This window comes from Oceanihabitans sp. 2_MG-2023 (assembly GCF_030547245.1).
Taxonomy (GTDB): domain Bacteria; phylum Bacteroidota; class Bacteroidia; order Flavobacteriales; family Flavobacteriaceae; genus Oceanihabitans.
Window position 1 is genome coordinate 115,344 of record NZ_JAUOQT010000001.1, and the last position, 57,671, is coordinate 173,014.

Below are 57,671 nucleotides of genomic sequence, written 5' to 3' on the forward strand. Positions count from 1 at the left end.
CTTTTTTATAGTCACCTGTATTTTTATAGATATTAGAAAGTAGTTCTAAAGCTTTATGCTGCGAATCATAAAGGTTTAATTCGTCTGCAATTTTCTTGCCTTTCCATGCAAAAGACAATGCCTTTTTATATTGCTTTTCATCTAAATAACTTTCTGAAAGACCTAAATAATTACTAATTGTAACGTACTGCTCTCCATTTTCTAAACTTATAACATTCGATTTCTCAAAATTCTCACGCGCTATTAAGGGTTTTTTAAGTAATAAATTAACTTCTCCAATGTTGGTTAAACAAACAGATTCTTGCCCTACATCTTTGATTTCTTGGCTTATTTTCAAAGATTCGTACATATATTTTAATGCTTTTTCATACTCTTTTTTACGCTTGTATATAAGTCCAATGTTTTCTTTATTTATTGCTATAATGCCTTTGTTTTCCAGTTTTAATGCAAAATTTAAAGACTTATTATGGTATTCTAGTGCTTTATCAAAGTTTCCAATAGATCTATACATACTACCTAAATCATTCATTGAAATTGACATACCAAGAGTATCTCCTAATTTTTCTTTATAGTACAACCCTTCACTATAATAATCTAAAGCAATAGCTATATTTCCTTGTTTTTTATAAACCTTCCCTAAATTACTTAATGCATAAGGCACCCCATATTCATGATTGATTTCTTTGCTAACTGCTAATGCTTTTTTATAGTATGAAATCGCTTCTAGATAGTTTCCTAGGCTTGAATTAACACTTCCTAAATTCATATAACCTGCTACTAGTTTTTTTTTGTCATGTATCTCTTCATATATAGCCAATGATTTTTTTAAATAACTTAAGGCCTCTTTATTTTGAGATTGTTGCAAATGCGTGACTCCTATAGAGTTATAAGAAGAAGCTATTCCTTTTTTATCATTAATAAACTTAAATATTTGAAGTGATTGTTGAAAATAATCTAAACCATTATCATAATTTGATTTTCGATTTGCTAGGATTCCCTTTAAACTTAAAACGTTGGCTTTTCCTTTTTTATAGTCTAGACTATCACTTATGATTTCTGCTTTTTTCAAATAGGAATTGGTTAAACTCAGGTCTTTTCGAAAACATAAAAATGCCAAATCGTATAAAACATCTGCCCTTGTAGTATCACGCTCTTTATGATTTTGCAATTCAATTTTTAGACTATCTATTTTTGATTCTTGTGCAAAAATAGCTGTTGAAAAAAACAAGAAAGAGATAAAAGTTAAAATAGATAAATTGTTGATTTTCATAAAACTGAATAACATTTTTTTAATAACTTCCTGTTCTTAGAGTAAGAATACTACCATTAATATATGGTAGTTTTAACTCTTTTTAATAAATGTCAAATAAAGCAAAAGTAGCTTAATAAATTATACTAAAACATAGATAATCTTTTTTTGAAAGAGTTCAAGATATAAGTGCTGCGTTTAAGTTAATAAGCGCATAAGAGAGAAAGATTATTGCAAATCGACTCTAAAACGGTCTGTATTTTTATTTTGAGATTATATTAAACAAATACACAGGATATTTTAACACATAAAAGTTAAACTATAAGTAAAAAAAATTATTGTTAAAAACCAAGAGAAGACTTTAGTTTTAGCATTGTGTAAAGAAAACCAAACACCAATTCACCAAACAATTACGAATATAAAATCAATTCCATTTTTTTATTATATAAAGTAGTCTAAATGAAATATCTTAGTTATGTTTTTTTTATTAATTCCTCCTCTGTTGTTTTCAATAACAATTCAAGATCTTCTGTTTTTTTTATTAGTTTGTTTTCTAATTCTTTACGTTGTGATATATCTAGCATCATAGCCGAATAAAAACCAACCTCTCCTACTTTACAATAACTTAAAGTGAACTCTACTGGGAATTGCTCACCATTTTTACGCAAACAACACATTTTCACGGTAGCCTCCTCTTTTTGATTTTTAATCTTATCCACTCCTCTTAGCAATCCTGCAATGTTTTTGTTTCGATACTTTTCAGACATTAACATCGTTAACGAACTACCTATTATTTCCTTTTCAGAATAACCAAAAGTTGCTTCTGCTCCTTTATTCCATTCGGTAATACTTCCTTTCTCATCAGCAACGACAACTACACCTATATTGATCGATTGATAAATTTTTCTGAATTTTTCTTCACTATTTTTAAGCTGATCGCTAACATTTTTAAATTCTGTAACTTCGTTTAAAGCGATCGTTGTAGAAACAATTTCTCCCACCGAATTAAAATTTGGAGAACTTATTACTGAAAAAAATATTTTTTCACCATCCGTATTCAAATCATGTAATTCAAATTGATGCTTCTTTTTATCTACAAAAACTTTATCAATATTATTTTTAAAAGACTGAAAACTGGATGGACTAAAATAGTCGTACACATAAGTGCCTATTAACTCCTGCACCTCCTTTTTACAAAAACTTTTATTTGTGTTTAAAATTTTACCATACCTACTAACAACAAAAACATTTAAAGGGATTCCTTGCAAAAAACTTTCGTTAACAAGCTCCTGTTTTTTAAGCACCTCTCTTTCTTTATAATAATTAGTTACATTTTTGTAAAGGCATAAATATTTATAGTTTTTTTCTCCTTTTTTTCTAAATGGTATTATTTCTGTATCTAACCAGAATACTCTCCCTGAGCTATTTACATCTGTTAAAACCCCAGACCATTTATTTCCCATTTTAATAGTTCGCCATAAATTTTTATAAAATTCCCCTGTATGAAGCGGCGATTTTAATAATTCATGTGTTTCCCCAACAAGTCTATATTTTTGGCATTCTAAAATTTCACTAAACGCATCGCTTGCAAATTCAATTCTACCTAAAGCATCTGTAATAGATACCATAGAACTCCCTATCACGTTTGCCCATACGCTATCATCCATAGAATCCGGCATGTTATATTTAATTGCTTCCATAAAAATTATTTTTTGTTTCTAGACAATAATCCTTAGCAGATTGTATGTCACCAAATACACTATAAGGATTGATTGGTTTTTGAGTTCTTTTATAAGAAGCTAATCCAATTTTTGCACTAATAGTATTAATTACAAAGGCTTCTGAAATTCTTAGCTTAAGTAAGGTTGGAGAATTGGCTATTAAATTTGCTGCTTCTGCAGTAAAAGTGCCATTAGAATCTCTTACATCAATTAAAAATGGCATTGGTTTATTATTACATAATGCATCAATTGATTTTACAAATAATTTTGCTTCATTTATTTGAAATTTATTATTCTTTTTTTTGTTTCTAAATTGGATATGAAGAACATCATTGAAAGTCCAGAATTTTGAGAACCCAATACTAATTATATTTCCCATTTTAATGGTCATAACTTAAAGAATTAAAGGTGGCATAATTTTCATTACAATACGCTATTGCTAAATCTAGATCCCTAAAAATTAAATTTGGCACATTACTATCACTAAACAACACATAAAAGGAAAGCAATAGTTTTTGCCTATAGTTTTTTATTAAAAACACTTTAGATAACACCGCACTTTTAATCTTGTAATTGTTTGATATAATTTTAAAGAATCTTAAAGAATGTGAACTATTCAATTCTTCGAAATCAAATATCACTGGTAAAAAAGTTCCATTTGAAAGTATTGAGATAGCTTCACAAAACATACTTTCAATGTTTTCTCTTGAATAGTTTAAATTGGAATCCTCAAATAATTTACAATAGATGATGTTTTGGTCGACCCAAAATTTAATGTTATTAATAAATATTTCATTTTTCATAATAATCCCTTTGAATATTTGTTTTCAATAGGAGTGCCAAAAGATGCTTTTTATATAAAACAAATCCCAAAAACCTCAAAATCAAACAACTACATTTTATCAAGTAGTTTTATCCAAAAAATAAAAAATCGAAATACCGTGACTTGCAGTAACAAAATACATGAATTGACGGTATTCCGTCAATTTAAAACACCAATCCATAAACAATTCGCTATATGCTTTATATTAATATTTAAGGAAAAAGGTTAAAGACGAACCTAATAAACACCAACTAGTTTTATCTCCAAATTGCTATATAGTCATTTGGTTCTAATTCGCCTGCCTCAGAAATAGTATTACTAGTAATATCTGCCAAAAATTTAGCACACGTTAATGCATTTGTTGCACTTAATGTAGTGGACCTATTTTCTAATAAAAAAACACAGTAGTTAATACTTTGGGAGTAGCTCCACGATCTAAAAATAAGGGTTTGAAGTAATTAATAAAATTCGTATATTATTTATTATTGATCCCCGTAGTTTATGAGAGGTTTTAAATTTTTATATTTACAAAAGACAGCTGTATAGCGAATTCGTATTACAAAAAGAAACAATTGACGGTATACCGTTACTTCCTTATACTCTTGGATATATTTAATTTAGTCATTCTATCTCGTAATGTACTAGCTTTTAAACCTAAGATTTCTGACGCTCCGTTTTTACCACTAATTTTCCAATTACATTGCTCTAGCACTTGTAAGATATGATTGCGCTGTACAGAATTTAAAGTTAAATCTTTATCATGAATTGACTTTACCTTTTGAGTAGAAGACTCAAAACCAGGAATCACTAAAGTATCTTTTGTTGAAAGTATTAAAGATCTTTCAATTAAGTATTCTAATTCTCTAATATTGCCTGGCCAATCATAAGCTTTTAATTGACTCATAGCATCGTCTGTAATATATTTAATGCTTTTTCCATATGCTTTATTAAATTTATCTACAAAATGCTCTACCAATAAGGGGATATCTTCTTTTCTATTTCTTAAGGAAGGAACTTGTACAGGAAACACATTAAGTCTAAAATACAAATCTTCTCTAAATTGCTTTTTCTCAATTTCTTTTTTAAGATCTCGATTTGTTGCAGCTATAACTCTAACATCAAGCTTTTTTGAACCTGAAACACTTCCAACTACTTCAATCTCTCCTTCTTGAAGGAATCTTAATATTTTTGGTTGCATATCTAATGGCAGCTCGCCTATTTCATCTAAAAATAAAGTCCCTTTATCTGCTAATTCAAATTTCCCTATTTTATCTTTCACTGCTCCAGTAAAGGAGCCTTTTTTATGACCAAACAATTCACTTTCAATTAACTCTCTAGGTATCGCAGAACAATTTACTTTTATTAATGGTTTATTATTTCGCAAACTAGTATTGTGTATTGCTCTAGCTAAAAGTTCTTTTCCTGTTCCAGATTCGCCTAACAATAATACTGTGGCTATGGTTGGTGCTACTTTTTCAACTTCGGTTAGTACGTTACTAAACACCTCACTTCCATAAACCATTTCCTCATAGTTAAACACTAAATCTAACTCATTTCTTAAGTAAACATTTTCTTGTTCTAATTGGTCTCTTAACGTATTTAACTCTTTGTTTGCTTCTGTAAGTTTTTGGTTGGTTAATGTTATTTTATTTTCTGCCAAAGTCCTTTCACTACTTTCCACCATTAAAGACACAATACTAGCAATTGAATTTGCAAAACTCTCTTCTTCTACTGAAAAGACTCTTTTTGGCCTAGTACACTCAAAACTTATTACTCCATAATTATTACTCCTTCCATAAATTATGACATCGATTCTAGAAGTAATTTTATTAGGAATTAAGAACTCTTTAGCGAATTCTTTAGTAATTGGATCATTAAGAACATCTGTAATATTTATACTTGTGTTTTCTTCTAATGCTTTAAAATAGTTTGGATACTCTTTATTATTAATTTCCAACTGTTCCCGCTCTAAAATATCATCTACATAATTATAAAAAACTTTACTTAATAATTCTGTATTATTATTTTTATATTTCCAAATAGTAACTAAAGCTGCATCTAATGTTTTTGCTGCTGTTGTTGCAATCTTTTTTAAGGAATCATTAAAATCTTCACCAATAAGGTTTGCTAGCTCAATTATGGTATTTTTTCTTTGATCGGAACGTATAATATTTTGTTTTAAAACATTTTCAGCTTCTACTCTTAAGGTTATATCTGTAATTGTTGAAAAATATGCTATTACTTCCCCATCATTATTAGTAATAACTGAAGGTTTTAAAATACATGGAAATCTTTCACCATTTTTACGCATGAAGACAAAATTGGCAGTAACACCCAATCCTTTAAGGGGAGAGTTAAATTTGTTATAAATATAATCTAACTCTTCTGGTGGCCAATAAGGAAAAGGCGCCTTTATTCCTAAAAGTTCTTCTTCTGAAAACCCCGTCATTTCACATAAAGCAGGGTTCACTTTTATATGCACACCGTTTAAATCTACTACCGACAACCCTTCTCGCAAAGAGGTAACCAGTTTATCTGAAAATTCTTTTTCCGATTTTAATTCATTTTCTGCTGCTTTTCGTTCTGCGCTTTCTACCATTAAGGAAACTAAATTAGCCAGAGAAGTTGCAAACTCCTCTTCATCTCCAGTCCATACTCGTTTAGATTCAATATGCTCAAAACATAAAACACCATACAAATCATTAGAAACTTGAATAGCAACATCTAACATAGAAGTAATTCCTAACGGCAACAGGTAGTTTTCTTTAAAGGCTTTTGTAATATTATTAGTAAAAGTGTCATTAATACTTATTGTTTTATTTTTAATTATTGATTCAAAATAAACAGGGTTCTCTTCTTTTTTAAGTACTACTCCACTTTCATAGGTTTGACTTTTTAAATCAAATAATCCATCACATAGTATTTCATTTTTCTTATTATTAAATTTCCAAACACTAACTCTTCCAACATTTAATGTTTTAGCAGATAGTTTTGTAAGTTCTTTTAAAGCAACTTTATAATCGGATCCTACAAAATTTGCTAATTCTAAAATTACATTTTTCCTTTCAATGGATTTTTTTGCTCTTTCTTTAAGTGTATCTTTAAGTTTTTCTTCTTCAGACACATCTTTAACCGTTGCAAATATTGCGATAACCTCATTACTATCGTTTTTAATAGTACCTGCCAAAAAAGAGGCATGAAATTTTTCTCCATTTTTTCTAATAAACTCTAATTGAAAAGAAGGCGCTTGGTCTTTAGTTACCAATGCTTTAATTTCTTGCATTATTTCAAAGTCTTCTGGTTTTGCAAATGGATATGGTAATTCCAGACCTATAAGTTCTTCTTCTGAATAACCTAAAATCGAACAAAAAGATTCGTTTACTTTAACAATTTTACCCAACATATCTAGCATGAGCAAGCCTTCTTGCATAGAGGTAATTAGCTTATCATTAAACTCTTTTGCTAGCTTTAAATCGATCTCTGCTTTTCTTCGTTCTGTAATATCTTGTACTGTAGAAAAATTTGCAATTTTCTCTCCATCTTCTCCGTATACGCTTGAAATTTGGACGTCTACTAGAAAACGCTCTCCATTTTTACGCATGTACGTATTTTCGTAATTACTTTTATTTTTACCGGATAATAAGAGTTTATAATTTGCATCATTTTTCTTTTTTAGCTCTGGTGGAGAATATGGAAAAGGGCGTTTAACACCAAGTAATTCAGACTCTGAAAAACCAGTCATTTCACAAAATGCTGGATTTACACTAATAATTTCAGAGTTTAAATTTATAGCAACTAAACCTTCATGCATGGACTGTAGAAGGTTTGATGAAAAGTCATTTGCTATTTTTAAATCTATTTCTGCTTTTTTACGATCTGTAATATCCTGAATAGTACCCACAAAATTAGTTGGCACTTTATCTTTATAGATTATTACACCTAAAGCATGAACCCATTTTAATTCTTTTTCATCAAAGGTTATAATTCTATACTCTAAATCAAATTTTTGAGTGTTTTTTTGGCTTTCTAGCATGTTTTGCTTTACAAGTAATCGATCTTCTGGATGTACTATAGATTGCCAACGAGAAAAACTTATTTTTTTATTAACTTCTACACCTATTATTTCGTTAAAAACAGAAGATGAACTTGCTATTTTATTGACTAAGTCTAAATCAAAACTCCCTATCTTTGCTATTTTTTGGGCTACTAATAAGGATTTTTCACTTTCTCGAATTTTAATTTCTGCATGCTTACGACTGGTTACGTCTTGCATGGTACCAATTAATTTTATTGGCTTTGAGTCTTCATCAAAAAGGAGTTCTCCAATGCCATGAATCCAAAGTACTTTTTTTGTCTTTTGATTTATAATTCTATACTCCCTATCATATTTTATTCTATTAACAATGCCGTTTTCGAAATAGTGAAGCATATCTTCTCTTTCGTCTGGATGAATAAGGCTAACCCAGTTTTCAATTGTTTTTAGAAAGGATTTATCGATACCAAAAATGCTATCTAAAACAGTAGAACCTTCCCAAGTCATTTCATTTAAATCTATTATATAAGATCCAATATTTGCTACTATTTGAGATTGCCTCAAACTATATTCGCTTTCTAAAAGTTTTTGTTCGGCTTTTTTTCGTTCTGTGATGTTACGAGCAATGGATAATATTTTATCGTCTTTTTGTTTTTTTGCTGAGATTTCAACATCTAGAATGTTTCCATTTTTGCAAATTAATTGTCTTTCAAAAACTACAGATTCACCTTCAATAATTCTTTTTTGAATCTCGGGCTTTTGCACAATACTACCGATAAGGAAATCTTGGAGTTTAAATTTTGAAAATTCTTTTAAAGTATACCCTAATATCGAATAGGTTGCCTTATTAAATGCATATATAGTACCATCAAAAGTATAACTAATAATTGCATCACTAGCTTGATCTACTAATGCTTTGTATGATTCGTCTTTCTCTTTTATTTCTTTAACTCTAATAAACTTTTCTATAGCAACCTTAACCAAGTTTGCAGAAAAACTAAGCTCTCTTATTTCTTCTAAAGAGGGTGTATTTACCGATTTACTATAAATTGCAAAAGTACCTAAAACCACATTATCTTCAGATAAAATAGGGATGGACCAACAGGATTTTAAATTACATTTAGTGGCAATACCTCTATAGTCTTTCCATAACTTACTAGTTGTTATATCGGAAACTATTACTGCTTTTTTTAAAAATGCTGATGTACCGCAAGACCCTACATTATTTCCAATAACAACTTTCTGAATTGCTAAATTATATTCTTTAGGGAGAGATGGCGCACACTCTAAGGTAAGATGTATGCCGTCTTCTTGCAATAAACTAATGGATCCATAATAGTCTGGATGGATAGATTCGTAATTTAAAAGCAAGCGTTCAAAAACTTTATTTAATGGCGTATTAATTACAATTAAATCTAGTATTTCATTTTTATGCACTAATAATTGTTCTGCTCTCTCTCTTACTACAACTTCTTTCTCAAGATCTAAATTTTTATGTTCTAACTTACTAATTAAGCGTTTACTATATAGTTTTAAAACTTCTTCTTCTGTAAATTTTATTTTTTTATTTTCTTTTTGAACAGGTGTGTCTTGAGAAAAAACTTCTTCAATTACAGAAACTATTTTGTTTTGATCTGTTGGTTTTCTTAAAAAATGAACTGCTCCAAGTTTGAGTGCTAAATCTTCATCTAATTTTTCGGTATATGTGGATGTATAGAAAACAAAAGGAATGTTTTTAAATTTTTTATCTTGTTTACAGGCTTGGCAAAACATATAACCATCCATGATAGGCATCAAAATATCTGAAACAATTAAATCTATGTTATTTTCTTCTAATTTCACTAATCCTTCTTTACCGTCTTTTGCTTCTATAACGATATAATTAGCTTCTTCAAGTATAACTCTTAATAGATAAAGATTTTCATAAGTATCATCTACTATTAATATTGTTTTCATGGCTTTATTATGCTTTATATATAGTTTCCATTTGTTTTACAAAAGTGTCGGGGTTTACAGGTTTTTCTATATAACCATTAGCACCAGCTTCTATTGCTTTTTCTTTATCTCCTCCCATAGCGTAGGAGGTTACCGCAATAATAACGGTATTTTTTGGCAGACCGTTATTTCTTAATTTGCTACAAATCTCATAACCATCCATGTCTGGAAGCTGTATATCAATTAGTATAATTTCAGGGTGATTTTCATGAGCCAAGTCTAAGCCATCTATACCGTTATAAGCCTTAAGCACCTTATAATTACTATTCTCTAACAAGTACGACAACATATACATGTTTTGTGGGTTATCTTCAATTATTAGAATAACAGGTTTCATCTTTTAAGTATATACAATTTAGTTTTTCTAAGTTAATTAATAAATATATTAAATTAGCATCAATAAATTATAACATATTTTTATTTAGTATTATATTTTGTTGGGATACTCTAACGGTAGTTTAAATGTAAAATTACTCCCTTTACCTAATTCACTTATTACTTGAATGGTACCGCCTAGTTTTTCTATTAAACTTTTACAAATAGCAAGCCCTAAACCCGTACCTTCATGTTTTCTACTAAGCCCACTTTCTAGCTGAATAAAGGGTTCAAATAATTTACCTATGTCTTTTTCACCAACCCCTATTCCTTGGTCTATTACTTGAGTAATTAATATTTTATCCTTAATATTTACTTTAATATTAATTATTCCTTGTGAAGAGAATTTAATCGCATTAGACAATAGGTTTAGTAATATTTGTTCCACCCGCCTTTCGTCACTTTCTATTATAATATCTAGATTAGAAATTTGCGTTCTAATTTCAAGCCCTTTATTGGTTGCTTGTGGCATTAAAAAATCTATTGTTTTTTCTAAGGTTGTTAAATAATTAAAGGCATAAAAAGACACTTTTAATTTACCTGCTTCTATTTTAGAAATATCTAGCACATCATTAATTAATCCTAATAAATGCGAACCACTATTTTTAACCATAGATAGTTGCTTTTTTTGCTCCTCATTTAAAGGTCCTGCTAGTTCTTTTAATAATATACCTGTAAAACCTATAATGGAATTCATAGGTGTTCTTAACTCATGTGACATGGTCGCTAAGAAAGCGGATTTCATTAAATCTGCAGACTGAGCTTTTATTTTTTCATTCTCCAGTTCCGAGGTTCTTACTTTCACTAACGCCTCGAGGTTATTTCTGTGTTTTTCTAACTCTAACTCCACTTTTTTCTTTTCGGTAACATCTACTACTGCAATTAGAGCATGAGGTTCTCCTGCTATTTCAATAGCCTCTACAGAAACTAAAAGATTTATTTTATTTCCACTTACTAAAGTTCTACTAATGTTTTCGTTATTTAAATAACCGTCTTTTTTAAATTTGTCTTTTATTTTTTGTTTTTGCTCATAATACGCCGAATCTAAAACAGTTACTTTAGCTTCTTCGAATGTTTTACCTATTAAGTTTTCTCTTGTCGTTTCAAATATTTTAGCCATGGTTTCATTAACCTCAATCCTAACATCTTTATTATTTACAATAGAGAAACCAATAACATTTGCTTGAAATACTTTAGAAAACTTCTCTTCACTTTCTTTTATTTTTTCATCGTACTGAATACGCTCTGTTACATCTTGCACTAATGAAAAAATAGTTTCTACTTGTCCATCTTCAGATAATAAAACCGAACTATACCATTCGCAATAAATCATTTCTTTTGCTTTGGTATTATTACGATTAATACTTCTATTCGTTTTCACTTCTGCATTCATCAATGAATTTGCAATACTTGTAATTGGCTCAAGATCTTCATGATACACCAAGTCCAAATCTTTAAAATGCTTACCAAGGGCTTCATGTTCTTTCCAACCAAAAATGTTTTGTGCTTGTATAGACCAATTGGTAACGATAAAATCTTTATCCCATTCAATTATTGCTAATGGTGAATTATTTAAATGAGTAGCAAGTCGTTGATGTGCTTTTCTTTTTTCTTCTTCTGCTTTCTTTTCTTTAGTGAGATCTCTTATCACACCAATTATAAACTTATTCTTATTGCTATCAATAAATCTAGTTTTTTTAGTAGAAATTGTCCGTAAATCATTTTTATTTAAGTTAAGGGTCTCCTCTGTAACATTTTCTACACCCGTTAAAAGCACTTCTTTATCTTTACTTAAAAATTTTTCCTTTTTATCTATAGATACATTAATAGCAGATATTTGACCTATAATATCTACTCTTGTTTTATTAAACATAGCACACAGTGCGTCATTAACCAATATTATTTTACTTTGGTCATCTTTTACAAAAACTGGATCCCCAATATTATTAATGATATTTTCAAAATATTGTTGGCTTTCTTTAATTTTTTCTTCTGAACTCTTACGCTCTGTGACATCTATACATGTGCCTGCGTAACCGTTCAGTTTATTCTTTTCATCAAACAACCCGATAACCTTAACAGAAACCCAGGTAACCTTGCCTTTTTTGTTTACAAATCGGAATTCTGAAATAAAATCTTTATTATCATTAACAGCCTCTACCCATTCTCTTAATACTCTATCTTTATCTTTTGAATGCAGAGCTTTAATCCAGTCAAGCCCCATAGACTCTTCAAAAGACAACCCAGTATATTTCATGAATTCTTCATTAACAAAACTGCATTCTCCATCTTTTGTTGTTCTAACAATAGCAACTGGCGCATTAGAAGTTAAACCTCTAAACATTATTTCGCTTCTAATTAATTTTTCCTCAGCTTCTTTTCTTTCTGTAACATCGATAAGCGTGCCTATATAACCATACAATTCATTATTAACATCAAATAATCCAACAGATTTCGCTGTAACCCATTTTGTTTTTCCTTTTTTATCTAAAAGCCTAAAGTCTGAAATTAATTCAGTCTGGCTAGCAACTGCTTGCTTCCATTCATTTAACACTCTATCTCTATCTTCTATATGAATAGCACTTGACCAGCGAAAACCTAAGGATTCCTCAAAAGTGAGCCCAGAATACTTCACCCATTCCTCATTTACAAAATTACAAACACCTTCTTTATCTGTTTGAAAAATTGCAACTGGAGCATTAGAGGATAAGCGTCTAAAAAGTAATTCGCTATTTATTAATTTTTCTTCGGTATTTTTTTTATCGGTGACATCAATAGCCATACCTATATAGCCATTTAAATTATTGTTAGCATCGAAAGTTCCTACCGTTTTCACTGCCACCCAGGTAATTTTTTTATTTTTATGAAGAAATCTAAATTGGGTTTCTAACTCTATATTTTTAGACAAAACATATGCTTGCCACTCTTTCATTATTCGATCTTTATCCTCTGGATGAATGCTTGCTGCCCAACCAAAACCCATAGCTTCATCAAAAGATAGTCCTGCATACTTAGACCATCTATCGTTTACATAGTTACAAGAACCATTAATATCTGTTTGAAAAATTCCTGCTGGTGCCTCAGAGCTTAACTTTTTAAATAGTTGTTCGCTTTCTATTAATTGTTTTTCTGCTTTTTTTCGATCTGTAATATCTATACATATACCTATATAACCATACAAAACATGATTAGCATCGTATAATTTTTCAGACTTTACTCGAAGCCAAGTTGTTTTATTTTTCTTTTTATTAAAAAACCTTAAATCTATATCGTATTTTTTTTCTGTAAAAACAAATGCTTCCCATGCTTTAAGCACTCTATTTTTATCTTTAGGATGTATTGCATTAGACCAACCAAAACCCATAGCTTCTTTAAAAGGGATTCCAGAATACTCTATCCATTGTTCGTTAACAAAATTACAAGAGCCATCTTTTTCGGTTTTAAAAATCCCCACTGGGGCATTAGAAGTTAAACCTCTAAACAACAATTCGCTATTTATTAATTTTTGTTCTGTCTTTTTTTTATCTGTTTTATCTTTAGCTACAATACCAAGTGCAATTGGCTCTGTTGTTTCCTTATCTCGAATTAAAAAACCAGACATTTCTATAGGAATTAATGCTCCTGTCGAAAAATTTTTAAACTCTGTTTCCCCTTTCCATTTACTTGTTTTAAAAATACTTGTTAAATGTTCTTTCTCTATTGTTTTATGATAGTATTTTGGGAAAAAATCAGAAATGGAATCTGGCATGTTTTCATCTATACCTAAACCAACCAAATTTCTACCTTTAGCATTTAAATAAATTGGTTTTCCACCTAAAGTAGCCAAACCAATAAAATCATCACTAGTTTCTGTTAATGAAAGCAGTAGTTGGTTTTTAGCATCCACCTTTTTCTTTTCCGTTATATCGGTAAAATAAATAGTTAAACCATTTGAAGAAGGATAAATTCTACTTTCAAACCACATATCTAAAGGCTCATAATAACCCTGAAAAACCTGAGTTTCTTGGGTTTTCATCGCCTTATTGTAAGCTAGGTAAAATGGAAGATTTTCGCTTTCTGGAAACTCCTCCCAAATATATTTTCCAATTAAATCACTAGGTATTCTTCCTAAAATCTCTCCAGCTTTTTTGTTTACAAACGTATAGCATAAGCTTTTATCTAAAGAAATAAAGCCGTCAGATATATTATTTATAGAATTTTCAAATGTAGAAACAATACGCTGTTCAGATAGAAGTTTTAAGTATTTACTTCTATAATTTAATACCGTAAAAATCTCCTCATTATATTTTTCAGGAGAAATATCATTTTCAAGTTCAGAATGATCTTGAATAATTACTATTTGAGCTATCTCTTGACCCCTATCATCTTTTATACTTGCAAAAAAAATTGTAACAGGAAAATGCTCTCCATTTTTACGCATATAGACAGACTTAAAATCTCCTGTTTTATTTTTTTTAATGCATGTTTTATACTTCTCTAACTCCTTTGATGGCCAAAATGGAAAGGAAGATTTTAATCCAATAAGCGATTCCTTTTTATAACCTGTAATAGTACAAATAGCCTTATTAGCAATTAGTATTTCCCCGCTAGTATTGAAAATAATCAATCCTTCATTAATAGACTCTACATAAGTATTAGAAAACCCATATTTAGTACTTAATTCTTCAAATAAATTGGAACTAGAATTATTCATAAATTAAATGTATCTCACTTTATACTCTTTTACACTTCTCTTTATTTACTAAACGACATTAAAACAGCATATAAAACAATGCCATTAAGGTATTTTTTTTAGTTTAAAAAAACTAATAATATCTTATTATTTAGACGAAAGGAATAGTATCTAGTAAATAAACTACCCTATTAAACTCACTATTTAAAATTGTATATTAGCTTATTAGAATTATATAAAAATATTGAGATACAAAATGAATAAAGATAAATTCATGAAGGAAGCTGTAAACGCTGCCTTAAAAGGAATGAACAACAACGAAGGTGGCCCATTTGGTTGCGTGATAGTAAAAGACGGAAAAATTATAGGTAGAGGAAATAATAAAGTAACCTCTACTAATGACCCCACTGCACATGCAGAAGTTACAGCCATTAGAGATGCTTGTAAAAACTTAGATTCTTTTCAATTAGATGGTTGCGAAATTTACACCTCTTGCGAACCGTGCCCAATGTGTTTAGGCGCCATTTATTGGGCAAGACCAGATAAGGTTTACTACGGAAGCAATCAAGTAGACGCTGCAAATATTGGTTTTGATGACGAATTTATTTACAAAGAAATACCATTACCGTATGCGGAAAGAAGCATTCCTTTTGAGCAATTAGCGCGCGAGATTGCTTTAGAGCCTTTTCAAGAATGGACAAAGAAAGTAGATAAAACGGAATACTAATTTAATAAAATTGTCATTTCGAGTATTTCGAGTATGCGTGTAATGGATCGCGAACTTTTCATGTACAAAAAAGCCTCTCGATTCTAAACTCCAAAAAAAGGAATTTCACTTGAAGTGATATTATTTATAGATTTTTAAATTACCTATAACGAACAACTTTAGAAATTAACAAACATGATTACCTTCATCCTAAACAACAAAACCATAAGTACTTCAGAACATTCTGGAATGACTTTATTGGATTTTGTTCGCTATGAAAAACGCCTTACTGGAACCAAAATTGGCTGTCGCGAAGGCGATTGTGGTGCATGTACCCTTTTAGTTGGCACACGAACGAATAACACGATAGAATACCAAAGTATAACCTCCTGCATTTCTCCTTTAGGAAATGCACATGGCAAACACATAGTTACCGTTGAAGGTACTAATCTACAAGACAAATTAACCACAGCTCAAGAAGCTATGAAAGCTAATTACGCGACACAATGCGGCTTTTGCACTCCTGGCTTTGTAGTTTCACTTACTGGTTTTGCATTGTCAAATTCTGAAAAAAATTATAAAAATGCGATAGACGCTGTAAGCGGAAATATTTGTAGATGCACAGGATATAAGTCTATTGAAAAAGCAACACAGCAAATCGTTGACAAACTAAAAACTCAAGAAAACAATTCTTTTGATTGGTTAATTAAAAATGATTTTATTCCTGCCTATTTTGAAACTATTCCAAAACGCTTAAAAGACATGGAAGCTAAAGATTTAAACCAACCTAAAGGAAAATATATTTCTGGCGGAACCGATTTATACGTGCAACAAGCCGATCATTTAGCAGATAATGAAGTGCATTTAATAGCGGAAAAAGATTATTTAAAAGGAATTACTATTGTAAATGGTGTTTGCACCATTGGAACTAATGCAACCGTTTCAGACCTATGGAATCACCCAGAAATTAACAGCTTTTTCCCAAACTTAAAAAAGCATCTAAAACTTGTTTCTTCTGAACAAATTAGAAATATGGCTTCCTTAGGCGGAAACTTAGTAAACGCTTCTCCAATTGGAGACATGACTATATTCTTTTTGGCGCTTAATAGTGATATTACGATATTAAATTCAGAAGAAAAAGAAAGAACAATTGCACTTAAAAACTTTTATCAAGGGTATAAAACATTCGATTTAAAAGAAGGAGAATTATTAAAAAATATCCGCTTCAAATTGCCATCAAAACATTCCTTTTTCAACTTCGAAAAAGTGTGTAAAAGAACCCATTTAGATATTGCTAGTGTAAATACTGCTATACACCTTTCAATAGAAAATAAAACCATTTCTGAAGCGCATATTTCTATTGGTGGTGTTGCTGCAATTCCAAAATATTTGCACGAAACCTCCGCCTTTTTAATAGGGAAACCATTGACTACAGAAGCTATAATTGAAGCGAACAACATCCTTCAAAAGGAAATTAGCCCAATTAGCGATGTTCGTGGCACAAACGATTATAAACGCTTGCTAGCTAGACAATTATTTTTCGCACATTTTACAACCTTATTCCCGAAGCAATTCACTTTAAAAGACTTTCTTCAGCATGCATAAAAACAAAACAAATATTGAACTAGACACCAAACTAGATGCGGTTTCTATTGCGCTAAAAAAAAGTATTAAAAACTTAGATTCTTATACACATGTACGTGGAGAATCCCTGTATGTTGACGATGTAAATATTAGACAAGGCACATTTCACGCTGTGGTTTTTGATGCACCAAAAGCACACGGAAAAATAAAAAGTATCGATTATACAAAAGCGGAAGCTTTACAAGGTGTAGAACGTATTTTCACCTACAAAGATGTTCCTGGAAAAAATGAAATTGGTGGTATTATTGCAGACGAACCTTTGTTTGCTGAAGATGAAGTGCATTTTTGGGGTATGCCAATCGCATTAATTGTTGCTGAATCTGAGTTTATTGCACGAAAAGCAAGAGATTTAATCGAAATAAATATTGAAGATTTACCAGTAATCACAACTGCAAAAGAAGCAAAAGCGAAAGGTAGTTTTATAAACGCACCACGATCTTTTAGTTTAGGAGATACCGAAAAAGCATTTAAAAATTGTGATTATATTTTTGAAGGCGAAACCTTTTCCAACGGACAAGAACATTTATATATTGAAGCGCAAGGTGCTTATGCAGAGCCTTTAGAAAATGGAAATATTAAAATCACTTCCTCTACACAAGGACCAACAGCTGTACAAAAAACAGTAGCACAAGTTTTAGGTGTAGCAATGCATAAAATAGAAGTCGATGTTACGCGCCTTGGTGGTGGTTTTGGTGGTAAAGAAGACCAAGCAACACCTTGGGCAGTTATGGCTGCTTTGGCAACGTATCATTTAAATCAGTCGGTAAAATTAATTCTTAATCGCCATGACGATTTACGTATGACTGGAAAACGTCATCCATATGAAAGCACTTATAAAATCGGACTCTCAAAAGACTTAAAAATCCTAGCGTACCAAACCGAGTTTTTACAAAATTCTGGAGCTGCTGCAGATTTATCTCCTGCCATTGCTGAGCGTACCTTATTTCACGCAACCAATAGTTATTACGTGCCAAACGTAACCACTAAAGTATTAAGTTGTAAAACCAATTTACCACCAAACACAGCGTTTCGTGGTTTTGGAGGACCACAAGGTATGTTTGTTATTGAGTCTGCTATTGCAAAAGCAGCAAATGAAATTGGTGTGCAGCCAAGAGAGATTCAGGAAGCCAATTTGCTTAATGAAAACGACACTTTTTCCTATGGACAAATTGCTAAAAAAGTAGAAGCTAAAAACACATGGCATACTGCTAAAAACATATTCAATATTGATGTTTTAGAACAAGAGGTTGCAGATTTCAATAAAAACAATATGGCTTTCAAAAAAGGGATTTCCTTTATGCCAATTACCTTTGGTATTTCGTTTACCAATACACCTATGAATCATGCACGTGCATTGGTGCATATTTATTTAGATGGAAGTATTGGTATTAGCACAGCTGCTGTAGAAATGGGGCAAGGTGTAAACACCAAAATGATGCAAATTGCTGCTGCTATTTTTTCCATTCCTATTGATAAAATAAAGATAGAAACAACCAATACAACCAGAGTTGCAAACACTTCTCCTTCTGCTGCAAGTTCAACAGCAGATTTAAACGGAAAAGCAACGTTAATGGCTTGTAATTCCCTTTTAGAACGTTTAAAAACGGTAGCTTCAGAAGCATTACATACTTCAGAAAAAAGCATCACTTTAAAAGAGGAAACAGTTTATGTTGATGGTGAAAAGTCTAATTTAACTTGGACACAACTCATCAGTAAAGCCATGTTACAACGTGTTGCTTTAACCGAAAATGCACACTATGCAACACCAGAAATTCACTTTGATAAAACCAAAGAAAAAGGACATCCTTTTGCCTATCATGTTTACGGAACAGCAATCACCACAACAACCATAGATTGTACGCGTGGCACTTATGAATTTGACAGCGTAAAGATTGTACACGATTATGGAAAAAGCATGAGTGAAGGCATTGACCTAGGGCAAGTAGAAGGTGCTTTAATTCAAGGCATTGGATGGATGACATTAGAAGAAATTGCCTATAATAAAGACGGGAGATTACTATCTAATGCATTATCCACCTATAAAGTTCCAGATATTTTTTCTGTACCTAAAACAGTGGAAGTAATCCCTGTAGAAACGGAAGGAAATGATATGGCTATTTTAAAATCGAAAGCTGTTGGCGAGCCTCCTTTAATGTATGGTATTGGCGCTTATTTTGCACTTCAAAATGCCATTAAAGCGTTTAACCCTAATTATGATGTAAAGTTTCATGCACCAATGACACCCGAAAAGGTTTTAACTGGTCTATACCAAAAATAATAAAGCCTTATCGCACTGCACTACAAAAAACAAAACATCCTTAAAGGCGCTCTAATTTATAGTGCTGGCGATTCTATTGCTGCACTTTTATTAGGTGAATTTTCTTGGTTTCGACTATTGGGAATGATGTTTATTGGCGCCACATTTTACGCTTTTGAAATCCCGAATTATTTTGATTGGATTGTAAAAAAGACGCAATTTTTAAAAGGAATTAAAGCCACGTTAACCAAAACGGTTTTAGCTATAGCCTATTTTAATCCCTTATGGATTGCTAGACATTTGTTATTTATCAAATTATTTTCAGGACAATTTGAAGCGATTGGCTTTAACTTAGTTGTAATTGCCTTTTGGTCATTTTTAGTGAATATTCCTATTTCATTTATTGCAAATTATATTATTCAAAACCGATTTAAACTAAAATGGCGATTCTTAGGAAGTGCTATTTTCTCTGCAATTATGGCAATTTATTATGCGTTGAGTGAGACGCTTTTTAGTTAAGAAATGGATGATGCATTAACTGAGGGATGACAAAATCTTACCATTATTTTAAGTCCTCCGTTTTCCAAAGCGAATATTCAGAAATATTATAATGTCTCAAAATATCCTCTAATAAATAATCACGAATTACAAGAATTAGATGTTGTGTTGTATTGTTTTTGAATGAAGAAATTAAGGCTTCCGAAGAACGATGCAAGCCTTCGTTTTTTAATTCTAGTTTTCCTAATTCATCTATAATTACATATTTACATTTTGTTTTTGAAGCAACAGAAATCAAATAATCATTTGCTTTTACAAAAGCACTTTTTAAAAAAATATAACTACCAATTTTAATTACATTTTCCGTTTCCACTTCTGCTTCCGCTTCCAATTTAAACGTTTCGTTAGCTTTAATTTTAAAAAAATAGCGCTTTCCACCTTCACCATCTGGACATAACAATCCATCCACATCGCTTCTATTACTTATCCAATCTAGCAACGCTGTTGTTTTTCCGGTTCTAATTTCACCTGTTAGAATAAATATCATTCCGAAGCAATTTTAAAATGAATACAATTAGAAATACTATTGGCAATAAAATACTGGAATCGCGTATAACCTTTAAGATGACTTGTCTCTTTCCATGTTATGGAAATTATTTGTCGGAAATACGGAAACAAATCCATTGCATTAGTAATATCTTCTTGATATTTAGATTCTTTTTTTGTAAGATATTTCCGAATTAATTTTAAAACAAAAGGCCCTAAAACCAAATACCAAAGCATTAAAAACAAGAAACTTCTAGCAATAATATATATTGCTTTTTGCCATCCAAATAAAGCACCTCCAAATGATGTAAATGCAAATACAATAATAACAATAGTGATGCACCAAATCCAAATAACTTTCGCCTTTATCCTTCTTTTCGATTTTTTTTCTTCGGAAGTTAAAGCTGTAGACGCTAAATAAAATGGCATTTCTTTTTTAGCGGAAATAATACCAATCATACTTTTAATAAACAATCCAGCTAACAATCCGCCAACACCATACACCAAAAGATAGATACTAATTAGCAATGAGGTTGTTGTTGTTTCTGTTATAAAATTGATTTTTTCCTGAATCCAAATACCATAGATATTAATGGCTTCCCAAAAATCTGTACCATAAATAATGGTGAGTTTTAATAATTTTTGAAGTGCAGATTGCAAGAAGGTTACCATTCCTAAAACAACTAAAGTTACCCCTTTCCAGGAAAAATTAGAAAATAAAAAGGCTCCAAAAACAGCTTGAAAACTTACAGAAATGTATGCTGTAAATGGCGAATACGGACTCACTGCCATTTTTATAATTAAAACAATTACTAGAGCTTTTAAAATGGCTTGCCATTTATTTTCGGCATAAAACGCTAGTAAACTTATCAATAAAATAGCTATTCCTCCTACAATTAAACCCGTAAATGGCGAATTAAAAACATGCAAAAACCCACCTAATCCAGACTCGTTTAAAGCCCAAAGTGCTGTTAATTTATCTAGAATGGATTTGTTATTTTTCATATAAATGAGAAACTTAGCTAAAAACGGAATAACGCAAACAATTATTTATAATGTACTTGTAATAGTTGCGCAACAACGCTTATTGCAATTTCTTTTGGTGTATCTCCACCTATATCTAAACCTATTGGACACACTACATTTTTCATTCCTTCTGGTATATCCATTTCTTTAATAAGCATATTATTAAAGCGTACTTTTTTGGTTTTACTACCTATTAAACCTAAAAATTTGGTTTCATTTTGCAATGCCATTGCAATAATATCAAAATCAATCGCATGATTGTGTGTAAGCACCAAAACATAGCTGTTTTTACCCCACTTTACAGCTTCTTTAAAAGTTTTAAAATCGGTTTCCGTGGTTTGATGTGTAGTTATACTTTCCTCTAAATCTAAATTAGCAAACCAATTGTCACGAGAATCTATAAGATGTACTTTAAAAGGTGTATCTATTAAAAGCTTGCAAATTTCCATTCCAATATGTCCTGCGCCAAATAAAAATAATTCTGGAGATTGATGCATAGGTTCTATAATAAATTCTACTTTTCCGCCACAACATTGTTCAAATTCGGGCCCTAAAGTGTAGGTGGATGCAATGATTCTATTTTCTTTTAAAGCAACTATTGCTTCGTCTATAGCTTTAAATTCTAACTTTCCGCCACCAATAGTACCATGAATTTGTTTGTTATTGGTAACTAGCATCCTGGAACCAACTATACAAGGAGTAGACCCTAAGCATTTGGTTATAGTTACTAGCGCAACGGGAATTTGCTTTTGTTTAAATTCTGCTAAAAGAGTAATCCAGTTTTGCATACATTTATTTTACTTCTACTTTTTTAACCAGCTTTCCTACAGTCATTCCTTGTACAAGAATTGAAAAAACAACTACCACATACGTAATTACCAAAAACAAATCACGCTCCATAGCTTGTGTAAGCCCTAGAGCTAAAGCAATAGATATTCCTCCACGCAGACCTCCCCAAGTCATAATTAAATTGGTTTTTGGCACGAAGTCTAATTTTTTTTCAAAGAATTTTATTGGTAGTAATAACGAAATATATCTGCATAATAACACTAAAGGAATCGCTATTAAACCGGCTAATAAATACTCCATTTCAAAAGTTAAAACAAGCATTTCCATACCTATTAAAACAAACAAAACAGTATTTAGCAGTATATCTATTAACTCCCAAAATTTATCTACATAGGTCTCCGTAGTTTCAGACATTGCCGAATCTCTAACCGTATCATTACCAACAACTAAACCAGCGGTAACCATTGCTAAAGGCGCAGAAATATGCAATTTTTGTGCTAACACAGTTCCAGCCATAACTGCCGCAAGAGTTATAATTACTTCAATATCATAATCGTCAATTGACTTCATTAATCGATACGTAATCCACCCTAAAATTAATCCTAAAACAATACCTCCAATAACTTCTAAACCAAACAACTCTACCACTTCTAAAGCACTAACATTATCTATACCTAAGTCTGCTATCTTAAAAATGGTTAAAAATATTACTACACCTACACCATCATTAAATAAAGACTCTCCAACAATTTTCGTTTCTAGTTTCTTGGGTGCACCAGCTTTTTTTAAAATACCTAAAACAGCAATAGGATCTGTTGGTGAAATTAAAGAACCAAATAACAAACAGTAAATAAAATCTACATGCAATCCTACAATAGGTAATGCATAAAACATTATTAAACCAACTAAAAATGTAGAAATTAAAACACCAAATGTAGCAAATGCTAAAACCGGCCATCGTTGTACTTTAAGCTGTTCAAAATTAGTATGCAAAGCTCCTGCAAAAAGTAAGAAACTTAACATTACATCTAATAAAACTGCTTTAAAATCTATTTGTTTTATTATAAATCGCTCGGCATTTAGCAAAGTGTCGTCAAAATAACTTAATGCAAATACCGCAAGTGTAAACACAATAGTAATTAACATTAAACCAATAGTGTTTGGCATTTTTAAAAATCGTACATTTATATAGCCAAAAATAGCAGATATAAGCACTAATACTGAAGCGATTACAAAATAATCCATAGAAAAATATATTTATTGCTAAATTAAAAATTTATATCTTTTAATTATCATTATTCCCATATTATGAAACAAGCATGCTAAAAACCTATCCTACTAAGAATATTAAATCGTTAACAGCATAAACACAAACACATGAAAAGGGCATATATAGATTTACATTGTCACCCAGCTTTAAAGCCTTATGGCAAGAGTTACAAATACAATCCTACCAAACAAAACCATTTAAACGCTGGTAGAAAAAACTCTATTTGGCACTATAGTCCTCCAAACTTCTTAGAACGTCAAGTAAATAAAATACTAACCTTAACTAAATTTACACAAACCGATCTAACAGCCTTAGCAAAAGCCAATTGTCTAATTGTTGTGATTTCTTTATATCCTTTTGAAAAACATTTCTTAAAAGACAGGATGCTAGGCTTTAAGTTTATTTCGGATATACTAACAAATCTTGCAGCTGGAGTTAGCCATTCTAGAATTGATAATATTAGAAGCCATAAAAGTTATTTTCAAGATTTAAATTTTGAATACGAATACTACCTACAGCTTCATAATTTTGCACAAGAAATAGATAATATCACCTACACTTATAAAATGACTAGTAGTTTTTCTGAAGTAGAAAAAAACATAGAAAAATCTTCAGAAACTAGAAAAATAATTAGCCTTATACCAAGTATTGAAGGTGCACATGCATTTGAAACCGGATTACTTCTAAAAGAAAACTCAGCAGATGAGCAAACAGTTTTAAACAATATTGACACAGTAAAAAGATGGGCACACAAACCGCTTTTTGTAACTTTAGCACATCATTTTTATAACGAAATTTGTGGTCATGCTAGAAGCATAAATATTGGAGCAATCAAAGACAACCAAAACAGAGGGCTAAACACAGACATAACCGAACTTGGTTATAAAGTAATAGATAAACTTTTAGACAACACTAACAACAAACGCATTCTCATAGATGTTAAACACATGAGTACAGCTGCTAGAAAAACATACTATAAGCTACTAGAAACAAAATACGCAAACCAAAATATCCCAATCGTAGTAAGTCATGGCGCAGTAAACGGGAAACGATCTATTGAAGAATGGAACAAAAAAGATTTCGGTTTAAGTAACCAATTTAGTGATATTGATATTAATTTTTATGACTCGGAAATACTACGTATTGCAAAATCTAAAGGTATTTTTGGCTTACAACTAGACGAAAGAAGAATAGCAAGTAAAAAAGCCATTAAAAGCTCCAGAATTTATATGCCAAAGAAAAAAAGACGTCTTGAAAACAAGTCCATACTTATCTGGAATCAAATACAACACTGCGCAGAAATATTAAACAAAAACAATCTATTTTGCTGGGAAACCGTTGCAATAGGATCCGATTTTGATGGTATTGTAAACCCAATTAAAGGACTATGGACTAGCGAAAACGTAAAAGACATAGAGCCATATTTAGTAGAAAGAGCGAACAATTACCTAAAAGAACATTCCCAAGATTTAATTTCTTTAAATCAAATCACTGCACAAGAAATAATAGATCGTGTATTATTTTTAAATGCAGAAGCCTTTTTAAAAACCAACTTTAATTAATTCTATTTTTTTGTTAAGTTCTCTGTGTCTTATCGACAGAAACTGTATATTCATTTTTTATAACATTTTAAAAAAATAAATATGGCAAAAACGTACTATGATCCAGCAGATTTAAGAAAGTTTGGAAAAATAACAGAATGGAACGAAGAACTTGGAAACAAGTTTTTTGACTATTATGGTAAAGTATTTGAAGAAGGAGCCTTAACTGCTAGAGAAAAATCATTAATAGCCTTAGCGGTAGCACACACCGAACAATGTCCATATTGTATTGACGCATATACCAAGGACAGTTTACAACGTGGTGTTACTAAAGAAGAAATGATGGAAGCCATTCATGTCGGTGCTGCGATAAAAAGTGGAGCAACCTTAGTGCATGGTGTACAAATGATGAATAAAGTAAATAAACTAGACGGTTAAAATAAAACCCAAACGGATTTACTTACGTAAGAATTACAAACACGAGAACCCGATTAATGGCAACAAAGTCCCTAAAAAAGCTAGGAAGTGATTTAGCGAAAAGTAATAAACAATTAGAAATTTTATCTAATGGTATTTTTGCAAATGATGAACTTCCAACATTTAAAAACAAAATTTCGGAAACGAGTCAGTTTCCGCTAAAAGCGAAACCTTTAGAAATTTTACAAATTAACGTCGGTTACATGTGTAACCAAGTTTGTGAGCATTGTCATGTAGATGCAGGTCCAGACCGAAAAGAAATCATGACGCAGGAAACCATGCAACAAATCTTAGATGTTATTAAAACTACTGGTGCGCATACTTTAGATTTAACAGGTGGCGCTCCAGAAATGAACCCTAATTTTAGATGGTTTGTCGAAGAAGCTTCAAAGATTGGTGTCAAAGATTTTATTGTTCGTTCTAATTTAACTATTATTCGTGCAAATAAAAAATATTACGATTTACCTCAGTTTTTCAAAAAACATAACATTCATGTGATAAGTTCTATGCCACATTGGACACGTGGAAAAACCGATAAACAACGTGGTGAAGGGGTTTTCGACATGTCTATAAAAGCATTACAAGAACTAAATGCTGTTGGTTACGGTATGCCAGGAAGCGATTTAAAATTAGACCTAGTATACAACCCTTCTGGAGCCTTTTTACCAGGAGATCAATCTGCTATGGAAAAGGATTTCAAAAAAGCATTGATGGAAGATTTTAGTATACAGTTTCACAACTTATTTGCGATTACTAATTTACCTATTGCAAGATTCTTAGACTTTTTAATAGCTTCAGAAAACTATGAAGATTATATGTATTCTCTAGTGGAAGCTTATAATCCTGCTGCTGTTGCAAATGTCATGTGTACTAACACATTGTCTGTAAGTTGGGATGGCTATTTATTTGATTGTGATTTTAACCAAATGCTAGAATTACCTGTCAACAGTAAATCTAAACATATATCAGAATATAAAACAGAGCTACTGGAAGGTAGAAATATTGTAATTTCTCAACATTGTTATGGCTGTACTGCTGGAGCAGGAAGTAGCTGTCAAGGGGTTGTTGCTTAAAATAAGAACTAAAAGTTTTTCGCTTTCGCGGAATGTATAAATGACTAATAAAACTGCAATTTTAATTTTTTCTAATTCTGCAAAAGAAGATGCCAAACGCAAATCTTTTTCAGATAGCAAATTGTTTGAAACACTTACAAACGATACGATTAAGAAAGTTAAAAAAACAGGTTTACCCTTTTTTCATTTTACCGAAACAGAACAACAAGGCACCAACTTTGGCTCTCGATTTAGCAATGCCATTCAAGCGATTTTTGATAAAGGTTTTACTAACGTTATTTCTATAGGAAACGATACCCCACATTTAAAAGCGAAACATTTAAAGCAAGCCAACCGAAAACTAATTCACAACCAATGTGTATTTGGTCCTTCGCAAGATGGCGGCTTTTATTTAATGGGTTTAACAAAAGCTTGCTTTAAAGCGGAAGCATTTATAAAACTACCGTGGCAAACTCCTACATTAAAAACAGCAACCTTAAGGTTATTCGTTTCTAGTCAAAATGAATTCCAAATTTTAGAAACCTTAAAAGACATCGATTCTTTTCACGATGTGAAAATTATTTTAAACAGCTTCAAAACGGTTTCTAAAGAACTAAAAACACTATTATTACGACTCTGTATTTCCGCGAAGGCGATACCTATATACCTATCCAATTTTTATAGATTACAAGGCAACAATTGCTATTTTAACAAAGGATCTCCTCTATTAGTTTCTATTAAAAACTAAAGGCTTTTAGCCAATATATCACGGAAACTAATCTTTTTTTAATGAAACACATTTACTTATGTGCTTTGCTTTTTGTATGTACATTTAGCTTTGCACAAACTACAATTACTGGAACAATTCGTGCACAAGACGGACAAACATTACCTTACGTAAACATCTTAGCTAGCCAAAATAATGGTACTATATCGGATGAAAACGGACAGTATTCCATTAGCATTTTAGATCAAACACAAAGTCTAACTTTTTCTTTTATAGGTTTTAAAACACAACAAATTTTAATAGATAAACAAATGGTAATTAATGTGACTTTAATAGAAGACACCTCTAGTTTAGACGAGGTAGTTATTACTGCTTTAGGGTTAGAAAGAGACACCAAAGAATTAGGATACGTAGTACAATCTATAAAAAGCAAAGCCATTAACGAGGTGAAATCTGTAAATTTTATAGATAATTTAGCAGGGAAATTAGCAGGCGTAACTGTTTCTCAAGGTGCAACAGGTGTTGGGTCATCCTCAAAAATAACCATTAGAGGAGAATCTTCCTTTTCTAATAACAATCCACTTTTTGTTGTAGATGGTATACCTATTAATAATAATACCGTTTTTAACTTTACGAACGAAGCTGCTGCTGGTTTTCAAGAAATAGATTTCGGAAATGGCGCCATGGAAGTAAATGCAGATGACATTGAAGAGGTTTCTGTATTGAAAGGACCAAGTGCTGCTGCTTTATATGGTACACGAGCTTCTAACGGAGTTATTGTAATTAAAACCAAAGATGGTAAAAAAACTAAAGGACTAGGTATTAGCATTAATTCTTCTCTATTTATTGAAAATGCTTTTAGATTGCCTGACTTTCAAAATAGTTACGGACAAGGTAATTCTGGACAGTTTGAATATGTAGATGGTCTTGGAGGAGGTATTAATGACAACATCACCTATTCTTGGGGACCACAATTAGATGCAGGTATTTTTGTTCCGCAATTTAATAGCCCTGTAACACTTGCAAACGGAACTATTGTTCGTGGTGGAGATACCGCCTTATACTCTGGCGATGCGATTACACCTACTTTGTTTCAATCGAATCCAGATAACTTAAAAGATTTTTACCAAACTGGAATTACAACCATAAATAATATTGCAATTGCTAACGGATTTGACACTGGTGATTATCGTTTATCTTTTACAGATTTACGAAGCGAATCTATTATTCCCGGTGTGAATTTAGACAGACAAACGGTTGCTGCAAAACTGAACTTTGAGCCTACTAAAAAAACAAGCATTTCTACTTCTATATCGTATACAAATGCTACTAGTGATAATAGACCCTCTAATGGTTACGGAAGCGAAAACGTAAATTATAGTTTGGTTGCTTGGGGACCACGAAGCTTAAACATTAACAGTTTAAAAAACTATTGGCAACCTGGTTTAGAAGGCGTACAACAATATAGTTTTAACTATACGTTTTTTGATAATCCGTATTTTATTTTATATGAAAACACCAATAGTTTTGATAGAGATCGTGTGTTTGGAAACCTTGCTATTAAGCAGGAATTCACAGAGCATTTCAATCTACAAGTTAGAACAGGAATGGATTATTCTTCTGAAAAAAGAATACTAAAACGTGCCTATTCTAGTAATCGTTTTCAAAATGGAGCTTACGCAGAACACGATGTCTTTTACAGAGAAGTTAATACTGATTTTTTATTAAACTACAACAATTCCTTTAGTGATTTTAAAGTAGATGTATCTATTGGTGGAAACCGATTAAACCAAAATGCATCAACAAAACAATCACAAACGGTTAGCTTAGCACAACCTGGAATTTTCAATTTAAACAATGCAGCTTCTCCTATTGAAGTCTTTCAGTTTACATCAGAAAAACGTATTAATTCTTTTTATGGTATTGCCAAATTAGGCTACAAAGATTTTCTGTTTTTAGATATTACTGGTCGTAACGATTGGTCTAGTGCTTTAGCTACACCTTTTTCGGTAGATGGCACTTCTTTTTTCTATCCTTCTGCTTCCGCAAGTTTTATTCTATCTAATGTTATCGAACTTCCTAAAGCAGTATCTTTTGCAAAGCTAAGAGCTAGTATTGCTCAAGTTGGTAATGATACCGATCCGTATCAAACTTCAGGCGCATTCATTTCGCAAACCACTTTTAATAGTGAACCTACATTTAGTAATCAAGATTTTATTCCTAATGCTAATCTAAAACCAGAAAGTACCACTAGTTATGAATTTGGAGCAGATCTACGCTTCTTAAAAGATAAAATTCGTTTTGATTTCACATACTACCATGCAACTACAAAAGACCAAATTATTTCACTACCAATTCCTATTTCCTCAGGCTATGAACAACAAGTGGTTAATGGAGGAAAAGTAAAAGCTTCAGGAATAGAAATCATTGCAGGATTCACTCCTATTAGAAATGCAAATTTTAAATGGAATAGCACTTTTAATTTTGCAAAAAACGAAGCTACTATTGAAGAGTTACCGCAAGAAAATGGTCGTCTAACTTTGGCATACAGCCGAATTTATGATAGCGCAGATCAAACCGTTTGGTTTCAAGTAGAGGAAGGTGGACAAATTGGAGATATATACGGAACTGGGTATTTGAAAAATGAAAACGAACAATTTATTATTGATGATAATGGAAACTTTATTGCAGATAATAACCTTCAAAAATTAGGAAACTACAACCCCGATTTTACTTTAGGATGGAATAACAATTTTAGCTATAAAAATTGGACCGCAGGCTTTTTATTGGATTGGAGACAAGGTGGCGAAATAGTTTCTAGAACAAGTGCTTTAGGAAATGTTGGCGGACAACTAGCGGAAACCGAATATAGACCAGAAGAAGGTATTATTGCCGAAGGTGTTACACAATCTGGACAACCTAACACAGTAGCTATTTCTGCAGAAAGTTATTACAGACAGTACTACGACAGAAACCACGAAGAAAACAACGTCTATGATGCTTCCTACTTAAAACTAAGACAATTTTCTATTGGCTATACTTTTAATGTAAAAGAAGGTTTTTTAGGATTAAAAGATGGAGGGGACATTGGTATTTCTTTAATTGGAAAAAACCTCTTTGCTATTACCGAAAATCCGCATTTTGACCCAGAACAACTAGCAGTTCAAGGAAACGGTTTTATTAGTGGTGTAGAAGACATGAGTTATGCAACATCCCGTAGTTTTGGATTAAAAGCAAGTTTAAATTTTTAATAGAGACACCATGAAAAACATACTATATATATTTAGCTTTTTTACTCTTGTTTTAGCTACAAGTTGCACCAAAGATTTTGAAGAGACTAACACCAATCCTAATGCGCCAAACACCGTACAACCTAGTTTATTACTACGTCAAGTTATATACGATTTTGGAGAAAATATGAGCTACGAAGGTTTTGTTGCTGGCGATTTATTAGCGCAACATAGAACCGCTTTAGATTTTAATTTATTTGATAGACACGCATTAAAATCACCACAATTAGGTGGGAATCCTTGGCCAATTTTTTATACCAACTTACGAGATAATGAAATTATTTTAAACCAATCTAGATCTACTGCAACCTTTCAAGTTTATGAAGGTCCTGCTTTAATTTTAAAAGCATATATGGCTGCTGGTTTAACCGATTTATTTGGTGACGTTCCTTATTTTGAAGCTTTTAACGGTATAGATTTAACAGTAACTCCAACCTATGACACACAAGAAGCTATCTACTTAGAAGAAGGAGGGATTTTAGATAATCTAGATAAAGGTATTGCTGCCATTGAAAACTATAATTTATCTATTCCGTTAGAAGGAGATATTTTATTTAATGGCGATTTAAACGCATGGATCAAATTTGCAAATAGTTTAAAACTAAAATATTTACTAAGAATTTCAAGCAAAATAGAGGTTTCTGAAGACATACAAAACCTGTATAACGAAGGTCTTTTTATTTCAACCACAGCCGAAAATGCAATTTTCAACTATACAAACACAGATCCTAATAGCTTTAGGTTAGCACAATTACGCGTTGGAGATTTCAATAACTTTGTACTATCTAAAACGATGGAAGAAATTTTATCCCACTTAAATGACGATAGAATAAACACCTTTTTCAAACCTTTTGAAAACGCAACTTCTAACCAATTTAACGGACTAATTAATGGTATTGATGCTGCTTCTACTTCTATTGTTTTAGCAGATTATTCTTTAGGAGGAAGCGCTTTTAGAGAAGACACTTCGGTTTTAGATGCTAATTTCATGACGTCCTGGGAAGTCTATTTTATTTTAGCAGAAGCCGCAACTAAAGGATATATTTCTGCTAACGCACAAGAGTTATACGAAACTGGAATTATTCAAGCTTTTGAATACTGGCAAACCGAATTACCTGCTAGCTATTTAACAGGGAATGCAGCTTTTAATGCAGTAGGGACAACACCATTACAACAAATAATTACACAGAAGTGGATTGCAAATCTAATTAATGGGTATGAAGGATGGATAGAATATAACCGTACAGGTTTCCCTGAATTTAATGCTATTTCAGCAAGTTTGAATAATGGATTAATTCCAGTTAGAATGCCATATCCCGCAGAAGAAGAAGCCTTAAATGCAGAAAATTATAACCAAGCGGCAACAGCAACTAATGGTAATGATATTAATTTTCCGGTTTGGTGGAATGAAAATTAAAAGGAAAAATAATTTATGAGTACAGAAAATTGGCAATGGCTTTTAGTTGTAGGATCAAGTTTAATCTTGTTTTTACTATCTCCGTATGCAAAAACAACAGATGCTTTTTTTAAAGCAACGCATAACAAAAAGTCACCAAACGTTTTAGTGTTAACAGGTAGCTTAATAATCTCTTGGATTTTTGCAAAAAGTATTACCGTTGCTGCTAATTTAGGTTTAGATTTCGGACTTGTTGGTGGTGTTGCGTATGCAGGATACTACTTGAGTTTTGCCGTTGCAGGTGTACTGATTTACCAATTACGAACCAAAGGAGGTTACACAAGTATACATGATTTTTTAACTAGTAAATTTGGCAAGAAAGCAGTTGCTATATTCACCTTTCTAATCATTATTAGATTGTTTAATGAGGTATGGAGTAACACCATGGTTATAGGTTCTTATTTTGGGGAAACAGGAAGTACCAGTTATTATACTGCAATAATTGTATTTACTGTACTAACCCTTAGCTACGCTATAAAAGGTGGTTTAAGTAGTTCTATTTTTTCAGATGTCATACAGATGGTTTTATTTTCGGTATTACTAATTATAATTCTTTACACTATTTTTTCGGTGGAAACCTTTACCGCAAAAAACATAACAACTTCTGGAACTTGGAGTTTTGAATTGGGTTTAAATTTATTTTTTGCAGCAATTATTCAGTCCTTTAGCTATCCATTTCATGATCCTGTTTTAACAGATAGAGCTTTTATTAGCTCCCCAAAAGTGACTAGGAAAAGTTTTTTATGGGCTAGCTTTTTTGGTGCATTATGCATTGTTCTTTTTAGTTTGATTGGTGTATATGCAAAAACACAAGGCATAAAAGGACAGGCAGCTGTTCAAGTAGGTAAAGCATTTGGTTTAGTAATATTACTAGTAATAAACTTTATCATGATTACCTCTGCAGCATCAACATTAGATTCCACTTTTTCCTCCTTTTCTAAATTATTAGCAGTCGATTTGGGTCTAGGAAAAAACATAACTTTTGGAAGGTTAGCAATGGTTGGTATTGCGGTATTGGGTACCATTCCAATCTTTTTTAATGCTGAAATACTATCCGCAACTACTATTTCTGGAACGATGGTTATCGGACTTACACCCATTTTCTTATTCTGGAAATATGAAGTACCAAAAATTAGCTTTTACCTAAGTATTGGTTGTGGTATACTTTTTGGTTTATTATTAATATTTAAAGCTTTTCCTAATGCTTTAATTTTTACTAAAGGCCGCTATGCAGACCTACTTTGGATTAATGTTTGGGGAATTTTTTGTTGTAACCTTATATATTTCGTTCCTAGATGGATAAAAAAATAAAACATATTGGTACATTAAACGGTAAAGTATTACTTTTTGGTGGTATTTATAGCAATCTTCAAGCTTTAGAAGCCCTTAAAGCTGTTGCTGAACAAAAAGGAATTGTACCAGAAAACTGTATTTGTACAGGAGACATTGTTGGCTATTGTGCGGAACCTGAAGAAACGGTTCAACTTTTAAAACTATGGAAAGCAAAAAGCATTTTAGGAAATGTAGAAATTCAATTAACAGAAGGTGAAGCAGATTGTGGATGTGATTTCACTGCAGGTTCACGTTGTGATGGCTTTTCAAAATTATGGTATCCATTTGCCCAAAGTAAGCTTAGTAAAAATGCTATAGATTATTTAGCTACTTTTCCAGATCACATCACTTTTAACTATGCAAATAAAAAAGTAACGGTTGTACATGGTGACTATTTTAATGTATCTGAATTTATCTTCAAATCTACAGATTGGTCTATCAAACAAAGAACAATAGAAGCAACCAATAGTGATGTTATTGTTGCTGGACATTGTGGTTTACCTTTTTATCAGCAAAAAAACAATAAATTATGGTTAAATCCTGGTGTAATTGGTATGCCAGCAAACGATGGAACACCACAAGTATGGTATGCAATTTTAGAAGAAGTACATGGCGAAATGAAATTTACACATCACAATCTCGACTATAATTACAAGTTAACCAACACATTAATGAGTAACGGTTTTCTACCAGAAGAATATGCCAGAACTATTGTTACTGGAATTTGGGATAATACAGAAATTTTACCTGCAATCGAAAGTGGATTACAAGGTTTTGGGATAACATTATAATGCAAAAAACAACACACATGAAATATACATTAATTATTCTTTTCACTTTTTTATCTACAGCAATGCTAGCACAAAAAAATCTTGAAGATTTATTAAAACAATATAATGACAAAGGCATTCCATACATTAGTGTAGAAGAGCTCGCCATGCCAAAAACTAACGCTATATTATTAGATACTAGAGAGCCAAAAGAATATGAGGTAAGTCATTTAAAAGATGCTGTTTCTGTTGGTTATGATCATTTTGATATTGCTTCCGTAGAAAAACAATATCCTAATAAAGACGAAAAAATTGTGGTCTATTGTTCTTTAGGTATTAGAAGTGAAACCGTTGGTAAAAAACTAAAAGAAGCAGGATATACTAATGTCTACAATTTATATGGAGGTATTTTTGAATGGAAAAACAAAGATTTTAGCGTGATCGATTCCGAAGAAAAAGAAACAGAAAAGATTCACACCTTCAATAAAGAATGGAGTAAATGGCTAGAAAAAGGAGAAAAAATTTATGAAGAAACTCCTAAAAAAAAGAAGAAAAAAAACAAATCCAATTAAACCAAACGTAAAGCAACTAAATGCACAAAAATTTAATCATTACATTTACTAGAAATCCAGAATTAGGTAAGGTAAAAACACGATTAGCAAAAACGATTGGAGACCAATCTGCTTTAAACATCTACACCTTTTTATTAGAACACACCGAAAAAACCATTAGAAACATAGACAGCGACAAAGCGGTGTATTACTCGGTTAGCATTAGAGAAAAGGATATTTGGGATAACAAAACCTACCAAAAACACCAACAACAAGGAAACGATTTAGGTGTTAGAATGCAAAATGCTTTTAAGGCAGGTTTTGCTGCTGGATATAAAAAAATTGTCATTGTTGGTAGTGATTTATTCGACTTACAACCCAAACACCTAAACGAAGCTTTTAAAGCCTTAGATAAAAACGATGCAGTTATTGGTCCTGCTGAAGATGGAGGATATTATCTTTTAGGAATGAAAACAATATTACCTTCCGTTTTTGAAACAAAAGAATGGGGAACAGATACGGTTTTTAATAACACCATAAAAGATTTACAAAATTTTAAGACCTACCATCTGGAAAAGTTAAATGATATTGATACTTTTGAAGATATGGAACATAATTCCACATTAAAAAAACTATTAATTACACATGATTAAATATATAAACGAAACCGTAGAATATCTTCAAGAAAAAGGTTTTGAAAAACCAGAAATAGGAATTATTCTTGGCACAGGACTTGGGCAACTTTTAAAGGAAATAAACATTTTAAAAGAAGTAAGCTATAATCATATTCCAAATTTTCCAACAGCTACAGTAGAGTTTCACAAAGGAAAACTTATCTATGGAGAATTAGAAGGTAAAAAAGTAATAGTAATGCAAGGCCGTTTTCATATATATGAAGGTTACTCACTACAAGATGTCACCTACCCTGTTCGTATTATGGAAAAACTAGGTATAACAACCTTATTAGTTTCTAATGCTTCTGGTGCAATAAACACCAACTTTAAAAAAGGGGAGTTGATGCTCATTGAAGACCATATAAATCTTCAAGGTAGCTCTCCTCTAGCGTTTAAAGGAGTTTCAGAACTTGGAGAACGTTTTACAGACATGAGCGCTCCTTATGATGCAAACATTAATGAAAGTTTTAAAGCTATTGCAACAGCAAATAATATAAAACTACACGAAGGTGTTTACGCTAGTGTTGTAGGTCCGCAATTAGAAACTAGAGCAGAATATAGAATGTTAAAAATTATTGGTGCAGATGCTGTTGGTATGAGTACCGTTCCAGAAATTATTGTTGCAAATCATTTAAATTTAAAAGCTGCCGCAGTTTCTGTCTTAACAGATGAATGTGATCCAGAAAACCTAAAACCAGTAAACATTGATGAAATTATTGCCATGGCTGCAAAAGCAGAACCAAACATGATTACATTATTTAAAGAATTAATAAAAAATCTATAAAAGAAATAGTCTTAGATTAAATCTTAATACTATCTAATAGCCATTAGAGAAACAAACTATTTATTTCTCTAATGGCTCTATTGATTTAAGAAATGACGTAAAAGAAAACGAAAATAAAAAAATGTTATTTTTACCTTACATTTTCGACTGAAGCATCACATGGAAAAATACATAGACATCATAAAAAATTCCTATTCTGGGTATTTTAACTACCTAAAAAATGAACTAATTTCTATTAACCATTGGGACAATTATTTTTACGGATTAATAATTATTTCTTTAGTGGTTTGGGGGTTAGAAATTGCATTTCCATGGCGAAAAAATCAATCTATTTTTAGAAAAGATTTTTGGTTAGACACCTTTTACATGTTTTTCAATTTCTTTTTGCTAAATCTAATTGTTCTTATTGCCTTATCGAATACAGCAGCTGCTTTTTTTGATGATATTTTAGGTGCTTTTAATCTATCTATTTTTAGCTTCCAATTATTTGATGTAGATAACTTACCAAGAGCATTAGGCTTATTTATTTTCTTTTTGGTTAGTGATTTTATGCAGTGGAATACGCATCGATTACTACATCGCGTACCCATGTTTTGGAACTTTCATAAAGTACACCATTCTGTAAAAGAAATGGGCTTTGCTGCACACTTACGCTACCATTGGATGGAGCCAGTACTCTATAAATCTATGCTATACATTCCGCTAGCAATTATTGGTGGTTTTGACGCACAAGATGTTGCAATCGTTCACTTTTTTGCGATTACTATTGGACATTTAAATCATGCAAATTTAGGTTGGGATTACGGTGTATTAAAATATGTTTTTAACAATCCTAAAATGCATATCTGGCACCATGTAAAAGAATTACCAGAAGGGGTTACATATGGAATTAATTACGGAATTACATTAAGTATTTGGGATTACATTTTTAAAACAAACCACATTCCTTATGATGGTAGAGATATCGAACTTGGTTTTGAAGGTGACGAAAATTTTCCAAAAGATTTTATTAGTCAAGAAATATATCCTATAAATAAAAACACTTCTAAATAACGCACCTCTTGTGTAAGGTAACTCGATAAGTTTTGACGAATAGAGAAACAAATACTATGAAATATTTTAGTCTGATTTTTTTTGCTATTCTAATCAGTTCTTGTTCCTCTACAAAACAAATAGTAAACAACAACGAGAATGTAAAAGAAGAAACTACTACTATAAAAGCCCAAGAGGGTACACCTGAAGTTGAAGTTGAAGTTGAAGTTGAAGAACTTATTAAAAACGAAATACCCGAATCACCTCAACCAGCTAAATTAGAAGTAGCAAACAGTATAGAACATAATGTTAAAGAAACTTTTAACCACGAAACATGGAATACATTATTACATAAAAATGTAACCGAAACTGGTAATGTAAACTACGTATCCTTTAAAAAAAACTCAACCGAATTACGTATTTACATAGATTCTTTAGCTGATAACATGCCAAATGAAGCATGGACAAAAGAAGATAAACTAGCATATTGGATAAATGCCTACAATGCTATGACCGTAGATTTAATTATTAGAAATTATCCCGTAAAGAGCATTAAAGATATTAAAGACCCGTGGGAGCAACGCTTATGGAAACTTGGCAATAAATGGTATAATCTTGATGAAATTGAGCATCAAATTTTACGAAAAATGGAAGAACCAAGAATACATTTTGCAATTGTTTGCGCATCATATTCTTGTCCGAAATTACAAAACGAAGCTTTTACTGCAAGTAAATTAGAAGCACAATTAACAGCGGCTACCAAAGGTTTTTTAGCAGATAATAATCGAAACGAGATTTCTTCAAATACTATTAAGATTTCAAAAATTTTTCAATGGTTTTCTAAAGATTTTAAACAAAACGGGAATCTTATTGATTTCTTAAACACTTATACAGAAATAAATATTTCTTCCAACGCAAAAAAGAGTTATAAAGATTACAATTGGGATTTGAATGAATAAAATTTCTATCCTCATTCCAATATTAAACGAATCAGATACTATTAAAAATCTGCTATCCCATTTATATGAAAATATTTCTCGAAAAAATAATATTGAAATACTTGTTGTGGATGGAGGAAGCACAGATGGGTCTCAAGAAATAGTTCGTAATTTTAAAACTAGCATCTCGAAAGTAGTTGAGAAGTCTTTAATAGGTAACGACTACATGCAACCGGGCATTCAAATAATTCCTTCAGAAAAAGGAAGAGCAAAACAAATGAATCTTGGTGCAAAACATGCTTCCGGAAACATTCTTTACTTTTTACATGCAGACTCTTTTCCGCCAAAAAACTTTGACCAACACATTATTAATGCTGTAAAAAACAACAACCTAGCAGGTTGTTTCAGGATGCAATTTAACAGCAATCATTGGTGGTTACGTTTGGCGAGTTGGTTTACAAAATTTAATTGGAAAGCCTGTAGAGGAGGAGATCAAAGTCTGTTTATTACTAAGGATTTATTTAATAGTATTGGAGGTTTTAGTGAAAACTATGTTATTTATGAAGACATTATTTTAATAAATAAACTGTATGCTAAAAAGGAATTTATTGTGCTAAATAAAAAAATAAGAACCTCAGCAAGATTGTATAAAAAACATGGGGTTTGGAAATTACAATATCACTTTTTAATGATTTATATCAAAAAAGGGTTTGGTGCTTCAGCAGAAGATTTATATGCCTATTACAAAAAACATATTGCTTAAAACATTCTATTTATTCCTTCCTTTTTCATTAGGATATAAGGTATACACAGGATCACTTTGAAAATAAGCCTTAGTATCAATATTTAATGCAGAAAGCTTGCCTTTAAAGGCCACACCAGTATCTACATTCCAAACATTTACAGCATTGGTGGGAACATCTAAATTAAAATTTGTAGTTGGAGTATGTCCAATATAAATTTCGAAATAATGCTTTAACCTATTTGGATACAATAAAGAATTCTTTGTAATACTTTTATCCATAGCTAGTACCATTTCCCAAAGTGTTCTATCGGTATAAAAAGTTGCTTTATTCATCTCTCTTCCAATACCATGTGGTGAGGTAAATCCTGCGTGTAAAAACAGCCGTTGTTTATCATCCAACATACAAAGTCGCATGTTTTTAAAAAACTGGAGATGTATTTTTTTATCGTTCTCAGAGAAGGTTTTATAACTCTCTATGGTTTCTTTTCCTCCATGAATCAACCAGGTTTGATTAATACTGCCTGTTTCTAACCATTGTTCACACCAAAGATCATGGTTTCCTTTTATAAACGTACAATGATTTTGTTTTGAAAACTCTATTAGAAACTGAATCACTTGTGCTGCCTCACTCCAACCATCTACATAGTCTCCTAAAAAAATAAAAGCATCATCTGTCGTTATTTCAATACGACTCAATAGTTGTTCTAATGCTTTTAGCCCGCCATGAATATCTCCAATTGCCAGTGTTCTATAATGTTTCATTTAATAATTCTATTGTAAAATTGATAACGAACAGTAAATATTGGTATTCCTTTTTTAAAATGCAGGTAATATTACTTTAATAAATCTTTAATTTTATGATCTTTGATTACTAAAAATACTGTCCGATACCAAAAACCAGACCTTGTGTTTCTCCTTTTGTAATTCCGAAACCATAATCTATTCTAAAAATAGCATTAAAAATACGCTTATGTATTAGTCTAAAACCAATACCAGAAAAAACTCTAATATTTTTTGACTTACTAAAATCACTTAAATCACCACCAGGATTTCGCCAAGTACCGGCATCGACGAAAGCATTTCCTTGAATTGCAAACCAATTTTTGTCTAATAGTGTTTGTCTATATTCGGTATTAACAACAATAGCACCTGTACCTCTATCAATCGTATTACCAACGCCTCTTAAATTCACATTATTATCTACAGAAAAAGGTGCAAATGGTGTTTTATCATTACTAGATAAACCAAGACGCAATCTATTTGCCCAATTTCCTTTGTTACCTATTCTTTTATAAAAATGAAAATCATTCCATCCAATTAAAAAGTTGGATACATCTTTACTAGTAGAAGTTACATATTGAAAATTAAACAAACTTTTAAATCCAGACACATATTGGTAATAATAGTCTAAATTATTATATTCATAAATCCCTTTATACAATAGCTTTTTTACGGAAAACCCCTGTGGAACCGAAGGGCTTGTTGCTCCATTTAAATACTTATATTCTTCAAGAAAATAGTTAAGACCTACTTCAAAACGATTATTAAAATTAGGTTGATATAGTGTTAAAACCTCATAGGATTTATTTTTATACTTGTAATTTGCTGAAGTATTATTAAAAAAAACAGGTTCTTCTGTATTTAAATCTTGATGGTTAACTGCCAAACCAAAGGCTCGACTAAATAAAAAAGGTGCTCTAAGGTTTATACCATAAGAACTAAATATATCTTTTTGATAAAAACCTCCAAAAATAATGTTTTGGCCTAGAGTATTAAATTCATACAAACCAATACGATATGCAAATTCATCATCATTAGTTGTGTAGATACTTAATGATGGAATAATAGTAAAATTCTCTTCTATAGTATAAAACACATTATAACTATTATCGTGAGAATGAAAAACTTGATAATAGGCATGCGATACTGCAGGTAAACGTTTTAAGCGTTTTATATCTTCCTCTAAAATCATAGAGTCTAAAACTTTACCTGCTTGTGCTTTAGATATTTTTTTTATTAATGAAGACTTCAGTTTTTTGTTTCCTTGTACTTTCACATCTAAAACTGTTTGCTCTTGTGCTAAAGAAAAAGCCGAGAACAAAGAAAAAAAAAGTATAAATGCTATATAAGTTATTTTCATTTATTGGATTCAAAATGTGCTTTAATGATACCTTCTACTGGTTTATTTTGAGGGGTAAATTGACTATTATTTTCGCCACCTACATTTTCATGATCGTGAAACCATTTCCATAAAAAACCTCCAGCAAACCAATCTTCTTTCCAAAAAGTGTCAAACAGCGCTTTAGTAGTATTATTCTGTGCTTCAAAATTTACAGTATCCATACTTCTATCGGAATTCCAAGGTTCTTTCCCTGCAAAATCGACACTTCGGTATCCATATTCGGTAAATAATATTGGTTTATTATAAGCATCAGCAATCTCTTTAATTATTGGCTTATGTGTTTTCCAACCTTCTAAGCATTCTTCTATAGTTGGTGTTTTACTTTCACTAACAGGGAAATAAGCGTCTACTCCAATATAGTCTAATGCATTCCAGAAAGGGGTTCTTTTAAATTCGTCCCAATTGGCTGCATAAGTGAGTTTTCCTTTATATATCTTTTTAATAGCAATAATTAAAGTATTCCAATACTCAGGTCTATGATTTACAAATTGTTCTAATTCTGTGCCAATGCAAAAAATATCTGCATGGATTTCTTCGGCTAATTTGGCATATTCCAATATAAAACTAGAATACGATGTTTCAAGTTTTTGCCAATCGGCTTCGCTTTCCATTTTAATATAACCTGTAAATTGTCCTCTTGAAACCCAAATTTGAGGCTTAATCATTATTTTTATGCCTTTAGCCTCTAAGCTTTTAGCATACTGCTCTACACCAACTCTACTTTCTCCATACCATTGCCTTTTAGTGTTGTAGACAACTTCGGGATTATTTAGATCCCTAATAAACCCAAAAGGCATTACTGCTGCATAATTGGCATGAATTTCGGCTACAGGGTTTACATGTTCTTCTGTAACAGCAGTTCTAGAAGCAACAAAACTTACGCCATTAATTTTTGTTTGCGATGTGCAGGATTGCAACGCACAGCATAGAAAAACTAAAAAAAAATTACAGTATTTCATTCTTTCAAATTATTCATGAAATATAAGAAAAAGATCCCGCTAATACAGCGGGAGAATGCATGTATTCATTATTAAACGTATTTTACAATAATGCTCTAAGTCCTAAACTAAAAGTGCTTCCTAAACCTTGAAAATTATTTCCTCTTACAATTTTACCATAAGAAGCTTCTATGTTTAATGCTTGCGTTAATTGGTATTTCCCACCAAAACCTAATTGGGTATAATTTTGTTCAAATTCATTTCCTAGATCCATTAAAAAGGCTTGTTGGGCATTTACAAATAATGTAGATTTAGAAGATGGAAAATAACTTAGAAATGCACTTACAGGCAAAAACAAACTATTATTAGCAAAACGCTCCCCCACATTAACAGCATCGCCACTTTCTAAGGCATCTGTAGTAGTTTCTCCAAAATTAAAACCAAAATCGGCTTCTGTAAATATCTGCCAGTCTCCACCACCAAAAGTCTTATCATAGAAAAATTTCGTTTCCCAAAAAGTACTTCTCTTATCTAAATATGCTGGTACATCTTTATCTTCAAAAACGGCAAAGTATACAGAACTTGTAAAAGAGAAATTAGGCACACTAGCAAAAGGTTGTACACGTATAGAAGGAGCAATAGTTGTTAAACCACTTCTAGAGTCTATTCCATTGTTTTCAAAATCAAAAACACTAAAGGCGTCCTGTCCTCCATAATTATTTGCTCTAACCTGAATAATTAAACCTACATTTATTCTAGAATTTTTACTTATTCCTGTATAAACCTCTGTGGTATTTGTGAAAAAATTTTGTCTATCAATATCAAAAGATTTTCCTGTACCATCACCTGTAGTTTTTGTTTGTGTATACAGGCTATTAAAAAACTTGATATCCCATTGTCCTTTTTTTAATAATTTAGAAGGTGTATAAGTTTGAATATTGCTTCCTTCATTTTGGTCTTCTTCTTGAGAAAAACCAGCAAAATTAATTACTAATGCGATTGCTAAGACTAGTGTTTTTTTCATTTTTATATTTTTCATTATTGTTCTTTTATTACTTCATTACTGTTTATTAATTCTCCAATCATATTCAAAGTAGGTTAACGTATAGTCTGTTGGAATTTTTTCTGTTCTTATCGTGTTTATATATTCTATTTCAGTTGTTCCGTTTTTAGTAAAATCTTCTTTATACCATTCTAAAATCTTAGAACCCTCTACTTGTTTCTTTTTAGGGTTTATTTTTATAAAATAAGTTCCATTTAAAGCTAAAACTGTTTGCTTTTGCAATTGTTTTTCTAAGGTACTTGGCAGGTATGCTTTACTAATTAATGGAGGGCAACCAACTGCGCCACACACCAAAACAAAATGAAAACGAGGATCTTTAAACGGAGCTCTTAGCAGCGTGTTTTCAATGGTGTTTAGGGTTACTTTCTCTCCTGCTAAAGTGTATTTTGTTTTATCAAAAAAACCGCTATCCTCTAATGGGGATTTAGTAGGATAATTAGTTACTAACCCTTTAATAACTGATAAATTATAAGCATTTATCCAGAATGCCTGATAGTTTTTAGCGTCTTCTTTATTTATAGTAATATTTGCTGCTAGCTCTAATACTTCGTTAAGTGATTTTGTATCCTTTTTAATAGATTCGTAGTCTACTTTTCCATTTACAACATTTGCTTGCAAAAACGCATCTGCTTGCTTAAAAAAAGTTTCTAAGTTTTGTGCTTTCGCGGAAAGACTTCCTAGCAAGACAAACACAATTAGTATGGTATTTTTCATAGTATTATTTTATTTAATTCGTAGACGTCTTGCTGAAAAAATCCAGTCAAAAACAGTATTCAAAATCGTAATAACTTTTGCTTCAGTCTTAAATGTTTCTTAAAACTTTCAAAAAAAATAAAAAAAACCAACGTCTACATGCATTGAAAAACCTTACATCTCAATCCAATTTATATTAATTCTAAATATGGAATACCAATTAAGTTTTTATCTTGTATCTCGACCTAACCTTCAGTACAATTTAAAACCAACCTAAATATGGAACATGTAGTTATTATAGGAAATGGAATTTCTGGTGTAACAGTAGCTAGACACATTCGAAAAAATTCGGATAAAAAAATCACTATCATCTCTGGAGAAACTGATTATTTCTTTTCTCGTACCGCTTTAATGTACATATATATGGGACATATGAAGTTTGAGCATACACAACCTTATGAAAATTCATTTTGGAAAAAAAACAAAATAGAATTAAAAAAAGGGTTTGTAGAAACTATAGATACAGACACTAAAACCCTACAATTCGCAGAAGGAGACAGCTTACAATATGACACTTTAGTACTAGCAACTGGAAGTAAACCTAATAAATTTGGTTGGCCAGGACAAGACTTAAAAGGTGTTCAAGGCTTATATAGCAAACAAGATTTAGATACTTTAGAAGAAAACGCACCAAATAACAAAGCTTGCAATCGAGCGGTAATAGTTGGTGGTGGTTTAATAGGAATTGAAATGGCAGAAATGCTAAATTCTAGAAGTATTCCAGTTACTTTTTTAGTAAGAGAAAATAGTTTTTGGAATGGCGTTTTACCTGAAGGTGAAAGCGCTATGATTAATAGACACATTAAAAACCACCATATTGATTTGCGTTTATCTACCAATTTAAAAGAGATAAAATCAGATGAAAACGGAAGAGTTAAATCTATAGTAATTGCAGAAACCGATGAGGAAATTGCTTGTAATGTGGTTGGCTTAACGGCAGGAGTTTCTCCGAATATAGCATTTTTAAAAACTTCTAATATCGAAACTGGTAGGGGTATTTTAGTAAACAGAAAACTAGAAACAAATATTCCTAATGTATATGCTATTGGAGATTGTGCAGAGCAACGTGAAGGTGGTATTGGAGAGCGAAGACCTATTGAAGCCGTTTGGTATACAGGTAGAATGATGGGAGAAGCTTTAGCACAAACTATTTGTGGAAACCCTACAGAATACAAACCAGCACATTGGTTTAACTCGGCAAAATTTTTAGATATTGAATACCAAACCTATGGTTGGGTATTTTCTAAACCTAGAGAAAATGAAGCACATTTTCATTGGAAACACGAAGACGACACCAAATGTATTACGGTTTGTTATAACACGGTAGACAACACCTTTCTTGGCATTAATACTTTCGGAATTAGAATGCGTCATGAAGTATTTGACCGTTGGCTAACCGAAAAACGGGATATAGATTTTGTTATGCAACATCTAGCTCAAGCTAATTTTGATCCGGAATTTTATAAGCACTTTGAGAAAGAAATTCTCCTTGCTTACACAAACAAACTACAAACCGCATAATCCCTAAAAATAATGAGTAACAAGATCGATCATAGCATGTCTTTGGCAACACCAGATGCTTTAAACATAACTACAAAACAAAAATTAGCATTAGCCACTGGTCTAGTTGGTTTATGCATCCTAGTGTTAGCTTTGTTTAATATTAACTTTCCTAATCGAGCAGTATTTTTAGCGATTTCTTTAGGTTTAATTACAGGCGGTACCATTCTATATTCTAGAGAGGCATATCTTCATAAATTAGAAGGAATAAAAAATGATGGTGTTTGGTTTAAGTCTATTTCCTCTCGTGGTGTTTTAGGTTGGGCTTTAGGTGTGGTATTAACGGTATTTTATATTGTTCTGTATTTTTATCCGCAATATCTAGGCCTTGGTGTAGATGGTGCAGCAAATACTGGTTTAATTGCACTTTTCGATCCTTTAAGTAACCTTTTAAGTGGTAATAATGCTAGTCAATGGTTTGTTTACGGTACCTTATACACAGTAGCAATATTAGCTTTTGGTTACAAGTTTATGCTAAAATATAGACACAATCGCTATCAACAATTACGTACTGCATCGGTTATGTTTTTTCAAACTGCTTTTGCATTTGTAATTCCAGAATTAATGGCGCGTTTAAATTCTGATGATTTCTCCTTACCCTACAACGACCTTAAAAACATGTGGCCTTTAAACTACTATGCCTTTGATCAATGGCGAGTGGATCAATTTATAAATGCACAAACCGTTGGACTATTTTTCTTAATCTTAGGAGTAGTCATGATTTTTGTTATCTCTCCTTTTTTAACTTATAAATATGGAAAAAGATGGTATTGCTCCTGGGTTTGTGGTTGTGGCGGACTAGCAGAAACTGCTGGAGATTCTTTTAGGCAATTAAGCGACAAAGGAGTTAAAGCATGGAAATTTGAACGTTGGATGATTAATTCTGTTCTTGTATTCTCTGTGGTAACCACTGTTGCCGTAATCTCTACCTATTTAGGTTATGATTCCGAAAAATATTGGTTCACAAAAAATGTATTCTTAATTAGTATTGGAGTTTTCTTAACTGTTTTGCTTGCTGGAATTCTATATTTCAAAAGAAAAGAATTAAACAAAAGTGCGTTTAGAGGTGCTATTGGTTTTTATGTATTAACCATCGCTTTTTTAATTTTCTTTTCCTTTTTCGATTTAAGTCAGATAAAAATTAACGCTAGCTATTTTTCTTTCGGTATAAACCAAAACACCTATAACTTCGATAGCGCATTACGTACTTTTTACGGATTTGGAATTGGTTCCATATTCTCTGGAGTAATTGGTACAGGTTTTTACCCAATATTAGGAAATAGAGCTTGGTGCAGAATGGGTTGTCCAATGGCAACTATTATGGGAATTCAACAACGTTTATTCTCAAGATTTAGAATTACTACCAATGGCGGACAATGTATTTCTTGTGGTAACTGTTCTAACAGTTGTGAAATGGGAATTGACGTTCGTGCCTATGCACAAAAAGGAGAAAACATTGTAAGGTCCAGCTGTGTTGGTTGCGGGGTTTGTTCTGCGGTTTGCCCAAGAGGTGTGTTAAAATTAGAAAATGATAGTATGGATGGAAGAATTAATCCGACTGAAGTTTTATTAGGTAATGATGTAGATCTAATGGACTTACTAAATAAAAACTAGTAAGCTTTATTTCTTTTTAAATTTAAAATGAAAAACCTTCTATTACTTTTTATAATCCTTTTAAGTGGTAACGTTTTCGCGGAAAAAACGTACTCGAAAACCTATTATAAAAATGGAAATTTAAAAGCAGAAGGTTGGATAGAAAACAAAGAAAAAACGCAATACTGGAAATTCTATTACCAAAACGGAAGCATTGAAAAAGAAGGTGCATTCAAAACCGATTTAGAAAATGGTTTTTGGAAATTCTATTACAGAAACAAAAATCTAGAAGCCCATGGGCATTTCTTAAACGGAAAACGATCTGGTTTTTGGGCTTATTTTTTTCAAAACAAAAGTAAAAACAAACAAGGCTATTTTGAAAATAATTTAGAAACAGGTTTTTGGAAAACGTTTTTCTCTAATGGAAAACTGCAACAAGAAGGCAATTACAATCAAGGCATACCTAATAATTACTGGAAATTCTATTACAATAATGGTAAACTAAAAAAAGAAGGTACCTTTGCAAACGGAAAACCAATACAATACTGGAAAAATTATTTTGACAATGGCACTTTACAATCCGAAGGCCTTTTTATAAATGGAAAAGAAAATGGGTTTTGGAAATATTATTTTAATAATGGAAAAAAATCAAAATCTGGCACTTTTAAATTAGGTTTGGAAACCCAATATTGGATGTTCTATACCAAGAATGGAACTAAAGAAAAAGAAGGGCATTTTAAAAATGGAAAAAAAATAGACTGGTGGTTATTTTATGATGAAAACGAGAAAATAAATCATAAGTGCCAACTAAAAAACAACTTAAAAAACGGCTATTGCTTACTATATAATAAGGAAGAAATAATAGCAGCAAGTAAATATTCCGAAGGAAAAAAAATTAAAACGTGGACCGATATAGCAACGTTTAAAAAAGAGAATAAACTAAGTGACCTCAAATAAATGCCCAAAATAAAAGTAATAATACCTGCTTATAATGAGCAAGATTCTATAGCGAATGTGGTTCAGGACATTCCTAAAACAGTCGACGAAATTATTGTCATTAGTAACAACTCTACCGATGCCACAGAAGAAAACGCGAAAAATGCTGGAGCAACTGTTTTAACCGAAAATAAGAAAGGATATGGATATGCTTGTTTAAAAGGCATGGATTACGTTGCAAAACAAGCACACAAACCAGACATTATTGTTTTCTTAGATGGAGATTATAGCGATTTCCCACAAGAACTATCCAAGCTCATACAACCAATTATAGAAAACAATACAGACTTTGTTGTAGGTGCAAGGGTAAAAGAATTACGGGAAGTTGGTTCTATGACACCGCAACAAATTTTTGGGAATTGGTTAGCTACTTTTTTAATGAAGCTCTTTTTTGGCACAACGTTTACAGACCTTGGTCCTTTTAGAGCTATTAAATATAATAAATTACTAGCGCTAAACATGGAAGACAAGACCTATGGCTGGACCGTAGAAATGCAATTAAAAGCATTAAAACAAAAGTTAACCTATGTAGAAATACCTGTACATTACAGAAACAGAATTGGTGTTTCTAAAGTTTCAGGAACCGTAAAAGGAAGTGTTTTTGCAGGAATTAAAATACTTGGTTGGATCTTTAAATACAGCTTTAAAAAATGATTTTAGAAACCATCATCATCATAATATACTCTACTGCTTTACTGCTAATTTTCTTTTATGCATTAGCACAATTAAACCTATTATTTAATTATATCGCTGCTCAAAAAAAAGAAGACCATTCCCCAAAATTCAATTTAAAAAGCACAAAAGAAACTCCATTTGTAACTATTCAACTTCCTGTTTATAACGAGTTATATGTTATGGAACGTTTGTTAGATAATATTGCAGAAATGGATTATCCAAAAGACAAACTAGAAATTCAGGTTTTAGATGATTCTACCGACGAAACTATAGAAACTACAGCCCAACAAATTGAGAAACTTAAAGCAAGTGGCTTAGATATAAAACACATCTGTAGAACCAATAGAAAAGGATTTAAAGCTGGAGCGCTAAAGGAAGGTTTAGAAATTGCTAAAGGAGAATTTATTGCTATTTTTGATGCCGATTTTCTTCCTAATAAAAACTGGTTAAAACAAACCATTCCACATTTTAAAGATACTCAAATTGGTGTGGTACAAACCCGTTGGGCACATATAAATAGAAACTATTCTACATTAACAAAAATTCAAGCTTTTGCATTAGATGCACATTTTACCTTAGAACAAGTTGGTAGAAACAGTAAAGGGCACTTTATTAATTTTAATGGCACAGCTGGTGTTTGGCGAAAAACCTGCATAATTGATGCTGGAAACTGGGAAGGAGATACCCTTACCGAAGATTTAGATTTAAGTTACCGAGCACAATTAAAAAACTGGAAATTCAAATATTTAGAAGATGTAGAAACTCCAGCAGAATTACCAGTGGTAATAAGTGCAGCACGATCGCAACAGTTTCGATGGAACAAAGGTGGTGCAGAAAACTTTAGAAAAATGCTATTAAATGTTCTTAAAAGCAAAAATATTTCTACCAAAACAAAAGTACACGGCATATTACATTTACTAAACTCCACCATGTTTTTAAATGTACTAATTGTTGCTATTTTAAGTATACCAATGCTTTACATAAAAAATGAATATGCACATTTAAAAAATTATTTTTATGTAATGAGTTTCTTTGTAATAAGCACACTTATTTTCTTTATATGTTATTGGTACATGTATAAAAAAACCTACGGTAATACCGTGAAAAATTTCATACAGTACATTGCTTTGTTTTTTACTTTTTTCTCCATAGCAATGGGTTTTTCTTTGCATAATTCTATTGCTGTTTTAGAAGGTCATTTTGGCAAACGTAGCGATTTTGTTCGTACACCAAAATTCAATATTAATAGTATAAAAGATAGTTGGAAAGGCAATAAATACTTAAAGAAAAACATTTCAGCACATGTAATTATTGAAGGTATATTAATGCTCTATTTTGCTTTTGGAATGTACAGCGCTTTTGTAGTTGGCGACCAAGGAGGAGATTTCGGGCTTTTCCCTTTTCACCTCATGCTTTTTATTGGTTTCGGATTTGTATTTTTTAAATCTCTAACCTCTAAAGCCTAATTTATTGGGCGTTACCTAAAGGTCGCGCTCTCACTACTCGCTCTCTTTGAGGAGCTCAAACAAACCGTTCCATCGCTAACGCAGCTACAGCTTACATGTTCAAAATTCACTTGTTAATAAGAACAGTATCTAGCTTAAACTATTCCGATTTATGCACTTCCAGTTCAATTTCTATCATAAATTCTGGAACGGCTAATTCTTTAACACCAAGCCAAGAACCTGTTGGAAATTGCTTTGTATAAATAGAATTTCTATACGCTGCGTTTTCTAAAAATAAAGGCATGTTAGTAGTAAAAACATTTTCAACAATTACATCGTCAAAAGTGCAACCATAATGCTTTAAAATCTTATCTAAATCAGCATAACAGTTTTTCATTTGCTGTCCTAAATCACCAACTGCTGTAGGATTTCCTTCATCATCCATACTCACAGCTCCTGATATTTTTATTGCATTGCCAATTTTTACAGCATGCGAATATCCGTATGCTTTCTCCACTTCTGGACGAAGCAAAAAATATTCAGGGATTTCTATTGCAATAGGTGTTTCTTTATCAACCTGTACTTCAGTATTTTTTTTTACTTCATTACAACTTAGTATGGTAAAAAACAAAGAAAATACAAGTAGCAATACAGACAAATAATTAATGGGTTTTTTTCTTTTGTTATACATATTAAAAAAGATTACTTATAGTAGAAATACTACAATTGGTTACACCCATCTAAATTACAGGTTTTCAGTAAAATACATTAGCGTATAAACACCTGATTAACAATACGAAAAACAAAAATAAGAATCGCAATATAAATTCCTATGTAAGTTAATTCTTAGAAAGTGATTTTAAATAAAAACGATTTTATTGCAATAATTTAAGCGCTTCTCTTTTAGACGCGTCTTCCAAACTTTTTTGGTTCCAATATGGTTCTTTTAAGCTTGCTTTTAAAGTAGCCGAAGTAACTAATCCATCGCCATTATCTTCGGTCCATTCTAATATTTTATATGGAAATTCCTTTTCCACTAGTATAGTAACCGTTCTATCAATATCTAAATAGGTAACCGTGTAAGATGTAGTATTTTCTAGCGCTTCCTTCTTAATATTTGCTTTTTGAGCTTGCATTTTAGTATAAGTAAAACGACTATATATGGTAGATGGAATTAACATAATTTCTCCTTCTGGTAACTGTCCGTCCTGTATACGAATTCGCGTCATTAAATCTTCTTCTAACCAAGCAGCTTTAAAACTTCTTTCTTCATCTCCATCTGATTCAAAATAAGAGAATTGTTTAAAGTTATACTGCATCCCTTCAAGATTTAATTGCGTAAAGGTATGTCCGCACCATTCTTGAATGCTCGTTGTTGTTTTTAAGGTTAACGGATAATTTATATAATCTACAGGAGTAAACGTAGAAGTCACAATAGAATAGTCATAAATACCCGTATGAAACTTTCGTACTTGGTTTAATTTCATCACTGTTACCTTATCATCTCCTGCTTTTTGTGGTGCATCTAATTTCACTTGCTTACTTAAAGAAAATGGTTCCGTTACAAAAATCAATACTACTTCCCCTGTACGAATTTCATTATATCTAGACTGTTTCAACACATAACTATTAAGCTCCGCTTTTCCTGCATACCAATACTTTTTAAAATTTTCTTTTTCTGAAAAGGCTTGTTTACTTGTATTTACTAAACTATTTGTTTTTTCATTTTCAGCGGAAACTATATCTGTTTTTTTATCTCCTTCAGATTTACAAGAAACAAGAAGAAATAAAAAAACAACGCAATTAAATATATTTTTCATAGCTACTAATTTTAATTACAAAAATAACAAAGCATTATCAATTGTACTGTTAAATAAATATTTTCAATAGCGTAAGGAGCAAATAAAAACACAGACTTATTTGCACACAAACTATGTGTTATTCATTTTAAAGCATGCATTTAACATCTCCTTTAAAACAGACAAACAAATAATATTTATATTTGATTCATGCGATACCAGAACATCTTTTTAAAGTTAAAAAAACCGTACCTATTATTGGTATTATCAAGCATGCTATTTTATTTTGTTTTTGCCTATAATTTGGTAAGAACCGACTATATGAAACTACTAACTCTATACGTCGCCCTTTTTTTTCTATTTTATAAATTAGTAGAGCACAACAAAAACAAAATCAAGCTATTAACCTATATCGCTTTTCTATTTCGAGTCGTTTTTATTCTTGCCATACCCAATCTATCTCAAGATTTTTACCGTTTTATTTGGGATGGAAGGATGATTTTAGAAGGTTTTAATCCATATTTATACACACCAGAATCCTTTATAATAAATAGTGAATTACCTATAGAACAAGCAGAAGAACTGTATGCAGGAATGGGAATGTTAAACGGAAGTCATTTTACAAACTATCCTCCTTTAAATCAACTCTGTTTTATAATTGCAGATATTTTTACAGGAAAAAGCATTTTAGGTTCTGCAATCGTTTTAAGGCTTATAATTATTGCTGCAGATTTTGGAACCCTATATTTTGGAAAAAAACTTTTAGAAAAGCTAAAGCTTCCTGTACACCATATCTTTTGGTACATTTTAAACCCTTTTATTATTATAGAATTAACAGGAAACCTTCATTTTGAAGGCGTGATGCTCTTCTTTTTAATTTGGAGTTTATACCTACTACATATTAACAAATGGAAACAAGCTGCAGTGGTTTTTGCTTGCTCCGTTTCGATAAAGTTAATACCGTTGTTATTTTTACCATTGTTTTTTAAGTGGTTTCAAAAAACAGCTATTCCTTCGAGTATGGTAGAAAAAACTCAAAACAAAACAAGAACTTCTCTTTACTCAGGAATATCCAAATTAATTTGGTTTTATAGTATTGTTGGTTTTACAACACTTCTCTTATTTCTACCTTTTTACTCTTCCGAATTTGTAAATAATTATGCACAAACCGTTGGGTTATGGTTTCAAAATTTCGAGTTTAATGCAAGTGTTTATTATATCGCTCGAGAAATAGGCTATTGGTTTAGAGGTTATAATGAAATTGCTATTATTGGCAAAATACTTCCTGCTTTGATACTGCTTTTTGTGTTATATCTAGCATTTTTCAAAAAAAACAAAACAACCAAACAACTAATACAATCGATGTTATTTGCTTTTGTTTTTTATTTGTTTTTAAGCACCACTATTCATCCTTGGTATATTTCGACATTATTAATACTATCGATTTTCACCAATTATAAATTTCCATTAGTTTGGAGTTTTGTTATTATACTTAGTTATTTGGCTTACATTAATATTGACAAAGCAGACAAGTCTGAAAACCTTTATATTATTGCTTTAGAATATATTATAGTTTTTACTGTATTTTTGTATGAAACATTAAAAAAGAAATCTCTTGAAAATTAATTTCAGAAAAATAGTTAGACGTTTAAAAAGAACCGTTGTTGCTTTAATAGTATTATATCTGCTCTCCTTAGTTTTTCTATACTTTAAACAGGAACGTTTCTTTTTTAATCCGAAACATTTAGATAAAGATTATGTTTTTCAATTTACAGAACCTTTTGAAGAAGTTAATATTGAAGTAGAAAAAGACATTTTTTTAAACGCAGTTCTTTTTAAAGCCGAAGCATCTAAAGGGGTTATTTTATATTTTCATGGTAATGCAGGCGCGATACATGATTGGGGGAAACGAGCACATTTATTTTTAGAAAACAATTACGATGTACTTTTTGTTGATTATAGAAATTACGGAAAAAGTGATGGAAATTATAGCAATAGTGATGAGCTATTTAATGATGCGCAAAAAGTATACGACTACACTAAAATGCTTTATAGCGAAGATAAAATTACTGTTTTAGGATTCTCATTAGGTACCGGTATGGCAAGTTATGTTGCGTCAAAAAACAATCCAAAAATGCTCATACTAAATGCGCCATATTATTCTTGGAAAACTTTAATTGCAGAAGAAATTGCTCCTCCAGTCCCAAAATTTTTAATGCGATATGACATACCTTCTTACCAATTTGTTCAGGAAGTAAAATGCCCAATCCATATTTGTTATGGTACCCGAGATTTTTTAATAAACCCAGAAACAAACACCAAAAAACTAAAGGTATTAAATCCTGAAAACATTATGCTGCATCCTATTACAGATGCAGGGCATAATGGTTTACATATTACTAAAGAGTATTATGATTTATTAAAAATCATCTTGTGATTTTAATCTAAATCCTCATCAGAAATCTCTGGTTCTTGCACTGCTTCTGGATCATTATCATCAAAATCTTCATAGTCATCTTCATCATAATTCTCCATAGTTACAGCTAGTTTAGTGCTTACTTTTACAAGATACTTAGTATCTTCTGTTGTAACCTCTACGGCTTCTACAATTTCATTTTTAATATTTCTAAATGAAATAATTTGGTCTTCATCATATCCATCCGGATATTTTTCTACCAATAATGCTAAAATCTCTGGAGTTAGCTTTTTAAAATCTACAATTACTCGCTTTAGGTTGTCTTTTTTATTTGCCATTTAAAAATTTTTTTCCTTTCCGTGAACCTATCTAGATATAGACAGGAGCGAAAATCTAATCCTATAATTACTATTTTAAAGTTTAAATATATTATTTATTGTTATTAATTCTAATAACATCGTAAAAATCTTTTCGTCTATCCTTTAAATTTTTTACTGCGCCAAAAGAATGCAATTCTTTTAACAAACTTAAATCGACATCTGCTACTAAAATCATTTCGGTATTTGTTGTTGCTTCTGCTTTAATTCCATTACTTGGAAATGAAAAGTCACAAGGTGTAAATACCGCAGATTGTGCATATTGAATATCCATGTTATTTACATTAGGCAAATTACCTACACTACCTGATATAGCTACATAACACTCATTCTCTACAGCTCTTGCTTGCGCACATAAACGTACACGAGAATAGCCATTCTGTGTATCTGTTAAAAAAGGGATAAATAATATATCCATCCCTTCATCTGCTAACAAACGAGATAGTTCTGGAAACTCAGAATCATAACAAATTAGAATGCCTATTTTACCACAATCGGTTTCAAAAGTTTGTAATTTGTGACCACGTTGCATTCCCCAAACCTTTGCTTCGTCTGGTGTTACATGAATTTTCTCGTAACGCTCTGCACTTCCATCTCTTCTACATAAATAACCAACATTATACAGTTTATCTCCTACCACTTCAGGCATACTACCAGTAATAATATTGATATTATACGATATGGAAAGCTGTTGCATTTTTCGCACAATAACTTCTGTAAACTTTGCTAATTCTCTAATAGCATCTGGCTCATGCATATGGTTAAACTCTGCCATTAATGGTGCATTAAAAAACTCTGGAAAAACAGCAAAATCAGATCGATAAGCAGCTACACTATCTATAAAATACTCTACTTGTTCCATTAAATCTTCTAAACCTTTATATGGGCGCATTTGCCATTGTATTAGGCCTAGTCTAACTACTGTTTTTACTGTACTAGCTTTTTTATTTGGTTTGGTATAATAGATATTATCCCATTCCATTAAAACCGCATATTCATTAGAAGCCGTATCTCCTTCTAGATATCCTTTTAATACACGAACAGGATGAAAGTCGTTAGAAATTTGAAAGTTTAAAACAGGATCATGAATTTCTTTACGCTTTACTTTTTCAATATATTGTTTCGGAGTTAAATGATTGTGCTTATGAAAATTTGGCATTCTTCCGCCAAAAACAATTCCTTTTAAATTTAAGTTTTCACAAACTTCTTTTCTATAATCATACAATCTTCTACCCAAACGCAAACCTCGATATTGTGGTTTAATAAACACATCAATACCATAGAGTACATCGCCTTCTGGATCGTGATTTTTAAAAGATTTACCTCCAATAACGTCTTCGTAGGTATGTTCATCATCAATAGCATCATAATCTACGATAAGCGATAATGCACAACCTGCAATATCGCCATCTATTTTAATAACTACTTGTCCTTCTGGGAACATAGAAGTTAATTCTTCTATATGGTGTTTTTTCCAATACGAATTAAGCACTCCTCCATAGGATTCTAACGTTGCTTCTTTTAATTCTTCAAAATCACCAACAGTTAGATATTTAAGCTCAATATTATCAATATTTTTTGGTTCCATTATTGTCCTAACAGATAAGCAAAAATTAATGGAGCAACAATAGTTGCATCACTTTCAATAATAAACTTAGGGGTGTCGATATCTAGTTTTCCCCAAGTGATTTTTTCGTTAGGAACTGCTCCAGAATACGAACCATAACTTGTTGTAGAATCACTAATTTGACAAAAATAACTCCAAAATGGTGTTTCTGGTCTTTCCATATCTTGATATAACATTGGTACTACACAAATTGGAAAATCGCCAGCAATACCTCCTCCAATTTGGAAGAAACCAATACCTTTTTGTGAATTATCTGTGTACCAATCTGCTAAAAAAGTCATGTATTCAATACCAGATTTCATGGTACTTGCTTTTAATTCTCCTTTAAGCACATAACTTGCAAAAATATTCCCCATAGTACTGTCTTCCCAACCAGGGCAAACAATAGGTAGGTTTTTTTCTGCAGCAGCATACATCCATGAATCTTTAATATCAATCTCGTAATATTGCTCTAATACTCCTGACAATAGCATTTTATACATATATTCATGAGGTAAATAGCGTTCCCCTTTAGCTTCAGCATCTTTCCATATCTTTACAATATGTGCTTGTAAACGTCTAAACGCTTCTTCTTCTGGAATACACGTATCTGTTACTCTATTAAGCCCTTTTTCTAATAAATCCCATTCGTCTTGGGGTGTTAAATCACGATAATTAGGCACACGTTTATAGTGTGAATGTGCTACTAAGTTCATGATATCTTCTTCTAAGTTTGCACCAGTACACGAAATGATTTGTACTTTATCTTGACGAATCATTTCTGCAAAACTCTTACCAAGTTCTGCAGTACTCATTGCACCTGCAAGAGAAACTAACATTTTTGCACCACTTTCTAGTTGTGCTTCATACCCTTTTGCTGCATCTACTAAAGCTGCTGCATTAAAATGTAAATAGTGTTTTTCTATAAACTGCGAAATTGGTCCTTTAGTACTCATCTTCGTCTTGAAATTTAGTGTTGTTATTTTTATTTACGTTGGAACTGTCAAAAGTATTGTCATAATCATCTTCTGATGCTTCATTTTGAAACTTATAGCTTAGCATTTTATAGTATAATTTTGCTGCAAGAAAATCGGATGATTTATCTATTTTATTTGGGCAAAGTTCTACAATATCGAAGCCTACTACGTTTTTCTCTTCAAAAACTTGTTTTAAAAACTCTAGTGTTTCATACCATAATAAACCTCCAGGTTCTGGTGTACCAGTACTTGGCATTATGGAAGGATCGAAAGCGTCTAAATCTATGGTTATAAATACATTTTCTGTCATTTGATCTA

The 57,671-nt window shown here is 31.5% G+C and carries 47 protein-coding genes (2 of these 47 cut by a window edge); 25 read left to right on the forward strand and 22 right to left on the reverse strand.

Going from position 1 to position 57,671, the window contains the following annotated elements; all coding sequences use genetic code 11:
- The 7 genes from Q4512_RS00490 to Q4512_RS00520 form a co-directional block, all read right to left on the reverse strand.
- Positions 1-1,270: the 5' portion of a tetratricopeptide repeat protein gene (locus tag Q4512_RS00490; protein WP_303420475.1), read on the reverse strand. It extends 923 nt beyond the left edge of the window; the window shows 1,270 of its 2,193 coding nt (coding positions 1-1,270); its start codon is at positions 1,268-1,270; its stop codon lies beyond the left edge, outside the window.
- Positions 1,271-1,722: 452 nt separating this feature from the next.
- Positions 1,723-2,949: a PAS domain S-box protein gene (locus tag Q4512_RS00495; RefSeq protein ID WP_303420477.1), complete on the reverse strand. Its 1,227-nt coding sequence runs from the start codon at positions 2,947-2,949 to the stop codon at positions 1,723-1,725.
- A complete protein-coding gene (locus Q4512_RS00500) occupies positions 2,936-3,349 on the reverse strand; it encodes a hypothetical protein (protein WP_303420479.1) in 414 nt (137 codons plus the stop codon). The genes Q4512_RS00495 and Q4512_RS00500 overlap by 14 nt, the downstream gene beginning before the upstream one ends.
- Position 3,350: 1 nt before the next feature.
- On the reverse strand, positions 3,351-3,773 hold the full coding sequence (locus Q4512_RS00505) for a hypothetical protein (protein WP_303420481.1): 423 nt from the start codon (positions 3,771-3,773) through the stop codon (positions 3,351-3,353).
- 606 nt (positions 3,774-4,379) lie between these two features.
- On the reverse strand, positions 4,380-9,782 hold the full coding sequence (locus Q4512_RS00510; protein ID WP_303420483.1) for a PAS domain S-box protein: 5,403 nt from the start codon (positions 9,780-9,782) through the stop codon (positions 4,380-4,382).
- 7 nt (positions 9,783-9,789) lie between these two features.
- Positions 9,790-10,158, reverse strand: coding sequence for a response regulator (locus tag Q4512_RS00515; RefSeq protein WP_303420485.1), 369 nt, complete (start codon positions 10,156-10,158; stop codon positions 9,790-9,792).
- A gap of 90 nt (positions 10,159-10,248) precedes the next feature.
- Complete coding sequence (locus Q4512_RS00520) at positions 10,249-14,889, reverse strand: PAS domain S-box protein (protein ID WP_303420487.1); 4,641 nt, start codon at positions 14,887-14,889, stop codon at positions 10,249-10,251.
- Between the two features lie 235 nt (positions 14,890-15,124).
- Between Q4512_RS00520 and Q4512_RS00525 the strand changes: the two genes are divergently transcribed.
- From Q4512_RS00525 to Q4512_RS00540, 4 genes are all read left to right on the forward strand, one after another.
- Positions 15,125-15,595, forward strand: a complete 471-nt coding sequence (locus Q4512_RS00525; protein WP_303420489.1) for a nucleoside deaminase — start codon at positions 15,125-15,127, stop codon at positions 15,593-15,595.
- A gap of 174 nt (positions 15,596-15,769) precedes the next feature.
- Entirely contained in the window at positions 15,770-17,179 is a 1,410-nt protein-coding gene (locus tag Q4512_RS00530; protein ID WP_303420491.1) for an FAD binding domain-containing protein, read from the forward strand.
- The gene (locus tag Q4512_RS00535) at positions 17,172-19,496 is read left to right on the forward strand and encodes a xanthine dehydrogenase molybdopterin binding subunit (protein WP_303420493.1); all 2,325 of its coding nucleotides are present in this window, start codon (positions 17,172-17,174) and stop codon (positions 19,494-19,496) included. The genes Q4512_RS00530 and Q4512_RS00535 overlap by 8 nt, the downstream gene beginning before the upstream one ends.
- Positions 19,497-19,619: 123 nt before the next feature.
- Entirely contained in the window at positions 19,620-19,994 is a 375-nt protein-coding gene (locus Q4512_RS00540) for a hypothetical protein (RefSeq protein ID WP_303420495.1), read from the forward strand.
- A gap of 43 nt (positions 19,995-20,037) precedes the next feature.
- On the opposite strand, the gene Q4512_RS00545 is transcribed toward Q4512_RS00540, so the two are convergent.
- From Q4512_RS00545 to Q4512_RS00560, 4 genes are read right to left on the reverse strand one after another with little or no spacing between them, the layout of a single operon-like run.
- Complete coding sequence (locus tag Q4512_RS00545) at positions 20,038-20,520, reverse strand: nucleoside-triphosphatase (protein ID WP_303420496.1); 483 nt, start codon at positions 20,518-20,520, stop codon at positions 20,038-20,040.
- On the reverse strand, positions 20,517-21,524 hold the full coding sequence (locus Q4512_RS00550) for a hypothetical protein (RefSeq protein ID WP_303420498.1): 1,008 nt from the start codon (positions 21,522-21,524) through the stop codon (positions 20,517-20,519). The genes Q4512_RS00545 and Q4512_RS00550 overlap by 4 nt, the downstream gene beginning before the upstream one ends.
- Before the next feature lie 41 nt (positions 21,525-21,565).
- The gene (xdhC, locus tag Q4512_RS00555) at positions 21,566-22,333 is read right to left on the reverse strand and encodes a xanthine dehydrogenase accessory protein XdhC (RefSeq protein ID WP_303420500.1); all 768 of its coding nucleotides are present in this window, start codon (positions 22,331-22,333) and stop codon (positions 21,566-21,568) included.
- Between the two features lie 4 nt (positions 22,334-22,337).
- A complete protein-coding gene (locus tag Q4512_RS00560) occupies positions 22,338-23,579 on the reverse strand; it encodes a sodium:proton antiporter (RefSeq protein ID WP_303420502.1) in 1,242 nt (413 codons plus the stop codon).
- Positions 23,580-23,711: 132 nt separating this feature from the next.
- Between Q4512_RS00560 and Q4512_RS00565 the strand changes: the two genes are divergently transcribed.
- The 14 genes from Q4512_RS00565 (at position 23,712) to Q4512_RS00630 (ending at position 38,991) form a co-directional block, all read left to right on the forward strand.
- Positions 23,712-25,166: a membrane dipeptidase gene (locus tag Q4512_RS00565; RefSeq protein WP_303420504.1), complete on the forward strand. Its 1,455-nt coding sequence runs from the start codon at positions 23,712-23,714 to the stop codon at positions 25,164-25,166.
- Between the two features lie 81 nt (positions 25,167-25,247).
- A complete protein-coding gene (locus Q4512_RS00570; protein WP_303420506.1) occupies positions 25,248-25,583 on the forward strand; it encodes an arsenosugar biosynthesis-associated peroxidase-like protein in 336 nt (111 codons plus the stop codon).
- Positions 25,584-25,639: 56 nt separating this feature from the next.
- Positions 25,640-26,695 (forward strand): arsenosugar biosynthesis radical SAM (seleno)protein ArsS, encoded by a 1,056-nt coding sequence (gene arsS / locus Q4512_RS00575; protein WP_303420507.1) that lies wholly within the window; start codon positions 25,640-25,642, stop codon positions 26,693-26,695.
- Positions 26,696-26,735: 40 nt separating this feature from the next.
- Complete coding sequence (locus tag Q4512_RS00580) at positions 26,736-27,422, forward strand: DUF2064 domain-containing protein (protein ID WP_303420508.1); 687 nt, start codon at positions 26,736-26,738, stop codon at positions 27,420-27,422.
- Positions 27,423-27,463: 41 nt separating this feature from the next.
- Entirely contained in the window at positions 27,464-30,652 is a 3,189-nt protein-coding gene (locus Q4512_RS00585; RefSeq protein ID WP_303420509.1) for a SusC/RagA family TonB-linked outer membrane protein, read from the forward strand.
- Positions 30,653-30,662: 10 nt separating this feature from the next.
- The gene (locus tag Q4512_RS00590) at positions 30,663-32,108 is read left to right on the forward strand and encodes a SusD/RagB family nutrient-binding outer membrane lipoprotein (RefSeq protein WP_303420510.1); all 1,446 of its coding nucleotides are present in this window, start codon (positions 30,663-30,665) and stop codon (positions 32,106-32,108) included.
- Between the two features lie 15 nt (positions 32,109-32,123).
- Positions 32,124-33,458, forward strand: coding sequence for a sodium:solute symporter (locus Q4512_RS00595; protein WP_303420512.1), 1,335 nt, complete (start codon positions 32,124-32,126; stop codon positions 33,456-33,458).
- The gene (locus Q4512_RS00600; protein WP_303420514.1) at positions 33,443-34,270 is read left to right on the forward strand and encodes a metallophosphoesterase; all 828 of its coding nucleotides are present in this window, start codon (positions 33,443-33,445) and stop codon (positions 34,268-34,270) included. The genes Q4512_RS00595 and Q4512_RS00600 overlap by 16 nt, the downstream gene beginning before the upstream one ends.
- 17 nt (positions 34,271-34,287) lie before the next feature.
- Entirely contained in the window at positions 34,288-34,821 is a 534-nt protein-coding gene (locus Q4512_RS00605; RefSeq protein WP_303420516.1) for a rhodanese-like domain-containing protein, read from the forward strand.
- A 20-nt stretch (positions 34,822-34,841) separates the two neighbouring features.
- Complete coding sequence (locus tag Q4512_RS00610) at positions 34,842-35,453, forward strand: TIGR04282 family arsenosugar biosynthesis glycosyltransferase (protein WP_303420518.1); 612 nt, start codon at positions 34,842-34,844, stop codon at positions 35,451-35,453.
- Positions 35,446-36,258, forward strand: coding sequence for a purine-nucleoside phosphorylase (locus Q4512_RS00615; protein WP_303420520.1), 813 nt, complete (start codon positions 35,446-35,448; stop codon positions 36,256-36,258). Before Q4512_RS00610 ends, Q4512_RS00615 begins: the two co-directional genes overlap by 8 nt.
- Positions 36,259-36,417: 159 nt before the next feature.
- Entirely contained in the window at positions 36,418-37,311 is an 894-nt protein-coding gene (locus Q4512_RS00620; protein WP_303420522.1) for a sterol desaturase family protein, read from the forward strand.
- Positions 37,312-37,367: 56 nt separating this feature from the next.
- Complete coding sequence (locus Q4512_RS00625) at positions 37,368-38,249, forward strand: DUF547 domain-containing protein (RefSeq protein ID WP_303420524.1); 882 nt, start codon at positions 37,368-37,370, stop codon at positions 38,247-38,249.
- On the forward strand, positions 38,242-38,991 hold the full coding sequence (locus tag Q4512_RS00630; RefSeq protein WP_303420525.1) for a TIGR04283 family arsenosugar biosynthesis glycosyltransferase: 750 nt from the start codon (positions 38,242-38,244) through the stop codon (positions 38,989-38,991). The genes Q4512_RS00625 and Q4512_RS00630 overlap by 8 nt, the downstream gene beginning before the upstream one ends.
- Positions 38,992-38,997: 6 nt before the next feature.
- Here Q4512_RS00630 and Q4512_RS00635 read toward each other — a convergent pair whose 3' ends face one another.
- The 5 genes from Q4512_RS00635 to Q4512_RS00655 form a co-directional block, all read right to left on the reverse strand.
- The gene (locus Q4512_RS00635; protein ID WP_303420527.1) at positions 38,998-39,735 is read right to left on the reverse strand and encodes a metallophosphoesterase family protein; all 738 of its coding nucleotides are present in this window, start codon (positions 39,733-39,735) and stop codon (positions 38,998-39,000) included.
- A 109-nt stretch (positions 39,736-39,844) separates the two neighbouring features.
- Positions 39,845-41,113 (reverse strand): outer membrane protein assembly factor, encoded by a 1,269-nt coding sequence (locus tag Q4512_RS00640; RefSeq protein ID WP_303420528.1) that lies wholly within the window; start codon positions 41,111-41,113, stop codon positions 39,845-39,847.
- A complete protein-coding gene (locus tag Q4512_RS00645; protein WP_303420530.1) occupies positions 41,110-42,114 on the reverse strand; it encodes a glycoside hydrolase family 113 in 1,005 nt (334 codons plus the stop codon). The genes Q4512_RS00640 and Q4512_RS00645 overlap by 4 nt, the downstream gene beginning before the upstream one ends.
- An 82-nt stretch (positions 42,115-42,196) precedes the next feature.
- Positions 42,197-43,117, reverse strand: coding sequence for a hypothetical protein (locus Q4512_RS00650; protein WP_303420532.1), 921 nt, complete (start codon positions 43,115-43,117; stop codon positions 42,197-42,199).
- 36 nt (positions 43,118-43,153) lie between these two features.
- Positions 43,154-43,870, reverse strand: coding sequence for a DUF547 domain-containing protein (locus Q4512_RS00655; protein WP_303420534.1), 717 nt, complete (start codon positions 43,868-43,870; stop codon positions 43,154-43,156).
- A gap of 258 nt (positions 43,871-44,128) precedes the next feature.
- Between Q4512_RS00655 and Q4512_RS00660 the strand changes: the two genes are divergently transcribed.
- The 5 genes from Q4512_RS00660 to Q4512_RS00680 are packed head-to-tail and all read left to right on the forward strand — an operon-like array spanning position 44,129 to position 50,199.
- On the forward strand, positions 44,129-45,430 hold the full coding sequence (locus tag Q4512_RS00660; RefSeq protein ID WP_303420536.1) for an NAD(P)/FAD-dependent oxidoreductase: 1,302 nt from the start codon (positions 44,129-44,131) through the stop codon (positions 45,428-45,430).
- Between the two features lie 12 nt (positions 45,431-45,442).
- Positions 45,443-47,083, forward strand: coding sequence for a 4Fe-4S dicluster domain-containing protein (locus tag Q4512_RS00665; RefSeq protein WP_303420538.1), 1,641 nt, complete (start codon positions 45,443-45,445; stop codon positions 47,081-47,083).
- A 27-nt stretch (positions 47,084-47,110) separates the two neighbouring features.
- Entirely contained in the window at positions 47,111-48,019 is a 909-nt protein-coding gene (locus tag Q4512_RS00670; protein ID WP_303420540.1) for a toxin-antitoxin system YwqK family antitoxin, read from the forward strand.
- Positions 48,020-48,712 (forward strand): glycosyltransferase family 2 protein, encoded by a 693-nt coding sequence (locus tag Q4512_RS00675; RefSeq protein ID WP_303420542.1) that lies wholly within the window; start codon positions 48,020-48,022, stop codon positions 48,710-48,712.
- Complete coding sequence (locus Q4512_RS00680; RefSeq protein ID WP_303420544.1) at positions 48,709-50,199, forward strand: cellulose synthase family protein; 1,491 nt, start codon at positions 48,709-48,711, stop codon at positions 50,197-50,199. Before Q4512_RS00675 ends, Q4512_RS00680 begins: the two co-directional genes overlap by 4 nt.
- 139 nt (positions 50,200-50,338) lie before the next feature.
- Here Q4512_RS00680 and Q4512_RS00685 read toward each other — a convergent pair whose 3' ends face one another.
- Both Q4512_RS00685 and Q4512_RS00690 read right to left on the reverse strand, forming a co-directional pair.
- Entirely contained in the window at positions 50,339-50,869 is a 531-nt protein-coding gene (locus tag Q4512_RS00685) for a RidA family protein (RefSeq protein WP_303420546.1), read from the reverse strand.
- 184 nt (positions 50,870-51,053) lie between these two features.
- A complete protein-coding gene (locus Q4512_RS00690) occupies positions 51,054-51,998 on the reverse strand; it encodes a septum formation inhibitor Maf (protein ID WP_303420548.1) in 945 nt (314 codons plus the stop codon).
- Positions 51,999-52,187: 189 nt separating this feature from the next.
- Between Q4512_RS00690 and Q4512_RS00695 the strand changes: the two genes are divergently transcribed.
- Together Q4512_RS00695 and Q4512_RS00700 are read left to right on the forward strand one after the other, a co-directional pair.
- Positions 52,188-53,603 (forward strand): mannosyltransferase, encoded by a 1,416-nt coding sequence (locus Q4512_RS00695; RefSeq protein WP_303420549.1) that lies wholly within the window; start codon positions 52,188-52,190, stop codon positions 53,601-53,603.
- Positions 53,593-54,414: an alpha/beta hydrolase gene (locus Q4512_RS00700; protein WP_303420551.1), complete on the forward strand. Its 822-nt coding sequence runs from the start codon at positions 53,593-53,595 to the stop codon at positions 54,412-54,414. The genes Q4512_RS00695 and Q4512_RS00700 overlap by 11 nt, the downstream gene beginning before the upstream one ends.
- A 2-nt stretch (positions 54,415-54,416) precedes the next feature.
- Here the strand turns inward: Q4512_RS00700 and Q4512_RS00705 are convergent, their stop codons facing one another.
- The 4 genes from Q4512_RS00705 to speB all read right to left on the reverse strand — a co-directional run.
- Positions 54,417-54,731, reverse strand: a complete 315-nt coding sequence (locus Q4512_RS00705; protein ID WP_303420552.1) for a hypothetical protein — start codon at positions 54,729-54,731, stop codon at positions 54,417-54,419.
- A 91-nt stretch (positions 54,732-54,822) separates the two neighbouring features.
- Positions 54,823-56,358: a bifunctional GNAT family N-acetyltransferase/carbon-nitrogen hydrolase family protein gene (locus Q4512_RS00710; RefSeq protein ID WP_303420553.1), complete on the reverse strand. Its 1,536-nt coding sequence runs from the start codon at positions 56,356-56,358 to the stop codon at positions 54,823-54,825.
- Positions 56,358-57,332 (reverse strand): deoxyhypusine synthase family protein, encoded by a 975-nt coding sequence (locus tag Q4512_RS00715; protein ID WP_303420554.1) that lies wholly within the window; start codon positions 57,330-57,332, stop codon positions 56,358-56,360. Before Q4512_RS00715 ends, Q4512_RS00710 begins: the two co-directional genes overlap by 1 nt.
- On the reverse strand, positions 57,322-57,671 hold the 3' portion of the coding sequence (gene speB, locus Q4512_RS00720; RefSeq protein WP_303420555.1) for an agmatinase. It continues 592 nt past the right edge of the window; 350 of the gene's 942 nt are visible here — the last part of the coding sequence; its start codon lies off the right edge, out of view — the gene reads right to left on this strand; the stop codon is at positions 57,322-57,324. The genes Q4512_RS00715 and speB overlap by 11 nt, the downstream gene beginning before the upstream one ends.

Bases quoted from the DNA above. Each gene is read 5' to 3' on its own strand.
- Q4512_RS00605 (WP_303420516.1), top strand. From the start codon at position 34,288: ATGAAATATACATTAATTATTCTTTTCACTTTTTTATCTACAGCAATG.
- Q4512_RS00690 (WP_303420548.1), bottom strand. From the start codon at position 51,998: ATGAAAAATATATTTAATTGCGTTGTTTTTTTATTTCTTCTTGTTTCT.
- Q4512_RS00560 (WP_303420502.1), bottom strand. From the start codon at position 23,579: ATGGATTATTTTGTAATCGCTTCAGTATTAGTGCTTATATCTGCTATT.
- Q4512_RS00650 (WP_303420532.1), bottom strand. From the start codon at position 43,117: ATGAAAAAAACACTAGTCTTAGCAATCGCATTAGTAATTAATTTTGCT.
- Q4512_RS00620 (WP_303420522.1), top strand. From the start codon at position 36,418: ATGGAAAAATACATAGACATCATAAAAAATTCCTATTCTGGGTATTTT.
- Q4512_RS00585 (WP_303420509.1), top strand. From the start codon at position 27,464: ATGAAACACATTTACTTATGTGCTTTGCTTTTTGTATGTACATTTAGC.
- Q4512_RS00665 (WP_303420538.1), top strand. From the start codon at position 45,443: ATGAGTAACAAGATCGATCATAGCATGTCTTTGGCAACACCAGATGCT.
- Q4512_RS00715 (WP_303420554.1), bottom strand. From the start codon at position 57,332: ATGAGTACTAAAGGACCAATTTCGCAGTTTATAGAAAAACACTATTTA.
- Q4512_RS00635 (WP_303420527.1), bottom strand. From the start codon at position 39,735: ATGAAACATTATAGAACACTGGCAATTGGAGATATTCATGGCGGGCTA.
- Q4512_RS00600 (WP_303420514.1), top strand. From the start codon at position 33,443: ATGGATAAAAAAATAAAACATATTGGTACATTAAACGGTAAAGTATTA.
- Q4512_RS00705 (WP_303420552.1), bottom strand. From the start codon at position 54,731: ATGGCAAATAAAAAAGACAACCTAAAGCGAGTAATTGTAGATTTTAAA.
- Q4512_RS00655 (WP_303420534.1), bottom strand. From the start codon at position 43,870: ATGAAAAATACCATACTAATTGTGTTTGTCTTGCTAGGAAGTCTTTCC.
- Q4512_RS00630 (WP_303420525.1), top strand. From the start codon at position 38,242: ATGAATAAAATTTCTATCCTCATTCCAATATTAAACGAATCAGATACT.
- Q4512_RS00540 (WP_303420495.1), top strand. From the start codon at position 19,620: ATGATGTTTATTGGCGCCACATTTTACGCTTTTGAAATCCCGAATTAT.
- arsS (WP_303420507.1), top strand. From the start codon at position 25,640: ATGGCAACAAAGTCCCTAAAAAAGCTAGGAAGTGATTTAGCGAAAAGT.
- Q4512_RS00505 (WP_303420481.1), bottom strand. From the start codon at position 3,773: ATGAAAAATGAAATATTTATTAATAACATTAAATTTTGGGTCGACCAA.
- Q4512_RS00710 (WP_303420553.1), bottom strand. From the start codon at position 56,358: ATGGAACCAAAAAATATTGATAATATTGAGCTTAAATATCTAACTGTT.
- Q4512_RS00695 (WP_303420549.1), top strand. From the start codon at position 52,188: ATGCGATACCAGAACATCTTTTTAAAGTTAAAAAAACCGTACCTATTA.
- Q4512_RS00530 (WP_303420491.1), top strand. From the start codon at position 15,770: ATGATTACCTTCATCCTAAACAACAAAACCATAAGTACTTCAGAACAT.
- Q4512_RS00625 (WP_303420524.1), top strand. From the start codon at position 37,368: ATGAAATATTTTAGTCTGATTTTTTTTGCTATTCTAATCAGTTCTTGT.
- Q4512_RS00660 (WP_303420536.1), top strand. From the start codon at position 44,129: ATGGAACATGTAGTTATTATAGGAAATGGAATTTCTGGTGTAACAGTA.
- xdhC (WP_303420500.1), bottom strand. From the start codon at position 22,333: ATGCAAAACTGGATTACTCTTTTAGCAGAATTTAAACAAAAGCAAATT.
- Q4512_RS00495 (WP_303420477.1), bottom strand. From the start codon at position 2,949: ATGGAAGCAATTAAATATAACATGCCGGATTCTATGGATGATAGCGTA.
- Q4512_RS00595 (WP_303420512.1), top strand. From the start codon at position 32,124: ATGAGTACAGAAAATTGGCAATGGCTTTTAGTTGTAGGATCAAGTTTA.
- Q4512_RS00520 (WP_303420487.1), bottom strand. From the start codon at position 14,889: ATGAATAATTCTAGTTCCAATTTATTTGAAGAATTAAGTACTAAATAT.
- Q4512_RS00610 (WP_303420518.1), top strand. From the start codon at position 34,842: ATGCACAAAAATTTAATCATTACATTTACTAGAAATCCAGAATTAGGT.
- Q4512_RS00670 (WP_303420540.1), top strand. From the start codon at position 47,111: ATGAAAAACCTTCTATTACTTTTTATAATCCTTTTAAGTGGTAACGTT.
- Q4512_RS00550 (WP_303420498.1), bottom strand. From the start codon at position 21,524: ATGAAAAATAACAAATCCATTCTAGATAAATTAACAGCACTTTGGGCT.
- Q4512_RS00500 (WP_303420479.1), bottom strand. From the start codon at position 3,349: ATGGGAAATATAATTAGTATTGGGTTCTCAAAATTCTGGACTTTCAAT.
- Q4512_RS00570 (WP_303420506.1), top strand. From the start codon at position 25,248: ATGGCAAAAACGTACTATGATCCAGCAGATTTAAGAAAGTTTGGAAAA.
- Q4512_RS00565 (WP_303420504.1), top strand. From the start codon at position 23,712: ATGAAAAGGGCATATATAGATTTACATTGTCACCCAGCTTTAAAGCCT.
- Q4512_RS00510 (WP_303420483.1), bottom strand. From the start codon at position 9,782: ATGAAAACAATATTAATAGTAGATGATACTTATGAAAATCTTTATCTA.
- Q4512_RS00515 (WP_303420485.1), bottom strand. From the start codon at position 10,158: ATGAAACCTGTTATTCTAATAATTGAAGATAACCCACAAAACATGTAT.
- Q4512_RS00545 (WP_303420496.1), bottom strand. From the start codon at position 20,520: ATGATATTTATTCTAACAGGTGAAATTAGAACCGGAAAAACAACAGCG.
- Q4512_RS00685 (WP_303420546.1), bottom strand. From the start codon at position 50,869: ATGTATAACAAAAGAAAAAAACCCATTAATTATTTGTCTGTATTGCTA.
- Q4512_RS00680 (WP_303420544.1), top strand. From the start codon at position 48,709: ATGATTTTAGAAACCATCATCATCATAATATACTCTACTGCTTTACTG.
- Q4512_RS00645 (WP_303420530.1), bottom strand. From the start codon at position 42,114: ATGAAATACTGTAATTTTTTTTTAGTTTTTCTATGCTGTGCGTTGCAA.
- Q4512_RS00535 (WP_303420493.1), top strand. From the start codon at position 17,172: ATGCATAAAAACAAAACAAATATTGAACTAGACACCAAACTAGATGCG.
- Q4512_RS00640 (WP_303420528.1), bottom strand. From the start codon at position 41,113: ATGAAAATAACTTATATAGCATTTATACTTTTTTTTTCTTTGTTCTCG.
- Q4512_RS00580 (WP_303420508.1), top strand. From the start codon at position 26,736: ATGACTAATAAAACTGCAATTTTAATTTTTTCTAATTCTGCAAAAGAA.
- Q4512_RS00675 (WP_303420542.1), top strand. From the start codon at position 48,020: ATGCCCAAAATAAAAGTAATAATACCTGCTTATAATGAGCAAGATTCT.
- Q4512_RS00525 (WP_303420489.1), top strand. From the start codon at position 15,125: ATGAATAAAGATAAATTCATGAAGGAAGCTGTAAACGCTGCCTTAAAA.
- Q4512_RS00615 (WP_303420520.1), top strand. From the start codon at position 35,446: ATGATTAAATATATAAACGAAACCGTAGAATATCTTCAAGAAAAAGGT.
- Q4512_RS00590 (WP_303420510.1), top strand. From the start codon at position 30,663: ATGAAAAACATACTATATATATTTAGCTTTTTTACTCTTGTTTTAGCT.